50 protein-coding genes and 1 tRNA gene (1 of these 51 running past the window's edge) are annotated in these 57,671 nt (G+C 60.7%); 5 read left to right on the forward strand and 46 right to left on the reverse strand.

Features of this window, described 5'->3' with window-relative positions; all coding sequences use genetic code 11:
* Positions 1-212: 212 nt before the first annotated feature.
* The 12 genes from ACQ4WP_RS01845 to gspG form a co-directional block, all read right to left on the reverse strand.
* On the reverse strand, positions 213-710 hold the full coding sequence (locus tag ACQ4WP_RS01845) for an FxDxF family PEP-CTERM protein (RefSeq protein ID WP_436518407.1): 498 nt from the start codon (positions 708-710) through the stop codon (positions 213-215).
* 225 nt (positions 711-935) lie between these two features.
* Positions 936-1,601: a type II secretion system protein gene (locus ACQ4WP_RS01850; RefSeq protein ID WP_436518408.1), complete on the reverse strand. Its 666-nt coding sequence runs from the start codon at positions 1,599-1,601 to the stop codon at positions 936-938.
* Positions 1,602-1,606: 5 nt separating this feature from the next.
* Positions 1,607-1,999: a type II secretion system protein gene (locus ACQ4WP_RS01855; RefSeq protein ID WP_436518409.1), complete on the reverse strand. Its 393-nt coding sequence runs from the start codon at positions 1,997-1,999 to the stop codon at positions 1,607-1,609.
* Between the two features lie 3 nt (positions 2,000-2,002).
* The gene (locus tag ACQ4WP_RS01860; RefSeq protein WP_436518410.1) at positions 2,003-2,485 is read right to left on the reverse strand and encodes a type II secretion system protein; all 483 of its coding nucleotides are present in this window, start codon (positions 2,483-2,485) and stop codon (positions 2,003-2,005) included.
* Positions 2,482-4,479, reverse strand: a complete 1,998-nt coding sequence (locus ACQ4WP_RS01865) for a secretin GspD/PilQ domain-containing protein (RefSeq protein ID WP_436518658.1) — start codon at positions 4,477-4,479, stop codon at positions 2,482-2,484. Before ACQ4WP_RS01865 ends, ACQ4WP_RS01860 begins: the two co-directional genes overlap by 4 nt.
* The gene (locus ACQ4WP_RS01870; RefSeq protein WP_436518411.1) at positions 4,479-5,000 is read right to left on the reverse strand and encodes a hypothetical protein; all 522 of its coding nucleotides are present in this window, start codon (positions 4,998-5,000) and stop codon (positions 4,479-4,481) included. Before ACQ4WP_RS01870 ends, ACQ4WP_RS01865 begins: the two co-directional genes overlap by 1 nt.
* Positions 4,997-5,557, reverse strand: coding sequence for a hypothetical protein (locus ACQ4WP_RS01875; RefSeq protein WP_436518412.1), 561 nt, complete (start codon positions 5,555-5,557; stop codon positions 4,997-4,999). The genes ACQ4WP_RS01870 and ACQ4WP_RS01875 overlap by 4 nt, the downstream gene beginning before the upstream one ends.
* Positions 5,557-6,105 carry a ubiquitin family protein gene (locus ACQ4WP_RS01880; RefSeq protein ID WP_436518413.1) on the reverse strand — a complete coding sequence of 183 codons (549 nt, stop codon included), beginning with the start codon at positions 6,103-6,105 and terminating at the stop codon, positions 5,557-5,559. The genes ACQ4WP_RS01875 and ACQ4WP_RS01880 overlap by 1 nt, the downstream gene beginning before the upstream one ends.
* Entirely contained in the window at positions 6,102-6,926 is an 825-nt protein-coding gene (locus ACQ4WP_RS01885) for a hypothetical protein (RefSeq protein ID WP_436518414.1), read from the reverse strand. The genes ACQ4WP_RS01880 and ACQ4WP_RS01885 overlap by 4 nt, the downstream gene beginning before the upstream one ends.
* Entirely contained in the window at positions 6,919-8,613 is a 1,695-nt protein-coding gene (locus ACQ4WP_RS01890) for a GspE/PulE family protein (RefSeq protein ID WP_436518659.1), read from the reverse strand. Before ACQ4WP_RS01890 ends, ACQ4WP_RS01885 begins: the two co-directional genes overlap by 8 nt.
* On the reverse strand, positions 8,613-9,818 hold the full coding sequence (locus ACQ4WP_RS01895) for a type II secretion system F family protein (protein ID WP_436518415.1): 1,206 nt from the start codon (positions 9,816-9,818) through the stop codon (positions 8,613-8,615). The genes ACQ4WP_RS01890 and ACQ4WP_RS01895 overlap by 1 nt, the downstream gene beginning before the upstream one ends.
* A 38-nt stretch (positions 9,819-9,856) precedes the next feature.
* Entirely contained in the window at positions 9,857-10,300 is a 444-nt protein-coding gene (gene gspG, locus ACQ4WP_RS01900; protein WP_436518416.1) for a type II secretion system major pseudopilin GspG, read from the reverse strand.
* A gap of 465 nt (positions 10,301-10,765) precedes the next feature.
* Between gspG and ACQ4WP_RS01905 the strand changes: the two genes are divergently transcribed.
* The 3 genes from ACQ4WP_RS01905 to ACQ4WP_RS01915 all read left to right on the forward strand — a co-directional run bounded on the left by ACQ4WP_RS01905 (position 10,766) and on the right by ACQ4WP_RS01915 (position 15,261).
* A complete protein-coding gene (locus tag ACQ4WP_RS01905) occupies positions 10,766-11,524 on the forward strand; it encodes an NF038120 family PEP-CTERM protein (protein WP_436518417.1) in 759 nt (252 codons plus the stop codon).
* A gap of 43 nt (positions 11,525-11,567) precedes the next feature.
* Positions 11,568-14,720, forward strand: a complete 3,153-nt coding sequence (locus ACQ4WP_RS01910) for a S8 family peptidase (protein WP_436518418.1) — start codon at positions 11,568-11,570, stop codon at positions 14,718-14,720.
* 115 nt (positions 14,721-14,835) lie between these two features.
* Positions 14,836-15,261 (forward strand): protease inhibitor I9 family protein, encoded by a 426-nt coding sequence (locus ACQ4WP_RS01915; protein ID WP_436518419.1) that lies wholly within the window; start codon positions 14,836-14,838, stop codon positions 15,259-15,261.
* On the opposite strand, the gene ACQ4WP_RS01920 is transcribed toward ACQ4WP_RS01915, so the two are convergent.
* From ACQ4WP_RS01920 to ACQ4WP_RS01935, 4 genes are all read right to left on the reverse strand, one after another.
* Positions 15,258-15,929: a LuxR C-terminal-related transcriptional regulator gene (locus ACQ4WP_RS01920; RefSeq protein WP_436518420.1), complete on the reverse strand. Its 672-nt coding sequence runs from the start codon at positions 15,927-15,929 to the stop codon at positions 15,258-15,260. The genes ACQ4WP_RS01915 and ACQ4WP_RS01920 overlap by 4 nt on opposite strands.
* The gene (locus ACQ4WP_RS01925; RefSeq protein ID WP_436518421.1) at positions 15,926-16,624 is read right to left on the reverse strand and encodes a winged helix-turn-helix domain-containing protein; all 699 of its coding nucleotides are present in this window, start codon (positions 16,622-16,624) and stop codon (positions 15,926-15,928) included. The genes ACQ4WP_RS01920 and ACQ4WP_RS01925 overlap by 4 nt, the downstream gene beginning before the upstream one ends.
* Before the next feature lie 187 nt (positions 16,625-16,811).
* A complete protein-coding gene (locus ACQ4WP_RS01930) occupies positions 16,812-17,450 on the reverse strand; it encodes an NF038129 family PEP-CTERM protein (protein ID WP_436518422.1) in 639 nt (212 codons plus the stop codon).
* A 10-nt stretch (positions 17,451-17,460) separates the two neighbouring features.
* Entirely contained in the window at positions 17,461-20,460 is a 3,000-nt protein-coding gene (locus tag ACQ4WP_RS01935; RefSeq protein ID WP_436518423.1) for an ExeM/NucH family extracellular endonuclease, read from the reverse strand.
* Between the two features lie 457 nt (positions 20,461-20,917).
* Here ACQ4WP_RS01935 and ACQ4WP_RS01940 point away from each other — a divergent pair, with 457 nt between their 5' ends.
* Positions 20,918-21,658, forward strand: a complete 741-nt coding sequence (locus ACQ4WP_RS01940; protein WP_436518424.1) for a PEP-CTERM sorting domain-containing protein — start codon at positions 20,918-20,920, stop codon at positions 21,656-21,658.
* A 61-nt stretch (positions 21,659-21,719) separates the two neighbouring features.
* On the opposite strand, the gene ACQ4WP_RS01945 is transcribed toward ACQ4WP_RS01940, so the two are convergent.
* The 3 genes from ACQ4WP_RS01945 to ACQ4WP_RS01955 all read right to left on the reverse strand — a co-directional run bounded on the left by ACQ4WP_RS01945 (position 21,720) and on the right by ACQ4WP_RS01955 (position 24,108).
* Positions 21,720-22,742 carry a TIGR03790 family protein gene (locus ACQ4WP_RS01945; RefSeq protein WP_436518425.1) on the reverse strand — a complete coding sequence of 341 codons (1,023 nt, stop codon included), beginning with the start codon at positions 22,740-22,742 and terminating at the stop codon, positions 21,720-21,722.
* A gap of 141 nt (positions 22,743-22,883) precedes the next feature.
* On the reverse strand, positions 22,884-23,462 hold the full coding sequence (locus ACQ4WP_RS01950; RefSeq protein WP_436518426.1) for an FxDxF family PEP-CTERM protein: 579 nt from the start codon (positions 23,460-23,462) through the stop codon (positions 22,884-22,886).
* A gap of 88 nt (positions 23,463-23,550) precedes the next feature.
* Positions 23,551-24,108, reverse strand: a complete 558-nt coding sequence (locus tag ACQ4WP_RS01955; RefSeq protein ID WP_436518427.1) for an FxDxF family PEP-CTERM protein — start codon at positions 24,106-24,108, stop codon at positions 23,551-23,553.
* 233 nt (positions 24,109-24,341) lie between these two features.
* Here ACQ4WP_RS01955 and ACQ4WP_RS01960 point away from each other — a divergent pair, with 233 nt between their 5' ends.
* Positions 24,342-24,929, forward strand: a complete 588-nt coding sequence (locus tag ACQ4WP_RS01960; RefSeq protein ID WP_436518428.1) for a serine O-acetyltransferase — start codon at positions 24,342-24,344, stop codon at positions 24,927-24,929.
* Between the two features lie 28 nt (positions 24,930-24,957).
* Here the strand turns inward: ACQ4WP_RS01960 and ACQ4WP_RS01965 are convergent, their stop codons facing one another.
* The 27 genes from ACQ4WP_RS01965 to ACQ4WP_RS02095 all read right to left on the reverse strand — a co-directional run.
* Complete coding sequence (locus tag ACQ4WP_RS01965; protein ID WP_436518429.1) at positions 24,958-26,412, reverse strand: mannose-1-phosphate guanylyltransferase/mannose-6-phosphate isomerase; 1,455 nt, start codon at positions 26,410-26,412, stop codon at positions 24,958-24,960.
* Positions 26,413-26,432: 20 nt separating this feature from the next.
* Entirely contained in the window at positions 26,433-27,587 is a 1,155-nt protein-coding gene (locus ACQ4WP_RS01970; protein ID WP_436518430.1) for a nucleotidyltransferase family protein, read from the reverse strand.
* 47 nt (positions 27,588-27,634) lie between these two features.
* Positions 27,635-28,897 (reverse strand): glycosyltransferase family 4 protein, encoded by a 1,263-nt coding sequence (locus ACQ4WP_RS01975; protein ID WP_436518431.1) that lies wholly within the window; start codon positions 28,895-28,897, stop codon positions 27,635-27,637.
* Entirely contained in the window at positions 28,878-30,188 is a 1,311-nt protein-coding gene (locus tag ACQ4WP_RS01980) for a nucleotide sugar dehydrogenase (protein WP_436518432.1), read from the reverse strand. The genes ACQ4WP_RS01975 and ACQ4WP_RS01980 overlap by 20 nt, the downstream gene beginning before the upstream one ends.
* A gap of 14 nt (positions 30,189-30,202) precedes the next feature.
* Positions 30,203-32,197, reverse strand: a complete 1,995-nt coding sequence (locus tag ACQ4WP_RS01985) for a heparinase II/III family protein (RefSeq protein WP_436518433.1) — start codon at positions 32,195-32,197, stop codon at positions 30,203-30,205.
* Positions 32,194-33,264: a glycosyltransferase family 4 protein gene (locus ACQ4WP_RS01990; RefSeq protein ID WP_436518434.1), complete on the reverse strand. Its 1,071-nt coding sequence runs from the start codon at positions 33,262-33,264 to the stop codon at positions 32,194-32,196. The genes ACQ4WP_RS01985 and ACQ4WP_RS01990 overlap by 4 nt, the downstream gene beginning before the upstream one ends.
* A gap of 72 nt (positions 33,265-33,336) precedes the next feature.
* The gene (locus ACQ4WP_RS01995; protein WP_495542763.1) at positions 33,337-34,680 is read right to left on the reverse strand and encodes a phenylacetate--CoA ligase family protein; all 1,344 of its coding nucleotides are present in this window, start codon (positions 34,678-34,680) and stop codon (positions 33,337-33,339) included.
* 52 nt (positions 34,681-34,732) lie between these two features.
* Positions 34,733-35,722, reverse strand: a complete 990-nt coding sequence (locus tag ACQ4WP_RS02000; RefSeq protein ID WP_436518436.1) for a glycosyltransferase family protein — start codon at positions 35,720-35,722, stop codon at positions 34,733-34,735.
* A gap of 85 nt (positions 35,723-35,807) precedes the next feature.
* Positions 35,808-37,031 carry a glycosyltransferase gene (locus tag ACQ4WP_RS02005; RefSeq protein ID WP_436518437.1) on the reverse strand — a complete coding sequence of 408 codons (1,224 nt, stop codon included), beginning with the start codon at positions 37,029-37,031 and terminating at the stop codon, positions 35,808-35,810.
* Positions 37,032-37,157: 126 nt separating this feature from the next.
* On the reverse strand, positions 37,158-39,200 hold the full coding sequence (locus ACQ4WP_RS02010) for a heparinase II/III domain-containing protein (protein ID WP_436518438.1): 2,043 nt from the start codon (positions 39,198-39,200) through the stop codon (positions 37,158-37,160).
* 494 nt (positions 39,201-39,694) lie between these two features.
* On the reverse strand, positions 39,695-41,146 hold the full coding sequence (locus tag ACQ4WP_RS02015; RefSeq protein WP_436518439.1) for a hypothetical protein: 1,452 nt from the start codon (positions 41,144-41,146) through the stop codon (positions 39,695-39,697).
* 91 nt (positions 41,147-41,237) lie between these two features.
* Positions 41,238-42,887, reverse strand: coding sequence for a hypothetical protein (locus tag ACQ4WP_RS02020; protein WP_436518440.1), 1,650 nt, complete (start codon positions 42,885-42,887; stop codon positions 41,238-41,240).
* A gap of 23 nt (positions 42,888-42,910) precedes the next feature.
* Entirely contained in the window at positions 42,911-43,597 is a 687-nt protein-coding gene (gene epsI, locus ACQ4WP_RS02025; protein WP_436518441.1) for an exosortase-associated protein EpsI, B-type, read from the reverse strand.
* Positions 43,594-44,502 (reverse strand): exosortase B, encoded by a 909-nt coding sequence (gene xrtB / locus ACQ4WP_RS02030; RefSeq protein WP_436518442.1) that lies wholly within the window; start codon positions 44,500-44,502, stop codon positions 43,594-43,596. The genes epsI and xrtB overlap by 4 nt, the downstream gene beginning before the upstream one ends.
* Positions 44,502-45,377, reverse strand: a complete 876-nt coding sequence (gene epsG, locus ACQ4WP_RS02035) for a chain length determinant protein tyrosine kinase EpsG (RefSeq protein WP_436518660.1) — start codon at positions 45,375-45,377, stop codon at positions 44,502-44,504. The genes xrtB and epsG overlap by 1 nt, the downstream gene beginning before the upstream one ends.
* Before the next feature lie 20 nt (positions 45,378-45,397).
* Entirely contained in the window at positions 45,398-46,807 is a 1,410-nt protein-coding gene (epsF, locus tag ACQ4WP_RS02040; protein WP_436518443.1) for a chain length determinant protein EpsF, read from the reverse strand.
* Positions 46,808-46,871: 64 nt separating this feature from the next.
* Positions 46,872-47,660, reverse strand: a complete 789-nt coding sequence (gene epsE, locus ACQ4WP_RS02045) for a polysaccharide export protein EpsE (RefSeq protein ID WP_436518444.1) — start codon at positions 47,658-47,660, stop codon at positions 46,872-46,874.
* A gap of 44 nt (positions 47,661-47,704) precedes the next feature.
* Positions 47,705-48,685: an EpsD family peptidyl-prolyl cis-trans isomerase gene (locus ACQ4WP_RS02050; RefSeq protein ID WP_436518445.1), complete on the reverse strand. Its 981-nt coding sequence runs from the start codon at positions 48,683-48,685 to the stop codon at positions 47,705-47,707.
* A 576-nt stretch (positions 48,686-49,261) separates the two neighbouring features.
* Positions 49,262-50,644, reverse strand: coding sequence for an undecaprenyl-phosphate glucose phosphotransferase (locus ACQ4WP_RS02055; protein WP_436518446.1), 1,383 nt, complete (start codon positions 50,642-50,644; stop codon positions 49,262-49,264).
* 8 nt (positions 50,645-50,652) lie between these two features.
* On the reverse strand, positions 50,653-51,924 hold the full coding sequence (epsL, locus tag ACQ4WP_RS02060) for an XrtB/PEP-CTERM-associated polysaccharide biosynthesis outer membrane protein EpsL (RefSeq protein WP_436518447.1): 1,272 nt from the start codon (positions 51,922-51,924) through the stop codon (positions 50,653-50,655).
* 40 nt (positions 51,925-51,964) lie between these two features.
* On the reverse strand, positions 51,965-52,654 hold the full coding sequence (locus ACQ4WP_RS02065) for a CAAX prenyl protease-related protein (RefSeq protein ID WP_436518448.1): 690 nt from the start codon (positions 52,652-52,654) through the stop codon (positions 51,965-51,967).
* A 149-nt stretch (positions 52,655-52,803) separates the two neighbouring features.
* Positions 52,804-54,696 (reverse strand): ATP-binding cassette domain-containing protein, encoded by a 1,893-nt coding sequence (locus ACQ4WP_RS02070; RefSeq protein ID WP_436518449.1) that lies wholly within the window; start codon positions 54,694-54,696, stop codon positions 52,804-52,806.
* A 172-nt stretch (positions 54,697-54,868) separates the two neighbouring features.
* A tRNA-Arg gene (locus ACQ4WP_RS02075) sits at positions 54,869-54,943 on the reverse strand.
* Positions 54,944-55,020: 77 nt separating this feature from the next.
* Positions 55,021-55,749 carry a PEP_CTERM-anchored TLD domain-containing protein gene (locus ACQ4WP_RS02080; protein ID WP_436518450.1) on the reverse strand — a complete coding sequence of 243 codons (729 nt, stop codon included), beginning with the start codon at positions 55,747-55,749 and terminating at the stop codon, positions 55,021-55,023.
* A 122-nt stretch (positions 55,750-55,871) separates the two neighbouring features.
* Positions 55,872-56,264, reverse strand: a complete 393-nt coding sequence (locus ACQ4WP_RS02085; protein WP_436518451.1) for a RidA family protein — start codon at positions 56,262-56,264, stop codon at positions 55,872-55,874.
* Positions 56,265-56,281: 17 nt separating this feature from the next.
* Positions 56,282-57,442, reverse strand: a complete 1,161-nt coding sequence (locus ACQ4WP_RS02090; protein ID WP_436518452.1) for an acyl-CoA dehydrogenase family protein — start codon at positions 57,440-57,442, stop codon at positions 56,282-56,284.
* A 1-nt stretch (position 57,443) separates the two neighbouring features.
* Positions 57,444-57,671 carry the end of an enoyl-CoA hydratase family protein gene (locus tag ACQ4WP_RS02095; protein ID WP_436518453.1) on the reverse strand. The gene runs 627 nt beyond the window's last position, so the window shows 228 of its 855 coding nt (coding positions 628-855); the start codon falls outside the window, past its right edge; it ends in the stop codon at positions 57,444-57,446.

Here is a 57,671-nt window from a genome sequence, read left to right on the forward strand (position 1 = left end):
TGTTCAATCCACTCGACCGGCAAATGTTCCCCTAGTCGGCGCCAGTCAGGTGCCTCGAGGTAATTTGCCAGGAAATGGAGAGTGTCATCGAGCATAGCCATACAGGTTAACAGCTGGTCCGGGCGTTTACAAGCCCCAAAATAAAAATGCCGTCCAGTCTTAACTGAACGGCATTACCCGCCGAGGCGGGTTTTTTTCATTGCGGCGAAAGCTTAGTCAGCTTTCTTGGCGCGGCGGCGTGCCACGGCGCCAACCAGCGCCAGGCCACCCAGCAGCATGCCGTAGGTTTCTGGTTCTGGTACTGGCAGGGCCGAAACCGTGCCTACGTACTGCACATTTTTTACCAGGGTCAGGCCCGAGACTTGCACCGTGTAGGTGCCTGCGGCCAATTGACCTGCCCAGCTCAGATTCTGGATGCCGTTAGCCGTGCTCTTGGCCAGGCTGCCATAGCCGACCAGGGTAGCGGCGAAATCCTTGATCGCGCCGTTAGCAACGGAGAACGTTTGCAATGCACCGAACGAGGTCGACGATGGGGCCAGCAACTGGAAAGTCCACGAATCATTGATATCCGAATTGATGGCGAACTTGGTCGTGAAAGCCGACAAGGTATCCGAACCGGTTGGATCCAGGATGCCCAGGTCGTAGGTTGCTGCCGATGCGCTGAACGATGCTGCTGCCAGAATGCCTGCAGCGATAAATTTCAATTTCATAGCTTATCCCTTAAAAAGTAATTTATGGCTGCAATGCGCAGGCCACCAATAGTTTTAGTACCGGAAGTACTGATGAGGATGGTAGCATAAATGCATCAAATTACTTATAAATATTTTATCGAAATTTCATTTAATATAAGTATTTTCATAGTGAAATATTTGCCAACATCTATGACTTTCTTGGTGAAAATAGTTACTCGTGCATTGATCTGTTTTTACCCCGCTTTACGGCAAAAGCGCCGACTCGGGCGGGCTTTCTGCAGAACTTTGAGGTTCAAGCAGCTCAACAGGCTCTGGCGGCAGCTCTTCTTGCGGTGAAGCAATAGGCTTGAAAAACAACGGTGACACCGACAAGGCGGGTGCGGTGGCAGGCGCGTCGCCGGCCGGCATGGCTGACGCCGCCGCAGCGCGGGTGGCTTGCACTTGTGCATCGACCATGAAGTGCCACTCCGAAAAATGGGCCTTGCCTTCGAATCCGGCAAACCGGACGTCGAAATTGCCAATTTTTAATGGCTCTGCCTTAGACAGGCTGTGGACACCAATGATGCCGTTGCTGCCGGGCTGGTACAGCAAGCCCCACTCGGCGCGTCCCGTGATGGGGTCGACAAACAGCTTGCGCAAATGGCGGCGCACTTGCGGAAAGCGGGGATCGCGCAGCAAGGCTGCCAAGGTCGGCGGCTGTTGTGGCTGGCCCGGCGGCGTGGCGACCGCATAGCTGTACAAGGCGTCGGAAAACTGCGCGCCGATGTCGAGCAATTCCTGCTCGGCAGCCTGGCGCTGCAGCAGGGAACCCATCTTCAGTCCGGCCGCCCCCACGAGGCCCAGGATGGCCACCAGGATGATCAGCCCCAGGTAAGTAAAACCGCGCTGGCGGCGCGCAGAACGGTGCATGGCCGCTACCAGTCGGCGAACGGCGTGCCGCTGCGGTCCTTGCCGGGCGCGCCGCTTTTCACGTCATACACCTGGCCCGGCGTGTCGTCGGGCGGCGGCACGATGAGCCAGCTGCTGTCGCTGTCCGTGATGGGATCGACGGGCATGGCGCGCAGGTATTTCTTTTCCACCAATTGCTCCAAAGTATCGGGATAACGGCCCGTATCGCCGTGGAACTGGTCGATGGTCGTGCGCAAATTGCGCAAATTGTCTGCCAGCACGGTTTCCTTCGCCTTGTCGAGGCTGGGAAAGTAACGGGGCACGGCCAGGGTCAGCAGCAGCGCCACGATGCCGAGTACCACCAGCAACTCGATCAGGGTGAAGCCGCGCCTGCGGTGTCGGGCGTTTTCAGCGGGCATGGTTCACCATAGACGATAAGGCACGTTGTTCAAGCCGGCCTTGCCGGATGTGCAATACACGTCGTACACATCGTCGCCCTCGCGCGGCTCGGCCGCTTCGCTGGCGTAGCTGCGCTTGCCCCACGTCTGCGCATCGCTCAAGCCCGCGTCCCCGTTGAACGGATCGCGCGGCACGCGGCGCAGGAAAAACAGCTTGCTGCGTTTCGGGTTGCGCTGGTCCGGCACGCCCTCGACCAGCAATTCCAGGCTTTTCGGGTAGCCGCTGGCGTCTGGCGCACGCAGGATGCGGCCTTCGTCACCGGCCCGTTTGTAGGCGTCGAGTCCCTGGCGGATCTCGCGCAGCGCGCGCCGCAAGTCCTGCTCCTGGCGCCGCTGCATGGCCACCTGCGTGACGGGCACCACCAGGGTAGCCAGCACTCCCAGGATGGCCAGCGTTACCAGCAGCTCGATCAGCGTAAAACCGCCGTGCGTGCGCGCCAGTCTCATTTGGCGACCGGCACCGGCTGGCTTGATGACAGCGGCACGGGCTGGCCCGACGATATCGGCAAAGGCGACGCGGCCGGCTCGGGCAACGGAGATACTTCCGGCGCGGGCACGCTTTGCGGCAAGGTCGATGGCACCTGGCCCGGCGCCATCAGCGGCTGCGCCGGCGCCGGCTGCATGCCGACGGCGGAGGGGCCGGAACGCACGATCACCGTACCCGGCATCTGCGTGGGCGCCTTGGCCGCCATGTCGGGACGGCGGCGGAAGCTGCCTTCCGTTCCGGCCGAGAATTCGGATTCCTTCGCTTCCGGGCGCTGCACCGTGCGCACCAGATGCGGCGTGATCGACAGCACGATTTCCGTCTTCTGGCTGTCGTCCTTGCTGCTGCCGAACAGGCGTCCCAGCACGGGAATGTCGCCCAGGCCCGGCACCTTGTTGCCCGAGCTGCGCTCTTCATTGTTAATCAGGCCGGCCAGCACCTGGTTTTCGCCATCCTTCAACTGCAGCATGGTCGAGGCCTGGCGCGTGCCGATCTGGTACAGGGTCGAGCCGCTCCTGGTGATGGTGGCCGCCCCCAGGTTGCTCACTTCGAGCGAGATGCGGATACCCACTTCATTATTCAAATAGATGGTCGGCTCGGCGTTCACCGTCAAGCCCACGTCCAGGTAGCTGATCGATTCGGAAGCGAAGCCGCCCGTGCCCGGCGAAATGGTGGTGGTCACCACGGGCACCCTGTCGCCGATGACGAATTTCGCCTTTTCCCGGTTGCGCACGCGGATGCGCGGGTTGGCCAGGATGTTCGCGTCGCCGTCCGTCTTGTTGACATTCGCCGTCACGGACAGGTCGCTCACGCCGATGCTGCGCTGGTTCAGCTTATTCAGGTCACTGATGGTCAGGCCTATCCCGCCCGAGGTGGAAAGCGGCGTGAGGGTCAGGCTCGATGGCCAGGCCACGCCCAGTTCCAGCAGGCGGCTGCGCTTGACTTCGAGAATTTCCAGTTCCAGCACCACTTCCGCCTCCGGCACGTCCTGCAGCGCGATCAGGCGCTCGGCCAGGCGGATCGCCTCGGGCGTGTCGCGCACGATGACGAGGTTGAGCTTTTCATCGGCCACCACGTCGCGCGTCTTGAGGATGGTCTTGAGCGTGTTGGCCACCTGTTTGGCGTCCGCGTTCGCCAAAAAGAAGGTTTTCACCAGCACTTCCTGGTATTCCTTCAATTTCGCCGCCACATTGGGATAGATCAAAATGGTATTCGCATCCATCACCTGCTGTTCCAGCTGGTTCGTCACCAGCAGGAAGTACACGGCCGATTCCACCGTGCTGTTTTTCAGGAAGATCGAGGTTTTCGCGTCCGCCTTGACGTCCTTGTCGAAGACGAAATTGAGGCCGGAGCGGCGCGCGATCAGCTCGAACACCTGTTTTAACGGCGCGTCGCGAAACTCGATGGTGATGGGCTGCTTGTACGACTTGGCCAGGCCCGATTCGACGATGGGTGGCGCCGTCTTCTCGTCGACCTCGCGCAGCAGCGCGCGCGCGCCGGCGTGACTTGGCTGTTCCGTCAGGATGGCGTTCAGGCGCTGGCGCGCGGGGTCGTAGCGCTTGGCCTCGATATCTTTCTGCGCTTCGGCCAGTAGCTTGCCTTGGCGCTGCTCGCGTTCGAGCGCGCGCAAGCCGCTGTTGGCGCGCTCGTTTTGCGCATCGATTTCCAGCACGCTCATGAAGGAGGCGCGCGCCAGGTCGCCCTGCCCCGTCTGCGCCTGGCGCTCGGCCTGCTGCAAGCGGCTGCCGGTGGCCCGCTCGCGCGCCTGCAGATAGGCGCTGCGGTATTGCGCGTTGCCGGGGTCTTGCTGCAGCGCTTCCTGCAGCTTTTGCAGGCCGGCCGGGATGTGATCTTGCGCAAGCAACTCGCGCCCGTCGCGGTAAGCTTGCTGCCCGGCGCAGCCGGCCAACAGCACCAGTAGCACCAGCAACGGCGCCGAGGAAAAGGAACGAGACATCACTCGAGTACTCCAATGTTGAGCTGCTGAACCTGGTTCAACGGCAGATAAGTGAGCGTCATGACGGGCGGCGCGATCGTCACGACCTTGTAGGCGCCATCGATGACGGTACTGGCGCGCACGATATACGTCTTGTCGGCGCGCGACAAAAACACTTCCCAGGCGCCATCGGAGGCCGCCTTGCCCAGGTAGACGAAGGGCAGCGGCGGCGCCATCGGCGCCGGTGCCGGTGGCGCAGCCGTCAGCGCCATTTTCGGCGGCGGCGGGGTCCAGTTCTGGCTCTGGAAGACACTACCGGCGCCGCCAAAGGTGTCGCCATCCTCGCCCGCCACTTCGCTGCGCGGCAGCAGCACCAGAATGGCCGGCTGCGCGGCTGGCGCCTTGGCGGACGTATGGCGCGCGGGCGCGACGGCCCGCTCGACCGCTTCGGCCACCTCGATCACGGGCTGGCGCTCGCCGAACAGCAGCAAGGCGCCCGCGACCAGCACGCCGGCCAGCATCAGATAATGGCGCAGGGTCATGGCCCCTCTCCCGCGCTGTCCGTCAAATAAAAGGTCAGGCGCAAGCGCGCTTCAAGTTCCGTATCGGCGATCTGCTCGCGGCGAAAACTCAGTTCATCGAGCGAGGCGAAGGGGGCGGCGCGCAGCGCTTGCAGCGCGAACTGCCACACGGCCGCATAACTGCCCTTCAGCGGCAGGGTCACCTGCCAGGTAGCGACCCTGCTGGCCTTGTCGTAGCCGCTCTTGTATTCGCCTTGCGCCAGCAGCAAACCGTTTTTCGCGGCCAGGTCGAACAATTGCTTGACCTGCTGCTCCGCGTGGCGCTGCTGTCCCAGAGCGGCATAAAAGCGCGCCAGGTTCTCGCTGGCCGTCGCCGGCGGCGCAGCAGCCGCCACGGCCAGCGATGGCTGCGGCAAGGGCCGCGCGTCCAGCTGCGCCGCCACGGCCCGCTGCTGCCAGGCCCATACCCAGGCGGCCGCGCCCAGCGCGAGCAGGGCCACGGCCAGGCAGGCGGGCGCGCCCAGGCGGCGCAGCAGCAGTTGCGCGCGCAGGCGCACGATCGCGAGGTCGATGGCCATCACGGCGTGCCCCAGCGCGCTTCGAGCTGGAAGCGCAGGGGCTTGTTCGGATCGAGCGCGTTGATTTCATGGCGCAGCAGCTGCACCCTGGTGCCAAACAGCTCCTGCTGCTTCAATTGCGCGATGTAGGCCACCATGGCGTCGCTGCCGGTCGTCTCGGCCGTGATCTTCAGCACGCGCTTGCGCGCATCCGGTTCCAGCGCCAGCAGCGCGATGCCGGGCGGCGTGGCGCTGGCCAGCGCATCCTGCACATCGCGCCACGGCAGGTTCAATTGCAGGATGGCCGCATTCACGGCCGCCGCCTGCGCTGGCGCGATGGGCACTTGCGGTGCAGGCGCCGGTCCCTGCATGGCAGCCATCACGCGCTGCTGTGCGCGCTGCAGCTGCCCCTCGCGCAGCTGCTGGCGCTGCAGTGCGGCGCTGCCACTGTACGCCGCCGTGACGGTCAGCACCACGCCCAGCGCGCCAACGCACCACGCCCATGCGGGCACGCGGTGCAGGCTGCGGCGCCAGCCAGGAGGCGCAAAATCGATATCCAGGCGCGTCATGCCACGCCTCCGCTGCGGGCCAGCCGAGCGGCTGGCGACAAGGTGCCTTCCCCGTCTGGTGTGGAGAAAATCTGGCAGTTGAACGCTTCCGCCTGTGCCAGCCAGCCCGCTGGCGGCGCGCCGCACAGTTGCAGCAGCGCCGGCGCAGGCACGCCTTGCAGCAGCGCCTCGCGCGCCAGCGTCTGCACCAGCCAGCCATGACCGGCGTCTGGGGGGACGGGCAGCGCGCGCACGGCATGCAGGCGGCCATCGTGCAGCGCGCCCAAGGTCAAGACGTTCTCCTGCAACTGGCCAAACCAGGCGCCCGGTTTCAACGCGCCGTGCCAGCGGTTCCAGTGGCGCGCAAACTGCGGCGTAATAAAAATCAGGGCCAACTTGCGTGCGGCCGCCACGCGCGTCAGCTGCGCCAGCAGCGCACGCGGCACGGCGCAGAAAAACGGCGCGTGCGCATCCCAGGCACTGCTGCTGTGCCACAGGCCGGGCGCATCGCCATACAGCGACTGGAAGCGCAACGCGGCGGCCGCCTCGATGTCGGCCAGGCGCGCGGCGCCTTGCGGTATGTCCACTTGCCACAGGCGCGCCAGCCCATCGTCGAGCACCACGGACAGGGGCCAGCCCGCGTAGTCATCCACCGGCAGCAGCTGTTCCAATGCCTGTCCAAGGGCGGCAAAGTCGCCATGCAGACCCAGGCCGGCGTCCGGCACATACGCGGCTTCGCCCAACGAGGTCCAGGCGGGCGCGCGCCAGCGGCTGCTGCGCCACAAGCTTACCTTGCCCGCTGCCACGCCCAGGCGCAATGCTTGTCCAAAACCTCTATGCATGCAAGGTGACCCTCTTGATTTCCGTGATGGTGGTGGCGCCCCGCTTGACCAAATCCAGCGCCGCCAGGCGCAGGCTGCGCGTGCCGTTCGCATACGCGGCCGCCTTGATCTGGCGGATCGGTTTTTTATCGACGATCAGTTCGCGGATTTCATCGGTCAGCACGAGAATCTCGGCGATCGAGCGACGGCCCTTGTAGCCCGTGCCGCGGCAGTCGCCGCAGCCCTTGCCCTGCTTGAATTCATAGCCTGCCACGTCGGCGCGCGCCAGGCCCACGCTAGCCAGCTCACCATCGTCGGGCGTGTACGCGGTGGCGCAATGGGGGCAGTTGGTGCGGATCAGCCGCTGTGCCCAGATGCCGTTCAGGGCCGAGACAAACGCATACGGGTCGATACCCATGTGCGTGAAGCGGCCGAACACGTCGAAAACATTATTCGCATGCACGGTGGTCAGCACCAGGTGGCCCGTGAGGGCCGATTGCACGGCGATTTCCGCCGTCTCGCGGTCGCGGATCTCGCCCACCATGATCTTGTCGGGGTCGTGGCGCAGGATCGAGCGCAAGCCCTTGGCAAAGGTCAGTCCCTTCTTTTCGTTGACGGGAATTTGCAAAATGCCGGGCAGCTGGTATTCGACGGGGTCTTCGATGGTGATGATCTTTTCGCGCCCGTTATGGATTTCCGTCAGCGCCGCATACAGGGTCGTGGTCTTGCCCGACCCCGTGGGACCGGTGACGAGCAGCATGCCGTAGGCTTCCTGCGCCAATGCGCGCAGGGCTTCCAGCGACGGCGCATCAAAGCCCAGCGCTTCCAGAGTCAGCGCGCCATATGCTTCGATCATGGCGCGCTTGTCGAGGATGCGGATGACGGCATCCTCGCCATGGATGCTGGGCATGATGGAGACGCGCAAGTCGATTTCGCGCCCGCCCGATTCGACGCGGAAGCTGCCGTCCTGCGGCACGCGGCGCTCGGCGATATCGAGTTCGGCCAGCACTTTCAGGCGCGAGATGATGTGTTCGGCCACTTCGATGCCGTTGACGGACGTGGCGTGATCGAGCACGCCGTCGACCCGGTACTTGACGGCCAGGCCGCCGGCCGTGCTTTCCAGGTGGATGTCGGAAGCACCGGCCTTCAGCGCGTCATATAACGTCGAGTTGACCAGCTTGACGGCGGGGCTGGCCGCTTCCGACACACTGGCGAACGACAGCACGGCCGCCGTCTTGCCGTCGCGGCGCGCGTCATTCGCTGCGCCGGGCAGCAGGTTGTCGACAGCGCGCGCCGACTCTTCCTGCTTCGACAGGTAGGCGGAGATGTCGGACTGCAGCGCCAGGCGGATGCCCAAACCGCCCTGCCCTGCGCGCGCGCCCAGCCAGATTTGCAGGTCGAGGTCAAACGGGTCGGCGATCACGCCCACCAGTTGGCCGTCGGCGGCGCGCAGCAGCACGCAGTGGCGCGCCAGCGCCTGCGACAGGGGCAGCAGGTCGAACGCGGGAGAATATGCCAGCATGTCGGCCGTTTCCAGCACGCCCAGGTCGAACGGACGCGCCAGTTCGCGCACCACGGCGCGCGCCTCGATGCCGCTCAGTTGCTGCAATTCCTCGACCAGGCTGCGCTTCGATTCCCGGCTCAGGGCGCGCGCGCGCTGCAGCAGCGCAGCGTCGATGGCCACGGTGGGCACGGATTCGGTTTGCATCATGAAATATCGCCGGCAAGGTCAAAGATGGGCATGTACAGCAAGATCACGATGGCGCCCACGACCAGGCCGATGGCAGCCATCAGCAAGGGTTCGAAAGTGCGCGTAAAACGGTCGATCCAGCGGCTGATTTCACCGTCGTAAAAGGCGGCCGACTGCGTCAGCATCGGGCCCATGTCGCCCGTACGTTCGCCCACGCGCAGCATGCGCAGGGAAATGGGCGTCGTCAACTGATGCTGCTCGAAGGCCGACGACAGGGGCTGGCCCGCCTCGATGGCGCCGCGCGCGCCCTGCAAGGACGCCTGCATGCCCGGCGAGACCATCGCTTGCACGGTGGTAATCGCCTGCACGATGGTAATGCCGCCTTCGGCCAGCATGCCCAGGGTCAGGTACAGGCGCGACAGTTCATAGATGCGCACGCGCTCGCCGATGCCGGGCAGTTTCGCCAGCAGGCGCGCCACGCCGCCATGGCGCAGCACGCGCCGCACGGCCGTCAATACAACGCTGCCGGTGATAAGCAGCCCGAGCAACAGCAGCACACCATGCTGCGTGACGAACTGGCCCCAGCTGAGCATGACTTGCGACATCCATGGCAGGTTGCGCCCGGCGCCCTGGTAGACCTCGGCGAAACGGGGTACCACGTAACTAATCAGGAAGGCGCTGACACCGCCACCCACGCCCAGCAGGATGGTGGGATAGATGGCGGCGCTGACGATTTTTCCGCGCACCGTATCGATGCGCTGCTGGTAGTCAATATAGCGCGACAGCGCGCGCGGCAAGTCGCTGGTGCCCTCGGCCGCCTTGACGATGCCGATGTACAAAGGGGGAAACAGTTCGGCTTGCTCTGCCAGTACGGCGGAAAAGCGCTTGCCTTCGCGCAAGCCTTCCAGCAGGCGCGTGAGCACGCTGCGCGTGGCCGGCGATGCTTCCTTTTCCAGCAAGGCTTCCAGCGCCTCGACGATGCCCAGGCCCGCACAGAGCAAGGCCAGCAATTCCTGGCTGAACAGCAACAGGGGCAGCGCCCGCGCGCGCTGGCGCCCGGCCGCGCTGAACGGCGTGGCCCGCAGGGGACGGATGGCGCTGACGAACAGTCCGCGCGCTTCGGCCTGGCGGCGCGCGTCGGCTTCGTCGCGGCCATCGATCACGCAGGTGTGCAAGGTGGCGACTGCCTGCTCCGTGGAAAGCGCGCGTACTTCAAACTGCATGATGGCGTGTCCGTGGCGAAAGAGTGAGCGTGCGGGCCTTATTGCGAGCTGATGTCGGCATTCTCGCCGCTGCCGCCCGGCTGGCCATCCTTGCCCATGGAGACGATGTCATATTCGCCCTTGCTGCCCGGTGCGCGGTATTGGTAGGCATGGCCCCACGGGTCGAGCGGCACGGCCTTTTTCAGGTAGGGCCCATTCCAGCGCGTGCCGGCGGCGGGCGGCGCGACCAGCAGCGCGGCCAGGCCCTCTTCCGTGGTGGGGTAGCGCCCCACGTCGAGGCGGTAGGTGTCGAGCGATTTTTCAAACGCCTCGATCTGCGCCTTGGCCACTGTCACTTCGGATTTGCCCAGCTGGGCGAAATACTTGGGGCCGACATAGGCCGCCAGCAAGCCGATAATCACGATCACGACCAACAGTTCGAGCAATGTAAAGCCACGCGCCTGGCGCGTCGCCGCAAGGTTCTGCCTGTGTGCTGCATGCATCCGGTAACTCCTTATTGCCTACCTTCAATACATTGCGTCGCTGCGCGCAACGGATGGCCACGCACGGGCGACACGCGTTTGCCTGATGCTTATCAGCCTACCATGCCGGTTATAGTTAATACAATCTTTTCTTTGTACTGTGAACAACAAATTCCTGCGGAAACCATCCAGTGTGCGCGAAACCGCCACGGCGCCGCGCGCGCTTGACAGGATGGTCAATTATTCAACTATTTTCAATGCGAAAACCATCTACTCCTGGTTACGAAATCATAGTGAGTGGTGAATTTTATTCATTCATTATTTGTAACCTTCAAATTAAATTTGAAAGAATATCAAACAATAGAATTGCCTCTTTTGCTATAGTAAAAATCAATTTTCTACGTATTGGTCTTATCCGTCCACGCAGGAAAGAGCACCCCAGACGCAAAACATATTGCATCCTACATAATCACCAAGGGAAAATTCATGACTCGTATCGTGCATTCGAAGGCAGCTTCCGCAGCAAGTCCCTTCTCCGCCAAGCAGTTGACTGGCGTCGCCATCCTGGCCCTGTCCGCCGCCTGCGCCCCCGCCGCCATGGCGGACGTGATCAACTTTAACAATCTGGATAGCCAGTTCGTCGGCCATGGCGACGCTCTGGAAATCGGAAAATTCCTGCTGACGGGCGCATCGAATGTGGCCGGCGCCAATTACGGCGACCTGGTCGGCGCGGTGTTCGACGGCACGGATCCGGCCGCCTGCGGCATGGCGTGCCCGACCAACAATACGAGCAATTACTATGCATCGCTCAACGATGGCATCGTCTACCTTGATCCACTCAACCCGGGCGGCAGCGTCAGCCTGCAAGGCTTCGACGCCAGCTTCATCGGCTACGCCCAGGGCGTCACCTATCCGGCGGTGGCCGGTCTGCTGCGCGTGCAAGGCTTCTACGCTGACGGTTCTTCCCTGTATGAAACATACCAGCTGGGCGGGCCAGTGGGCGGCAGCTTCCAGTTCCAGCACTACAACACCAGCGCCAGCTTCGGCAACCAGCAATTCGCCTCGCTGGCCTTCTTCGGTTTCACTTGCAACACGGCCGGCAGTTGCAATGCCTTCAGCACCAACAAGGGCCAGTTTGCGCTCGACAATATCGTCGCCTCGGTACCGGAGCCATCGACCTACGCGATGCTGCTGCTGGGCCTGGCAGGCATCGGTTTCGCGGCGCGCCGCCGCCAGCAAGCCTGATTTGCTCCTTTCGATTCCCGCTACCGCCACCAGGAAACCCTACATGACATTCCGTCCCGCCTTGCGTCCCATTTCGCTCGCCGTGCTGAGCCTGTTTGCCAGCCTCAGCTTCCAGGCCCACGCCGACGACCTGCGCCGTCCCTACATCGTGCAGCTGACCGACAAACCGATCGCCTCCTACACCGGCTCGGTGGAAGGCCTGGGCGCCACCCAGCCTGCCGCCGGCGGCCGCCTCGACCTGGCCAGCACGCAAGTGCAGCTGTACGGCGACTACCTTGAACAGAAACAGGCCCGGGTACAAGCGCTCGTCGCCGCCGCGCCCGTGCAATACCAGTACAAGATCGTCCTCAACGGCTTCTCCGCCCTGCTGACCGACGCCGAAGTGCGCCAGCTGCAAGCGAGCGGCGAAGTGGCCAGCATCGCCCCCGACGAACCGCGCACCCTGCAAACGAACTACACGCCGACCTTCCTGGGCCTGGACCAGCCGGGCGGCCTGTGGAGCCAGCTGGGCGGCAAGCAGCATGCGGGCGAAGACATCATCATCGGCATCGTCGATGGCGGCGTGTGGCCGGAAAACCTGTCGTATGCGGACAAGGTCGATGCCAACGGCGCCCCGACCTTCGATCCCAACGCTACCCTGGCATACGGCGCCGCGCCGGCCACCTGGAAGGGCAGTTGCCAGACGGGCGAAGGCTTTACGCAAGACCACTGCAATAACAAGCTGCTCGGCGCGCAATACTTCAACGCCGTGCGTCTGACCGAGACGGACAAGATCCAGCACTGGAGCGAATTCACCTCGCCACGCGATTCCGTTGGCGACCCCAGCGGTGAAGGCGGCCACGGCACGCACACCTCGTCCACCGCGGGTGGCAATGCGGGCGTGCCCGTCACCGTAAGCGGCTCGCCGCTGGGCGCGATTTCCGGCGTGGCGCCACGCGCCCGCCTTTCCGTCTACAAGGTGTGCTGGTCCTACAACCTGGCTACCCAGCCGACGGGCGCGAAAAATAGCTGCTACGGCGGCGACAGCGTGGCGGCGATTGAAAAAGCCGTACAGGATGGCGTACACGTGATCAATTACTCGATCAGCGGCGGTGGCAGCGTCAACGACCCCGTCGAGCAAGCCTTCCTGCATGCCTCGAATGCCGGCGTTTTCGTTGCCGCTTCGGCCGGCAACGCGGGACCGGCGAACACGGTAGCCCACGTCAGCCCGTGGATCACCACGGTGGCCGCCTCGACACACAACCGCGCCAACCAGGCCAAGGTGACCTTGGGTAACGGCGCCAGCTACACGGGTGCCTCGCTCAACTACAACCCGCTGCCAGCCACCACCTTGATCCGCGCCCAGGATGCAGGCCTGCCTGGCGCCGATGCGCAAAAACTGGCGCTGTGCTACCGCGCCGGCGACAATGGCGGCGTGGCCTTGCTGGATCCGGCCAAGGTCGCCGGCAAGGTCGTCAGCTGCCTGCGCGGCACCACGGCGCGCACCGACAAGGGCGTCGCTGTGCTGCAAGCGGGCGGCGCCGGCATGGTGCTGGTCGACACGGGCGTGGGCCTGGTGTCCGACCCGCACGTGCTGCCGGCCGTGCACGTGAGCGCCGCCGATGGCGCGCTGATCAACGCCCAGGCACAAACGGGCGTGGCCACGGCCGCCATCTCGCGCTTCGTCACCAATGGCAACGGCCCTGCCGCGCCCGTGGTGGCCGACTTCTCGTCGCGCGGCCCGAACCTGTACGACGCCAACCTGCTCAAGCCCGACGTCACGGCGCCTGGCGTGGACATCCTGGCTGGCGGCTCGCCTGCCCTGTCGCGCGCGCAGCGCGATGCCGTGCAGGATGGCAGTCTGGTGCCTGCGCAAGCCTACATCTTCCTGCAAGGCACCTCGATGGCCAGCCCGCACGTGGCCGGCCTGGCCGCCCTGCTGCGCCAGCAGCATCCTGACTGGAGCCCGGCCGCCATCAAATCGGCCCTGATGACCACCGGCAGCACCACCCTGCCCGACATCCAGGCAGGCGACGCGCGCGGCATCCTGCCATGGGGCCAGGGCGCCGGCCACGTGACGCCGAACAAGGCCACCGATCCCGGCCTCGTATATGACGCCAGCCTGGCTGACTACAAGAAATACATGTGCGGCGTCGGCATGACGGCCGAATGCGCGGGCGGCACCCTGGCCGGCTACAACTTGAACATGCCGTCGATCACCATCGGCAACGTGCTGGGCACGCAAACGGTGACGCGCCGCGTCACCAACGTGGGCAGCAGCAGCGCCACCTACACGGCCAGCGCCTCGCTCAGCGGCTACAGCGTGGCGGTAGCGCCAGCCACCCTGGCGCTGGCGCCCGGCGAAACCAAGTCCTTCACTGTGACGCTGACGCGCACCACGGCGCCGGACAACGCCTGGCAGTATGGCGCCCTCGTGTGGAGCGACGGCGTGCACACGGTACGCAGCCCCGTCACGGCCCGCTCGGGCCGCGCGGTGCAGTCGCCGGCACTGCTGCAGGCCGACAGGGTCAGCGGCCTGCGGTCGCTGACCCTGTCCACCGGTTTTGCCGGCAAGGTCGGCGCCGCGACGGGCGGCCTGAAGGAAGTGGCGCGCAGCGAGCAAACCATCAGCCAGGCCGCACCGGGCAGCGTCGACACGCTGACGCAGATGGCTGCCGCGTGCAAGGCAGGCGGCAGCGGCGTGCGCGTGGTCAATGTCAACATTCCCGCCAGCACGGTGGTGGCACGCTTCGAAACATTTGACCGCGACACCAGCGAAGGCGCCGGCAACGACCTCGACTTGCTGCTACTCAACAGCGCCGGCGCGACAGTCGCCACCTCGGCCACGGCCGGTTCGAACGAGGCTATTACCGTGACCACCCCGGCGGCAGGCGGCTACAAGGTGTGCGTCATCGGCTACGAGCTGGCGAATGGCGTATCGACCGGCTTCGGCCTGTCGTCGGCCGTCGTCACGACAGCCGACAAGGGCGGCAACCTGAAAGCCACGCTGCCAGGCAAGGTGTACGTGGGTGGCAGCGCCACGGCCGGCGTCAGCTGGTCGGGACTGGAAACGGGCAAGCGCTACCTGGGCGGCGTGGTCTTCCTCGATGGCAACAACGCGGCGGCGTCCACCACCGTGCTGTCGGTGGAAACCAACAGCCCGTTGCCGCTGGCCGTCCCCAGCCAGCGCAACGTGAGAGCGGACACCAAGCTGTAACGATCTCGCTCCAAGCGGTGACACGGCGCGCCCTGCGGGGCGCGTTTTTTATGCGCGAGGCGCGTACAATCGGCGCATGGGCGGCTTGCATACGCCACGCGCCAAAGGAGCTTGCATGTCCGCATTTCGCCTCAGTATTGCCATCCTGGCCGGCATGGCCGGCATCCATGCACTGCCTGTCACGGCGCAGGCCGCTGCGGCGCGACTGTCCTATCTGGTGCAATTGCGCGCCCCGCCGCTGGCCTCGCAAGCGGACGGCGTGCATGGGCTCGATACGAACAGCGACGCCGCGCGGCGCTACACGGCCCAGTTGGAAGCGCAGCAGCGCGCCGTGCTGGCGCTGGTGCCCGATGCCCCCGTGCAATACCGTTACACAGTGACCTTCAATGGCTTTGCCGCCATGCTGACACGAGCCGAAGTGGCGCGTCTGCAAGCGAGCCCGGACGTGGCAAGGGTGTCGCCCGGCACCGTCGAACACACGCAAGATGGCGGCGGGAATGGCAATGAAAAGATGCAGGCCAGGCCGCAGGACCAGCGCTAATGGCTGAGCAGGCGCAGCGCGATGCTGCGCGACACAGCCTGCGTGCGGTTGCTCACGCCAAGTAATTTGTAAATGCGCTGCAAATGGCTTTTCACGGTGGCGCCGCTGATGCCGAGAATTTGCCCGACCTCGTCATTGCTCTTCCCCTCGCGTACCCAATGCAGCACTTCAAGTTCGCGCGCACTGGCCGCGCGCCTGGCGCCCGGACCGGCCAGGGGCGCACGCTGGCTGCCTTGCAGCGCCAGCCAGTGCACATGCAGATACGGCAGCAGTAATTCCAGCGCGTACGCCTGGCGCGCCGCGTCCACGTCCCCCATGGCGAACAGGGCAAAAAAGCTGCCGCCGGCATCGCCCACGCTGCCATGCACCAGCACGCCGTCGATGACGGCAGCCCCCTGGCCACCCGCACGCCAGGCCAGCGCAAGGTGCGCCAGCCGGTCCTGGCGCTGGCGCAGCTGCGCGTGATCGGGCGCGGCACTGTGCCACGCTTCGCTGCGCAGCACGGCACCATCGGCATCCAGTTGCGCACACATTAATATGTCGTGCGGCAACAGCGTTTGCAGCGGCCCCTGACTCCACAAAAAGAAATCGCCGGGCACGGCGATGCCATGCGCGCCGAGTATGGCGTGCAGCAGGTATTCCTGCTCCCGCCCCGTCAGCAGCATCATGCGCACACGGCCGCGTCAAACGCCAGATAGCGGTAGCCGCTGCCGCGCACGGTTTCGATGCGGTGGCCGCAGCCGCCCGGCTGCAGGGCCTGCCGCAAACGCCCCACATGGGCGTCGACCGTGCGCTCGTCGAGGTAGGCGGCATGGCCCCACACCTGGTCCAGCAATTGCGCGCGGCTATGCACTGTGCCCGGATGATCCATGAGGAAATGCAGCAGCTTGAATTCCACGCGGCCCAAGTTGACGGGCACGTTGCCGGCCGTCACGCGCCGGGTGCGCGGATCGAGGCGCAAGACGGTCGTGGCGGCGCGCAAGGCCGCTGGTGCGCGCCGGCGCAGCAGCGCGTGCACGCGGGCCAGCATTTCACGGGGGCCGAAGGGCTTGCACAGGTAATCATCGGCGCCGCTTTCCAGCGCCAGCACTTTGTCCTGTTCGCTGTCACGCGCGCTGACCATGATGATGGGCAAGTCGCACAGCGCGCCATCCTGACGCACCTGGCGCAGCAGCGCGATGCCGGACGCATCCGGCAGTTCCCATTCCAGCAGCAGCACGTCGGGCGGGTCGGCCGCCAGCAGCGCCAGCGCGCCGCGCGCCTCCAGGGCACAACTGACCCGGTAACCGGCTCCCACGAGGTTATGCGCCAGCAGCGCTTGCATGGCGGGCGCAGGGTCCAGCACCAGGATATGGCCAGGCATCGATGCATCTCCCGAAAAAAGTTGGCGGCAGTCCATGAAAAACTAGACTGCCCGACAAGTTTTTTACTATGCATCAAGCGTAAAACGCTGACCAATACAATTTAGTTTCCTGATTTATAGCTATTTCAAATAAATAAACAAAAAAAACACAGCGGGCCATGAACGCGCTGTGTCCAGGCTGGAAAGATTATGCGCGTGGGGCAGGTTGGCGGCGGCGCAAGGCCAGACCGATCAGCGCCAGGCCGCCCGTCAGCATCATCCATTCCGACGCTTCCGGCACGGCCGAGATCGTCGCGATGCTCGCATACGTGCTGTCCGTAATGCTGGCGGGCAAGCCGCCGTTGAGCGGGGTCAGTTCGAATTGCAGCAAGTTGCCATTCGCATTGCCCAGGTAAGCCATGCCGGTGTAGTCGAGCAAGCCCACGCCAAACGTCGTGCCCGCGTTGCCGGCCGTGTGCAGGAAGTCGCCGTCAAAGACGATGTTGAAACCGAACTTGCCGCCCAGGGTCACGTTGTGAAACCAGTCGTTGTAGGCGCCGCTATTGCCGAAGGTCAAGGTGCCGGGCAAGCTGCCGCTGACATTGCCTTCCTGCGATGCCAGCGCGCCAAACGCGCCCGAGAAATTACTGAGCACGGCGCTGGCGCCCGGCGCGGGACTGTTGCCGGCGATAAAGGCGAAGTCGAGGAAACCTGCGCCCGAGAACTGGCGCGTGTCGATTTCCACGCGGTAGCCCAGCGGGTCCGCCAGCGCCAGGCTGCTGCTGGCGGCCAGCACGGCGGCCAGCACGGCGCGGCGGAGGGTCAGATGGAGTTTGCTTGTCAACATGATGGTGTCCTTAAAAGTTGCCGGCGAAAATGCTGGCGGAATAATGGATCGTCACTTTCGACGGATTGGTGAAACTGACGGCAAACGAGGCCGTCGCTCCCGGCGCCAGGCTGGCCGCGTTGACGGTGACATACGCGGCGCCCGCATGGCTGCCCGTGGCATTCGCCAGGGTCACGCCGGCCGGCAAGCCGCCAAACGCCACCTGGAACGGGCCGGCCAGAGCGCTCGTGCCCGTGTTGGTGAACGAGAACGTACCCGTGTACTTTTGCGTCACGCGGTTGAAGGTCAGGCCCGAGCTGGTCTGCGCCACAGCGGCCGTGATGTCGCGGTAGGCGGGCTGCAAGTCCAGGCTGATGACGACAGGGTCGTGGTCCGAGGCGCGGTAGGGCAAGGCGTTGTACAAGTCTTGCGGCTTGGCCGAGTCGATGTTGTAGTCGATCACTTCCGGCTCGTCCGCATTCACATGCCATTCAGCGACGCCGGCCACTTGCGGGCTCAGCGAAGCGCTGGCCAGCGCATGGTCGAGGTAGCCGCTCTGGCCGCCGAACACATACGAGTACGGCATGCCGGACGGCCGCACGAAACGCTCAAGTTCATTGACGAAGCCGGCGCCCGTGATGACCTGGATCGGGTCTTCCGCGCCATAGGAATTGAGGTCGCCGATGACCAGCACGTCCGCGTCGCTGGCGGCGGTGGCCACCTGCGGCACGAAACTGCCCACCAGCCGCTGGGCCTGCTGCACGCGGGTGGCGTTCCAGCAGCTCTGGCTATCGTTCTGGTCCGCGTCCAGCCCGCTTGACGGGCAGCTGCCCTTCGACTTCAGGTGGTTGACGACCAGCGAGAATTTCTCGCCATTGCCGGCACGGAAGGTCTGTGCCATGGGCGGACGGTTGTTGATGGCGTTCGCGTCCGACAAGGCGCCGCCCACCAGGCCCAGCTTGCCTGGCTTGTATATCATGGCCACGCGGATGGCGTCCGTGCCTGTGGCGGCCGGCTTCGGTACCACGGCATACGTGACGCCGCCGATGGCTGCGTTCAACTGCTCGACCAGGTAAGTGACGGCCGTTTCGCCATTGTTCTGGATTTCCATCAAGCCCACCACGTCCGCATCGATGGCCTTGAGCTCGGCCACGATCTTGTCGCGCTGGCGCACGAACTCGGCCAGGTTGTCGGCGCCGCGGCAGTTCGACTTGGTGGTCGAGGCGCCCACGGTGCAGCCCTGCCCCGTCTGGCCAAAGACGTTATTGCCATTGGTAAAGGTCGTAAAGAAATTGAGCACGTTGGCGCTGGCCACCTTGACGTTGCCGGACGGCAGTTCCGGGCTGCCCGTGCGCGGGTTGTCGCGTGAAAATTGCGGCGTCTGCGTCGGCTGCAATTTGTATGCAGCGCCGCCGCCGCCGATGGCGCCAAAGTCCACCACGCCCGTCAGATCGGCCAGCGTGTCGCCGCTGCGCACGGTGCCATCCTGGCCAATGTACGGAATGGTGGGCGGCGTGACGAAAATGCCATCATCGAGCACGATCAGGTTGTTCGCATTGGCGGCGATCAAGGCTTGTGCCTCGGCGGAGCCCGCCGGATGGCGGTTGGTCGGCACTTCGCGCCGTCCCGCCGACAGGCTCAATTCGCCGCGCGCGCCCAGGTAGGCGTTTTGCGACACGGTCAACGGTTGCGTGAAGCGCACCAGCATGCCTTCCACGGCGGCCAGTTTTTCGTTCGGCAGAGTCACATTCGTCGGCACGACGCTGTGGCCCGCGCTTTGCGTGAGGATGGCCGTCACGTCCTTCAATTCCGTGTAGGAATTTTTCGCGCCCGTGGGCGTGTATTCGACCACCGTGCCCGTCACGCGCACCAGTTCGCCCGGCTGCACGGTGGTAGCCGTCGCGCCCGTGTACACAAAAATACCGTCCGAAGTCGACGGGTCGCCATCGCCGGCCGCATCCTGGATAAAGAAGCCGGTGCCCACTTTCAGGGTCACCACGCCCTGCGTCGTCTGCACGGAATTGGCGTACGGGCTAGCCGCGCCCGATCCTTGGATTTGCGGGATCGTGTGGCTGATGGCGGCCTGGCCTTGCACGGCGACATCGATTTTGCAGCTGGCACTTTGCTGCTGGTCGTTGCTGAAGTTCACGACGACAGGATAAATACCCACCGGCACGCCAGCGGCCACCAGCAGGCTCACGCTGGCGCTCTCGCCCGCAACGCCGGCGGCGCTGAAATTGGCCAGGCTGATGCCGGCCACGGCGGGCGAGCTCAAGGTAGCGGAATTCACCACGCCGTCGACATCGGCCGCGCGCAGCACGGCGCTGCCGCCATTGCCTACGGCCAAAGCCAGGTTGGCCGGGCAGCTGGTAATGATCTGATGCACCACGGGGCCGCCACACACATTCAGCGGCGAAGCCGTATTGCGCGGCGTCACGCTGCCGGCGGCGAAGTCCACGCTGTTGTCGTCCGTGTCGCTGCAGCCGCCATTCGCGCGCGCAATCGACACAGTATTCGATGGCGCGGGCGCCACGGCGCCTTCAAAGCCGTTGGCCGTGCCGAAACCGACCAGGTCGACGACGGCGGCGCCCGTGGGGCTGGCGCCCGTTTGCGCCGTCTTGCTATTGCTCAGCAATACCTTGCCAGCCGTGCCCGACATGGCCAGGCCGCCCGTGGCATCCGGCGCAGGCAAGTCCTGCGTGCCGCCCGCGCCCTTGGCTTGCTGGACCAGCAGATACTGGCCCGCTTGCAAATCGATAGCCGGCAAGGCCGTCACGGCCCAGCTCGAACCGGCAGCGGACGCGTATTGCACGCTCCAGTTGCTCAGGTTCACGGAGCTGGCGCCGCGGTTGAACAGTTCAATGAAATCGTTGCGGTACAGCGCCCCGTTGTTGCCGCCACCGCCATACACCTGGCTGATGACAACATCTGAAGCAGCCAGGGCCACGGTTGGCAGGGACAGGCTGGCCAGCAGGGTGGCCATGACGGTCAGGCGCAGCGGCGTGCGCAAGGGGGAAAACGAGGTGTGCATGAGGGTCCCGGTCGGTAGATAAATGACGCCGGTCCCACATGATCGGCCGGCGCGCCACAATTAACAAAAGTATTTCAGACTTGTTATTTGCATATTAAAGGCGCGGGATGACGACTTGATGACATTTGATTAAGCCGAATGGAGTAAATCCCTTACCGCCAGCCAATAAAATAAGTAGCTTCTAAACAACAAAAAATTCTTTTCATTTAGCCAAGGGAAGCGCTGACGAGAAAAATATGATATATTTCATGCAAATAAGTTTTAATCCTGACAAGGAATTATTGCTTTAAAATCACATGCAGCAAGGACCGTAAAAGCAGGCCCCATCCACGCCCGCACCTTGAGTTGCAGATCCGGCGATGCCCTCAAAGGCGGCATGGCGGGAGCTGCCAGAAATCCACTCCCGGATGTCATGCGCACAGGCGCGGGTTTGGGAGATACTCTTAAGAGACCAGCTATGTTAAAAACCATCATCCAATTCCCCACGAGCGCCCTGGTTCTTGCTGCGGCGCTGGCACTGTACGGCGGCTCCGTACAGGCGCAAAGTGCACAGCAACCGTCGAACGCGAATGAACAAGGCTGCCAAGCAAGTACCTCCGGCGCAAATGCCAAGGCCAACGACGCCGACCTCGACGGCACCTACAGCGCGTGCAGCTTGGTCAACGGCTTCATCGGCTTCGGTGCGCGCACTAACGATGGCACGAGCCAGGCGCAAGAATTTGGCCAGGGCGAGTCCGACCAGATACTGCGCTATCCACAATCTGGCGACATGGGACATCGTCTGGCAAGCCTGCAGGGGCAACAAGACGATACCGGGATGGGCAGTGGCGCGCGCGCAGGCCGCTCTGGCGGCGAATACCGTTTCGGTACGCGGGACTTTGTCGCCGTCGAGGAAAAACAACCGATAGACGATGCGGGCGGCTACCGTGGCGCGGGGCGCGCATACATTGGCGTGGGCAGCGAATATGTCCCCTTCATTATGTCTTCCGGCCATGAGGCGGGTACGCCGGCAGGCAATGGCGGCGTGGGCAGTGGCGGTTCGACTGGCGGCATCGATAGCGGTCGCAACACGGGCGGCGGTGCCATCGTGCCCTCCGTCACTCCCGCCGTGCCAGAACCCGAAACCTGGGCCATGCTGATGGTCGGCCTCGGCTTACTGGCCTTTGCCGGACGCAGCAAGGCAGGCAGCAAGACATAAAAAAGCTCGTCAGAGCTTCTTTTTTTCGCAAAATGACAAGTAACAAGCTCACGATCAGCGTTCAACGCCGGTAGACGGCATACGGAGCCGCCAGCGGATCGCCGATAAACAAACCCTGGGCCGGCCAGGAGACACTGCCCCAATACGCCTCCAGCGCCGTCATGCCCGACAGATAGCGGCGCAGAAGCACGGTCGGGTTGGGAAATTTCTGCCAATAATTACACGGCTCGCTGACCGTACCATAGCTAGCGGTGGCGCCTGCCTCCAGCCAGCGCTGGCTGCTCATTTGCGCCGTACTTTGCAAATCGCCGCCAAACGAAGTCAGGTGGTCGGCAAGGGCGCCTGGCAAAAAGCGCAAGGTGTCAAGCTTGGCCACCCTTGCCATGCCGGTCTGGTACACCATGATATCCTGCACGCCCTCCAGGCTGTCGGCATTGAGGTGTTTGATGGTCAGCTTGCGCTGGCGCACGGCGCCGGGTGACGGGAACAATCCAGCGCGACTATTGCGCGCGCCTTCGCTGGTCTTCAAGTAATAGGCGCTGGCCGCCGGCACAGAAAAGCCGCTGACCTTGCCCCGGTCCACCACAGCCTTCGCCTCTTCCACGAAATCGATGGGTAGCAGCATCGACAGGCGCATGCCGATTTGGCTGAACGGCTGGCTCACATTGCTGTTGAAATACGTGCTGGGCTTGCCAGCATCACAGGTTTTGGCGCATTGCGCCGCATCATAGCCCAAGGTATAGGCGGACGTGATCGAGTTGCATTCGACCGCATACGGCGCGCTCCACACCATCAGAACCGCCTGGATGCCAGGCTTGAGTTGTGCATCGATGCGTTCCTTCAATTGCGCGAACTGATCTGCGCTGAGCTTGCGTGGACGATTGGGAATATTGACGTGTACAACATTCGCAGCGGGAATGGCGTGCGCCTGGCGATAATACTCGCCCACTTCGACACTATTCGGTTCGGCATCGTTGATGACCACGGCCAATTGCGACGGTTGCAATCCAGGCGACACGGATGCGGCATCGGCATGCACAGTGCCAGCGGCCAGCGCCAGCGAGAAACAAAGATAGGTACGCAATGGTCGGTATCGTGGATGTGAGGGAGAATCGAAGCAGCCGTGCCGCAGCCGCCAACTATGCCCGATGATTATAGCGTCTTGCGTCCGAGGGACGAAAAAAACGAAGGCCGCAGCCTCCGTTTCATGCTTACAAAATGATGCTCAGGCCTGCAGTTTGCGGCGTCGCGCCGCAAAACCCACCAGGCCCAGGCCCGCCAGCAGCATGCCATAGGTTTCGGGTTCCGGCACCGGCGTGACCGCCAGGTTGCCGCTATAGCTGCCGCCGGCTGCCGACGCGACATAGCCATCGACCTGCAGGAAATAGTTGCCCGTTGCCAGAGGGGTGGAACCGGACTTCAAGGTCCATGCCTGGTCTTGCGCAGTGAAGTTGATCAGATCAGGCGAACCCTGGAACAGGATGCCGCTGGCATTGCCCAAGCTAAAACCTGTCATGACCAGGCCCGAGTTGGGGCTAGGCTTGAGCGAAGTAGCCAGTGCGCTCAGGTCATTCAAGCCCGTCACGGTAAAGGTATATTTGTCGCTGAAAAAGTTATTTGCCGCGCCGGCCAATTGGCCCGCTGCCAGCGAGAAAGAGCCTAGCAGTTCACCGCTCGAGTAGTCGAGCAAATCTTGCGTCAGGTCGACCGACGCATTGCTGAGGTCGACTGGCGCCGCGTGGGCGGCCAGGCTGCTACCGGCAAACATGGCTGCCACGAACAGAGATTTAAGGAATTTTTTCATACTTTTCACCAAGAGTGCTGCGGCCAGTTCAAGCTGGCCGCGGGATAAAATGCGAACGACACTGCGGACAGGCAGTGCTGGGGAGGATTCAGCCGTTTTTCTGGCGGCGACGCGCCATGAAACCCAACAGCCCCAAGCCAGCGAGCAACATGGCATAAGTGCCTGGCTCCGGCACGGCCGATACCAGACTGCCATTGCCGCTGAAGGCGCCACCGGTGCCGGAAACGACATCGCCACTAACTTTCAGGTAATAGGAGCCTGCAGCCAAATTGCTGTACGACAAAGTCCACTTATCGTCTATGCCACTCAGCAACTGATTACCACCCAACATCAGATTATTGGTGACGCTGCTGTACAAGCCAAAACCCGTCAGTTTCAAACCATTCGTGGCGCTGCTGCTGCGCGACGTCAACACCAGGTTCAGATCGCTGGCATGCGCCACATCGAACGTGAACAGGTCATTGAAAAAATTGCTTTTTTGATTATTCTTGAATTTGTCGCTGAACGTCAGCGAACCGCCAGCAGCCAGCTTCACGGCGCCTGGCACGGAACTGATGTCCACGGGAGCCGCAAAAGCTGCCTGCGAGAATAAAACTGAACCAGCAAACGCCAGGGCTGCAAGCGCCGAGCAAGTATTTTTCTTCATGCGATTCCACCGAACGTGATTGCGGATGACACTGCATCCACATGAATTTATCTTATCAAACCGGGAAGAATCATAGCATAAAGTAATTTTTTATGTTGCACTATCTCTAATTAATAATTTCCTTATGGCATTATTTTTAAACACTTAAAATGCTTTTCGACTACCGCCATTGTAGGGATACGGTTACAATTATTAAAGTTTTGTTAACCTGTTTTTAACGCAGTGGAGCGCGCATGTCGGCATGGATGGAATTGAAGGCGGATACTTACCGTCAATATGGCCGCAGCAGCGCGCTGTTGACGCTCCAGGCGGCGATACGCAATAGATCATTCCGGGTGGTGGCCACGGCCCGCCTGTGCCAGGCGGCGCGCAATACGAAAGGCGCAGGGAAGCTGCTGTTGCCGGTCTGCAAACTACTACATCGATGCGCCGCATCAATGGCCGGCGTGGATTTTCCATGGCAGACAAAAATTGGCGCCGGTTTCGCGCTCACGCATGGATGGGGCATGGTCATGAGTCCAGGGGCAACCATAGGCAGAAATGTTACATTATTCCATGGCGTAACGCTTGGGCGGCGCGATCGCATTAGCGCCGACGGAACGCGCGTGACAGGCTACCCGATACTGGAGGATGAAGTGTGGGTAGGACCACATGCAATCATTACGGGCGGTATCACGATTGGGCGCGGTAGCCGTATTGCTGGCGGCAGCGTCGTGAATGAAAACATCCCGCCCTACTCTATCGTTGCAGGAAACCCTGGAAAAATCATCAAGAGCGACTGCATTCCAGATGTCATGCATCCAGCGCCGGTTGACGATTAAGGACGCTGCGCCAACGACCAGGCCGGCATCAGACGCGCTGGTACACATCCTCCAGGCGCACAATATCGTCTTCGCCCAGGTAGCTGCCCGACTGCACTTCGATCAAATGCAGCGGTAGCTTGCCCGGGTTTTCCAGGCGGTGGGTCATGCCGATGGGAATGTAGGTCGATTCGTTTTCCGTCAGCAAGGTCACCTTCTCGCCGCAGGTGACGCTGGCCGTGCCGCTGACCACCACCCAGTGCTCGGCGCGGTGGTGGTGCATCTGTAGCGACAGCTTGCCGCCCGGATTGACCGTGATACGCTTGACCTGGAAACGCTCGCCGATATCGATGCCTTCATAGCTGCCCCACGGGCGGTACACCTTGCGGTGCTGCACATGTTCGCTGCGCCCTGCCTGCTTCAAGTGATCGACCACCTGTTTCACGCGCTGTACCTGGTCCTTGTGCGCCACCAGGACGGCGTCGTCCGTTTCCACCACGATCAAGTCCTGCACGCCCAGCACGGCCACCATGCGGCGCTCGGCGCGCACCAGGCAATTGCTCACGCCATCGAGATACACGTCGCCGCGCACCACATTGCCGTTGGCATCACCCTGCTGTACTTCCCACAGGGCCGACCAGGAACCGACATCGCTCCAGCCGATGGCGGCCGGCAGCACCACCGCATGCGCCGTATGTTCCATGACAGCATAGTCGATCGAATCGGATGGGCAGGCGGCGAAAGCCTTCTCTTCCAGGCGGCAGAAATCGAGGTCGCGGTAACCGTCGCGCACGGCCGTTTCGCAGGCGGCCAGCATGGCGGGCTGGAATTGCCCCAGCTCGCCCAGATAGCGTTCGGCACGGAACATGAACATGCCGCTGTTCCAGAAATAATTACCGGCGGCCAGGAACGACTGCGCCGTGGCCAGGTCCGGCTTTTCCACGAAACGCTCGACCTTGCAGCCCGCAGCGCCAGCGCTCACTGGCGCGCCGCTGCGGATATAACCATAGCCCGTTTCCGGCGCCGTCGGCACGATGCCGAAGGTGGCCAGCGCGCCGTCGGCCGCCAGCAGCGCCGCCTGGGCGATAGACTGGTGAAACGCAGCCACGTCGGTAATGACATGGTCGGCCGGCAAGACCAGCATCAGCGCCTGCGGATCGATGGCCAGCAGGTATTGCGCGGCCACGGCCACGGCCGGCGCCGTGTTGCGTCCCACGGGCTCGAGCAAAATGCCCAGCGGCGGCAAGCCGATCTCGCGCAGCTGCTCGGCCACCATGAAGCGGTGCTCATTGCCGCACACCACCAGCGGCGGCATGACCTCGAAATCGGCCAGTCCGCTATCGCCGGCACGGCGGTTGGGCAAGCTGGTCACGCGCAGCGCCGTTTCCTGCAGCATGGTCTTGTCCGTTACCAGCGGCAACAACTGCTTGGGCAGCACGGCGCGCGACAGCGGCCATAAACGGGTGCCCGAACCGCCGGACAGGATGACTGGATAAATTTTCATGGTTTCATTTCAAAAACAGTTTATTGGGCAGCATACAGGGCCGGCGGTGTTTCATCGCGGCGCAGGCTGCGCCGGTCGCGCGCATTGCCCCAGGCATCTTTCTCATAGTCGGAAACATGGCGCATCTGGCCGGCACGGTCGACACTATAATCCTTGAAGACGATCATTTCATCAAGCACCACGCCAGGCAGAACGCGCGTGTATTCGAACAGCACGCTGCGCACCACCTCGGCACCGGCGCAGACATGGCTGCCGTGGCCTATCCAGCTGGGGCCGATTATGGTCGCGCCCGCCTCGATGCGGCAGCCCGAACCGATGTAGACGGGCCCCTCGATGCGTGTGCCGCCACTCCAGTCGATGCGGGTATTCAAGCCAGCCCATACCCCATCGGCAATCTGCGTGCCCGGCACGTGCAACTGGGCCACCTCACCCATCAGCACGCTTTGCAGCACTTCCCAGTAATCCTTGACGCTGCCGATATCGATCCAGTTGTACTGGCGCTTTTGCGCATAGAAGGGCAAGCCTTGCGCCACAAGCAGGGGAAACAGTTCCGAGCCGATATCGAAGGGGCGGTCGCAGGGAATCAGGTCCAGCACTTCCGGCTCGAACAGATAGATGCCGGTGCTGACGCAATTGGACAGCGCGTCGGCCTGCGCCGGCTTTTCCTGGAAGGCGCGGATGCGCCCGTCGTCGTCGCTGACCACCACGCCATAGCTTGACACCTTGTCCCACGGCACTTCCAGGGTGATGACGGACGCCAGCGCGCCGACACGGCGGTGCTCGCGCAGGGCCGCTTCCAGGTCCAGGTCGATCAAGGCATCGCCGCACAGCACGATCGTCGTGTCGTCAAAAAAGCCGCCAAACTCCTGGATCTTCTTCATGCCGCCGGCCGAACCGAGCGGTTGAGGCACGACCTCGCCAGCGTCATTCGTATAGCCTTCGAAGGAATAGCCGATGCGCACGCCGAACTGGTGGCCCTCGCCGAAATATTCCTCGATCTTTTCATGCAGATAGCTGACGTTGACCATGATGTCGGTCACGCCATGCTGCGCCAGGTGCTCCACCAGGTAAGCCATCACGGGCTTGCCCAGGATCGGGATCATCGGCTTGGGTAAATCATAGGTCAGGGGCCGCACGCGCGTACCCTTGCCTGCCGCTAAAATCATTGCTTTCATCGTCACAGCTCCATCAGGATTGGGGATGGCTGGTCAGGCGGCGCACTTCAGCGGCCATCCTTGCTCAAGGTCACGGGAGCGGCGGGAGCGGCGGCGGGAAACAGGCGCGCGTACGCGGCCAGCAGCTTGGGCGCTTCATATTCCCACTCCAGCTCGTTGATCACGCGATGGCGGCCAAACGCGCCCATCTGCTCGCGGCGGGCGGGATCGTCGAGCAATTCGACGATCTTGCGCGCCATGTCGATGGGATCGTTCTTCAAGGCATACAAGGATGCCTGCTGCGCCGATACCTTGCCCTCGACCAGGTCGAACTGCACGATCGGCTTGCCAAGCGCCATATATTCCATGATCTTGTTCATGGTCGACTTGTCGTTCATGTCGTTGGCCACGTCCGGGTTCACGCACACATCGGACGTGTTGAGCATTTCCAGCAATTGCTGGTCCGGCACGCGCCCGGTAAATGTCACGTAGTCGGCGATGCCCATGTCCTGCGCCATCTGCTTCATCTGTTCCAGCGACGTGCCGCCGCCCACCAGGCCGAACTGCACATCCTCGCGCTTCAGGGTCTGCACGATGTATTGCGCCGCCTGCAGCAGCAGATCGATGCCTTCCTGCGCCCCCATCACGCCCACATAGCCAACCAAGTAAGTGCGGCCCTTCTTGAGTTCCGGCACGGGCGGCAGCACGCGCAAGCGGTCCAGCTTGGGACCGCTGCGCACCACGTAGACATCTTCGGGCTTCATGCCGCCACGCTCGATGGCAATCTTCTTGTACGACTCGTTGGTGGCGATCGACACGTCGGCGCTCTGGAACGACCAGCGTTCGAACAGCACCATCAGTTTGTAGAAGAAATCGCGCCGGCCGAATTTGGCTTCGTACAGTTCCGGATTGATGTCGTGGTGGTCGAACAGGAAACGCTTGCCCATCGTCAGCTTGAAGAAGCCGCCGATGAGGAACAGCAGGTCGGGCGGGTTGCAGGCGTGAATGACGTCGAAGCCGCGCGCGAAATGCACTTTCCACGCCAGGCGGAAAGTGTGGAACAGCGCCAGCGAATATTCGACCAGGTAGCCCTTCGCCCCTTCCGCTTCCAGCGGGAGGTTGTAGCGGTAGATATGGATGCCGTCGATGGCTTCGTAGCGCGACTCGTAGCCCTTGCCCGTCGGGCAGATGATCGACACTTCATAACCGTTCGCATGCAAGGTGGTCGCTTCCTGCCACACGCGCCGGTCGAACGGCGACGGCAGGTTTTCCACCAGGATCAGCACGCGACGCGGCTGGCCTGCCACGGTGTTACCAGCAGATGCCGTCATATTGTTCTCCACTTTGTTCCTTGCTGATGCGCACCAGATCGACGATATGCTGGTGCGGCTTCAGGCTGCCCGGCACGCTCTTGAATTCGGCCGCGCCATTGCCGATGACGATGGTGTCGGCAAAATCGAGCACATCCTGCATGTTGTCCACCATCAGCTTGGAAATATGCGGAATCATGTTCAGGATGTAATCCTGGTTGGCGCCCGTCAAGGCGGCCAGGTTGACATTCTTGTCGTACAGCTTCAGTTCGTAGCCCTTGCCCAGCAGATACTCGATGACATCGACCAGCGGCGACTCGCGCAGGTCGTCCGTGCCGGCCTTGAACGAGAAGCCCAGGATGCCCACCTTGCGCGCGCCCTTGTCAACGATCATCTTGATGCCTTTATCCACTTGCTTCTGGTTCGATGGCAGGATGGAATTGAGCAGCGGCAAATCGAGGTCCAGGCTGCGCGCCTTGTAGGTCAGCGCGCGCACGTCTTTCGGCAGGCACGAGCCGCCGAAGGCAAAGCCCGGCTTCATGTAGTACGGCGACAGGTTCAGTTTGGTGTCCTGGCAGAAAATTTCCATCACCGTGTGGCCATCGATGCCGACGGCCTTGCAGATGTTGCCGATTTCATTGGCGAACGCCACCTTGACGGCATGCCAGGTATTGTCCGTGTACTTGACCATCTCGGCCGTTTCCACGTCCGTGCGCACCAGCGGCGCGTCCATCTTTTCATACAGCTGCACCAGCAGCGCGCCAGCCTTTTCATCGGATTCGCCGATGACGGTCTTCGGCGGATTGTAGTAATCGTAAACTGCCGTGCCTTCGCGCAGGAATTCCGGATTGTTGCACACGCCAAAGTCGACGCCGGCCACCTTGCCCGAGGCCGCTTCCAGGGTCGGGATGACGAGCGAGCGCATGGACCCGGGCAGCATGGTCGAGCGCGCCACGACGACGTGGAAGCTGTCTTTTTCACGGATGGCGGCGCCGATTTCCTGGCACACCTTGCGCACGTGGCTCAGGTCCAGGTTGCCATTGAGCTGCGACGGCGTGCCCACGCAGATGAGCGACATGTCCGAGCCGAAGACGGCGTCGCGCACGTCAAACGTGGCGCGCAAGTGGCCGCTCTTCACGGTGGCGGCGATCATCTCGCCGATGTCTTTTTCAATGATGGGCGTGGTGCCCTGGTTGATCAGTTCCACCTTGGTCCTGTTCGGATCGACGCCGATGACTTCGTGTCCATCCGTTGCTAGGCAACCGGCCGAGACCGCACCCACGTAGCCGAGGCCAAAAATACTGATTTTCAAATTATGCTCCCTCATTAATTAGCTGGCGACGCAAACGGCATCAGCTCGATTTGCGTCACGATTTCAGTTGTGCCATGCACCTGCACGCGCCAGGCAACGCTGGCAATGGGCGATTTCTCGTCGAAGCGACGCGAGATCCAGCCACCGGGCGGGGTGTCACTACCGCGCAACACTTCCGGGATACCGTGCGTGCACATCATGCGCAAGCCATTGCGCTGCCCCTGCACCTGCACCTGCCCATCAACTAGGCTCACATCACAGCTCTCGCCGAAGTGCCAATGCACGGCAATATCATGTATATTTGTACATTGTAATGTGTCTTTTACAATAATGTGTTTCTTATTAAAGTTGAACTCGATACGACGCCGGTGCAGCACGGGATCGGCCAGGCGGCCATAGCCATCGTGTTCGCCCTCAAACACTTGCACATCAGAATTTGTTTCATGGGCAATCATGCGCGCATTGGCTTTTTTCAACCACATGAAATTGCCGCCGATTTCAGACTGGTCGAGGCCATCCACGCAGACCGTGTTGTGCGCCGCCGTGCCGCGAAAATGGTCGCGCCACTTTTTTTGCGTGTGATAGGCATAGGTGCCGGGATCGACCAGCAGTTCTTCCCCTCCCACCGAGAGGGTAAACGCCAGCGCATCGGCATGGCCGTGCGCAGCGATGGACAGATAGCCGAGCGGCGCGCAGTCGGCCACCAGGCGCACCTCATCCGACGTGCCGAAATGGCTACCCAATAGAAAGTAACCGCCCTCAGGAAAGGCCAGCACGGGCGCCTCTGGTGCACTGACATCGAGCGCCTGCCACTGTTGCAAGCCCGCGACGCCAAACAGCCAGCGGTTCTTGTCATCGAAGTGCCCAGCCTTGCGCTTGAAGTCGGCGCGGCCAAACAAGACGGCGCAGCTGGCCAGCAGCGAGCGGTAGGGATTCCAGCCTGCCTCGTGCGCAAGGCGCACCATTTGCGCATCGTCCGCGTCGCCCGTCATCGGCATGTTGCCATCCACGTCCATTAACGCGGAGATGAAGTCGGCCAGCCGCTCCAGCCGCTGCAGAAACGCGGCGGAAAAGCCCACGCCGTTGGCCTGCCCGATCAACTGGCACAGTATCATCATGTCCATGACTTCATGCTGATAGTAGACGGCTTGCTCGCGGTTCACGCCGTCCGGCGTATTTTGCTTGAGCGCCTCCTCTTCCAGCCCCCTGCGCGCCAGCGCCTGCCATTTCCCACTTTCCGGCCAGCAAGGCCAGACCAGGCTGGCGACAAACAAGCCCATATATTCGCCAAACAGATGATTGTTGGCCGAGGAATGGCGCGAAAAATACGCGGCGATAAAGTGAGCATGCTGGTAGATGGTCGCGAGCCACTGCTGCAAGAAACGCTGCCCTGCCTCGCCCTGGAACAGCGGCGACGCCAGGCCACCGAGCAATTCCCAGGCGCATGCCCAGTTCAACAGGCGCAGAGCCAGCTCAAGCGAGCTGGTCCAATGCACGCCCATGGGGTAGGGACATTGCTCGAACCACGACAGCAGCAAGCTGCGGGCACCCTGCACATAGCGCGCCTCGCCCGTCACTTTCCAGGCCTGCGCCAGCGCGACCAGTTCCAGATGACGGTTCGGTTCCCACAGGTACTTGATGTCGCCCACCACGCTTTCGCTACGATAGTCGATCTGCTTGCCCAAGGTCAGCGGCGCCAGCGTGCCCGTCTTGGGATCGCGGTTCCATTGAGGCGGAAAACCCAGCGCCGCGCCGCGCATGGCAAACACGTTCCAGCGGCCTGCCAGAATAGCATCGGCCGCGGCGCGCAGGGCGGCGATATCGGCATCCTGCCCGTCGCCGGCCAGGAAGGGCAGTCCCATGTGCGTCACATCCGGTGACGGCACGCTGCTTACCAAGCCGATGCCAAACTTGCTAGCTTTTTTCTGCAACAACTGTTGCACGCGCCAAACGATTTCAGGCGCGCCCATCAGTTTCAAACGATTAATTTTCCACGCTAAAGTTGTCATACGGCACTCAAACCCAAGTCTGCATAAATTTGTTCCAGACGCGGCATGACCGCCGCAGTGGAAAACTGACGCTCTACCTTGCTACGCCCCGCGGCACCCATTCTTTGCGCCAGCGCATCGTCGGACAAGAGCCGTTCGATCCGCTCCGCAAGTCCCTCGACATCGCCGGGAGCGAGCAAATAACCTTCCACGCCATCTTGTATTGCTTCGGGAATGCCTCCGACGGCCGTGGCAATCACCGGCACGCCACAAGCCATCGCCTCCAGTATACTCATCGGCAAGCCTTCAAAATACGAGGGCAAGACGTAGATGCGGCAACTATTGAGCAGGCGCATCTTTTGCTCGCCCTGCACCCAGCCTAGCAATTCGACGTGCCGTCTCACCCCCAGCGCATCGACCTGTCGCTGCACGGCGCTACGGTCGCCATCACCACCCAGCGCCAGGTGCAGCGATGGGCAACGCTGCGTCAGCTTGGCACATGCCTGCAACAGGTCATCTACCCCCTTGGCCTTGCCTAACTTACCGAGGAACAACACACTTCCAGCCTCCCGCGAAGGCCATGGTGCGACAGCGGGCGGCAGCGACACCGGATTGAACATGGTCTCGACATGGGGATTGCGGCTGATGCCGCCTACCCAGGCCCGCCAGCCGCTCGACAGCACCAGGACGCGCGATGCATGATTGAAGATGTAGCGGATATAGGCGCGTCGCAACGGACCGCACTGCTGCTCATAAAAGACGGCAAAGCCGCCGCCATGCAAGTGCAGGATACTGGGAACGCGACACAAGAAAGCGAGCAGGAAAAATCCCGACTTGCGCCAGAAGCTGGCGTGCGAGGAGACGTGCACATGGATCAGGCCCACCTGCCCTGTCAGCAGCATGGCCAGGAAGCGCGCATAGGCACAGAACATGATGCGCAACTTGGCCAAGGGCCCGCCATCACAATGCGTGGCCAGGTAATGCACGCGATAGCGTTCGAACAGGCCCGTGCCCTCATACACGCGCGCCACGGAAGCAATGCCGCCCATGGTGCCCAAGCTAGTGCCGACCATCAGAATTTTTTTCATGTCGAATCAGGTAGTTTGTCCATCTGCCGCCAACAGGCGGGGCGCTACCGCACGCGGCCATGCCGCCATGCGTTAGCCGTTCGTTTGGGCACTCGTCTCATTGACCACCCAACGGAATTTCCCCGCCGCCGTATTTGGCAAGGCATCTTTCAGCACCACTTCCACGCTGACGCCGGAGTCGACCATGGTATGTATATTATCGAGTAGCTTGAACTTGTCGATATCGGAAAAGGCGGGTCCCGGCAACAGGCGCACTTCCCAGCGCGTTGCACCCACTTGCGCCACCTGCGACTTGAGGATGTTGTCGACACCCTTGAAAGCGAACGTCAGGACCGATGGGCTGATGACGGCGCCGCCGCTGCCGGTGATGTTGTCCTCGAATTTACCGGTAACGGGCTCGATCATGGGAAATGGCCTGCCGCAATCGCAACGGCCAGGCTTCCAGCGGCTGCGGTCGCTGAGCCGGTAACGCAGCAGCGGCATCGCCAGGTTATGGTAAGTGGTTCCCACCACGAAGCCCTCGCCAGCCGTCGCGGCGCCGTGTTCGTCGACGATTTCAACATGGGAATAATCGCTGTTCACATGCATATTGCCATGTTCGCATTCGGTGGCGAAGGCCACGCGCTCGGCCATGCCATACATATCCATGATGGTCGCACCCAGCCGCTCGACTATCAGCGCCCGCTGGTGCGGATACAAGGGTTCGGATGCCGTAAACACATAGGGAATGGATAGCCGCAGGCCGCGCCGCTGCAACAAGCCGGCAAGGGTATAGGCCGTCGATGGATAGGCTTGCAACATGGCCGGCGCAGCCTGTTCCAGGCGGTCGATGATGGCGTCGGCATGCGCTTCGGTCAGATGGCGCGACGACAACAGCAACTGGCGGTTGTAGCGGTTCCAGAACCAGAACGGCGGCGTGCTCTGGTTAATCCCGGCAATCATGTCGCCGCGCAAGGTGGCGCGCGTCATCTTTGGCGTGTAACCGGACCAGCTCCAGTGGCGCTGGATGAAGGCGTTTTCCATCAACACCGACTGCATGCTGCGAAAAATCGTCAACGGCGTCCCGGTAGTGCCACTGGTCTGCCCCGCCGCCTGCCACGGCCGCTTGCGCCCTTGATGCGGGTACAACGCGGCGCGGTGCCCAAGCAGGGTCGCTTTATCGATCACGGGGAAATCCTCGCGCAACACTTGTGCCGCCTGTGCGGGCGTAAAACCTGTCGGCATCGTCGCGTAATGGGGCAGCGTGCGTATCGCGTGCTGCATGCTGGCATGCAGGCGCAACTGGGAATAGTACGCCAACTCATCCACGCTCATGCGTTCATGTGCCGCCAGGCGGTCCATGGCACGCTGCAACAGAAAATTATCGCGCAACATCGCCCGCATACCAAAACGCAATTCGTTCTTGATCGAAGACATAGTCACAGTGGCCTCCGCAACGGGACTTCCTGTAGGAAAGGGTACCTGGCCATCAGAGCAGCAGGAAACGGTGAATTTCTTCACCTGGGCTGCCACTATGGGCCAGGCGGCGTTCTGCCTGCATGATGGCGTCGCTGAGTACCTGGCGGAAGGCGCCATCGGCAATGGCGCGTGCGAGCGTGGCGCGCATGGCCTCGACATCATCGTGCGGCACGAAGCCCGGGTAGTCGCTGCCCAGATATGCTTCGATCGCCTCATGGCGCGTCGCCACCAGCGGTTTGCGATTGCGCAACACGCGCAACAGCACGCTTTGTCCGCACGCTTCGCCCTGACCTTTCAAGGGCATGGCTACCACGCGGCTAGCGGCCAGCAGACTCTCGAACTGGGCCTCCGGCAAATCCAAGTGCAGCGTCACGCGACTCTGCGCTGGCACGACGACATGATTGCGTTCCGTAGCCACGACTACCAGCGGCGCATCGACGCCCGCCATGGCCTGCAGCAGCAAGTCGTAGTCGCGGTTGGAATAGCCGCCGGCAAAAACGTAATCACCTTCAACCACCGCGCCGGCGCCGCCAAAACCGTAGAGTTCCTGCCGCCACTGGTGGAGATGCACATCTTGCGGCGCCATGCCGACCGCCTGGATCAGATTATCGCCCTCGCCTTTCGAGAAGGCGATGAAACCCATGCCGGGAAAACGCAAGGCACGCCAGACCAAGTTGATACAGCGGCGCGCCCGCATGGAATGGACGAAACACGCCATCACCAGTAGCTTGCGCGGACGCCGTACCAGGCCGCAGCGTATCATCGCCAGGATCGGCAGCGCTTGCCAGCCTAGCAGCAGCACAACATCGTCCTTGCCCCACAGTTTGCGCACGCCCCACAGCTTGGGCGAGACCATGGCTGCCAGGATGGACAGTTTTCCGCGAAACGATGAGCCGCGGACCCGCTCCGGCCCCACATTACAGACCTGGGCGCCCTGTTGCTGCAGATAAGCAATAACGTCCTGATAACCGCCAGCTTGGGAAAGGATAATTTGAATCATGAGAGAAACACTTTCAAAAAAACATTATCACATAGCATAACGACATCGTCCACCGTTTTGCTGCGGTGCACAGAATTACTACATATTATGAATTTTTGGCAATTGTTTCCTTGTAGGTAAACGACAAGTGCTGCGCCAGCACGCGGTAACTGCGCTGCGCGTCGATGTAGGCCGGGCCACTGGCTGCGCGCAAGCGCGCTGCTGGCAAGTCAGCAAGAATGGCGCCCATTTGCGCGGCCATCGCATCGGCGCTGCTGACGCTCAGCCATCCCGCAGCGCTGGCGCACAGCACATTTTCCTGATCCGGGCTATCGTTGCCGACGCTCGGCATGCCCAGCGCCAGGTATTCGAGCAGCTTGGTCGGCGAACTGTAGTCGAACAGCGCACCGCGTGGCACATAAGACAGCGCCACATCGGCGCCGCGCAACAGTGACAGCGCCTGCAACGATGGCAGCCAGCCTGTCACGTGCACGGCATCGGCAAGGCCCAGCCGGCAGGCATGGGCCAGCAGCGCTGGCACATCGGCGGCGGTCGGCGAAGCACCGATTAGCAACAGGCGCGCGGAGGGATGATTGCGGCGCAACACCTGCAGGGCCTCGAGCAGCATGCCCAGCTCACGCGAACGATCAAGCGTGCCCAGGTAGGCCAGCACGGGAACATCTTCCCAGCCAGCCAGGCGCAGGGGCGCGATCGCATCGGCGTGCAGGATTTCCATGTCGACCCCCATCGGCACGGCCGTCAGCTTTTCCGCCGGAATGCCACGTTCCACCATCAGGGCCTTCATGGCTTCGCTTTGCACGAAGACGTGGTTCGCGCCCTTGAGCACGACCTTGTACAGCAGGAAACGCTCGATCAATCCCTTGAGCAAGACAACATGGTAGCGGCGCCCGCCGCCTGCGGCAATTTCCGCGCGCGCGCGCGCGATACGCCCCTCGCTCATCAGAAATGATACCCAGTACGCAAACGGAATACCCTTGCAGCGCGCAAGCAACATGGAGAGCAAGCCGATCGACACCATGTCGCGCACCTGTATCAGGTCGCACTGACCCCTGCGGGCGCTGCCAACGCGCCACAGGCAGAGCTTGAAGAATGCCCATTCCTGGCGCACACGGCTGGACTGCACGGCCGGCCGCGCCTGGCTCGCATACGCGCCATCGGGCAATGCCCCCTCGCCGGCCTTACCGACGATATCGCAGACCACGCCGTGGCGCGGCAGGTACTTCCCAAACAGGGTGGCAACATCGGCACGGAAAGTCGGCAAGGGCTCTGGCACCAATTGCAACAAACGAAAGACGCTGTGTGGTTTCAAAGTAAGACACCATGACAGGCCCGCAAAAAACGGGCGCACAAAAGAAAGAGCGATGGCTAAGAATCAGCCATCGCTCGCGAGGAGCACGCCCATGATAACCGCGGCTCCGTTTTATGTTAATAAGAATTAGTTATTTGGAATCACAATTGACTGTCCGTCAATCGTCAGCGTGCGTCCGGTAGCGCTCGGCGCACTGAGCTTGTAGGGCAAATTTTTGCAGCCCACATCGAGCAGCACGAGGAACTCGCCGCTCGTTGCGGCAGGCTTAACGAAGGCGCCATGCGCTTCGAACTTGCCCGCCTTCGGCGGCGGCCCGCTGCGCACCTGATAGGTGACCGGCTCGCTGGAGATGGAGCGCGCGCACAATTTACGATCCACGTTGAGGATGGAAACGGAGCCATCGGCTTGTGCCACGATAGGCGCGGCCGCGTGCAAATTCCATTCGAACTTGTGCGGCGCCGGCGCGGCCAGCAGGTCTTGCACCAACACCACGTTCTTCGACCGGAAATACCACACCTTGCGCAAAGCTTTGCTCAGCACGCTGCCATAGGCATTGAGCGCATCGCCGGCCGTATAGTCGAGAGCCGGCGTGGTGGCGAAACTGAGAATCTTGCCATTGCGCCCCAGATTGACCGTATTGCCGTCAATCAGCTGTCCGATGCCGCCATCGAAAGTAATGGCGTTGTGCGCGCGGGTCTGGCGGTACCAGGAATGGAACAGCGGGGAGCCGTACCAGTCCATATAGCCGGTGTCGATCAGCAGAGGGCGTCCGCCGCTGGACAGGAGCAGGCTGTTCTGGTCGCCGTGACTGTGGTTGTAGGAACCAAACGGACTGGACTTGAAATACACGGAGGTACGGGCGCGATCGCCCAGATCGCTATGCATGGCAACCCAGCCTATGCTCGGATACAGCGCGGCATTCGGCGGCGCGACCGATGTTGCTGCCCGCGTGTAAGGCAGCGGATAGGGAGCTTGCAGCAAGGTGAGGAAATCCTCGTCGCCGGAGATATTACGCGCATACCAGGCAGCAGCGGGGGTCGAGAGGCGCGAGGCATAAGCCTTCATGTAGCGGAAATCCGGCGTCAGCTCGTTTTCATCGCCAAAGGCGTGGGTCACCGCACCGGGCGGTACGAAATGGGCGAAGAATTGCAGGAAGCCGTTGGACCAGGGTTTGGCAAAGATGTTCACGCCCGTCGCCTCTAACAAGGGCTGCCATATCTGCAAGGCGAGATCAGCCGTATATTGTCCATACGCAGTGCCATTCGCAAAACCGCCTTCCGGGCCGCTCCACGCATACACGGCGTTGACGTAGGAACGAAATGCAAAATCAAACCATTCGTCCGCCTGCGGCACCTCGCCCAGGGCCAGCGTCGATATCAGCGCCAGGAAACCCAAGTTAGTTCCGCCGTGCGAATCATACGGATACTGGTCGAGCCGATTATTGTTCCCACTCAAGTTTTTATAGATATCCGTGGTGCGCAGGGTGATTGCATTGCGCCAGGCCGCGCGCCGCGGCGCATCGATTTCGGCAGACAGGAAATCGATCGCCTTGATCAGCGACAGGGCAATTACGCGCGTGCCCTGGTCCTGATTGACATAACTGGTCGGGCCAGTCGGGCTGAGCTTGGCAAACTGGTCGCCTCGCACGAACGCTTCGTTGATGTAGCGCGCCTCTCCCGTCAATCGATACAACAACGCCGCCGACTCAAGCTGGCGTCCGGTGGTATTGATACGCGTGCGGATGTCGGCGTTCTGGGCACTCAGGGCGGCCGTCGCCACACTCGTATTCACCAACGGCCAGTCGCTATCTTTTACCGCTGGCATGTAAGTCATCTTGTACGTCACCTCACTGACCATTTTGGCCAGGGGCGCGCCCCGCTCCGCGCGCATGGCCGTCGTCCATTGGGAGGCCTTGAGGAAGCCCGGCGCCAACATGCGTGGACGCGCGCGCTGCTTGACATTTGCGCTCACGACACTGGTGTCCGGCACGACAAACACGGTAGAAGCGCTATCGATCGTGAAGTAGCGCGGTGTCGACCACTCTGTCGTGGTGGCCGGGCGCACGCGCCAGGAATAGTTACCGATGGCATATGCCACGCTGGGCAAGACCCAATTGCGCGCCGTCGTGTACGTATAGACGACGGCGCCGTTCAAACTCACTTCCAGCACATACGCTGCTGGCTGAGATTTATGCTGGGACCACGAGAAGGCAGGAGGATTCTGTGGCTGCCGCTGATTATCGCTAGGCAAAGGCTTGACTGCCTCGATCTCAGAGGCAATCACCCAATCTGCGCGACTGCCGCCGCTCACACACAGGCTGGCCAGGATGAGCAAGCGAACAAGTGTCGTTGTAGGAAACTTCATGAAGGTAACTCCAAATAAGGGAAACCAAAAGCGCACGAGGTGGCGCGCCGCACCATACCTGAACTATTACCGTGCAAAATCAGTCAAAAATGGAAACCAGGAAAAGAGACTTCTGAACGATTGATGTGACCGATCCAAACCAAATATTCCTGAGTTCAAGCAACTATACAGGAAAGAGAATAATCATCAAAAACAAAAATCAAAAACTGACGTCATTTAGTGCATAAGCGCAGTAATTGCATTTTTTAAGGAAGTTGACAATATTATCGAAGAAGTTACATGAACTTAGGATAAGGTTATTATGATGAAATTGGTTCCAGCAGACGTGAAAATCGCGGCGAGATACGTGCCAGGGCTGGCAGCTCCGCACGCTTGAACAAGCCCACGAAACGCAGGGCCAGCACGTAGGCCGCCACGCACAGCAGCAGCGCAAGGACGATGATGAAATGACCGCCAGACAGCAGCAACACCAGGCGCGCCGCCAGTGCGGCGCCTGCGATGGCTGCGGCAAGGCGCAGCAAGACTGGCAAGCCGATACCAAAGCCTTTTTGCAGGCTCGGCTCCCGGTTCACCCAACGCAGCCAGCCATAGATGATGAAATACGGCATCGTGCTGACCACCACCAGCATGAGCGGGCTGCGCAAGTAGGCACACAAGCCGAGCAGACCCAGGAAGGGCAAGGAAAACCATATCCACAGCCGGTTATGGTGGGAGATGCGGCCGATCGGATTCAAGCTGAGGAACAGCGATTCACCCAGGCTCATCCCTGCCAGCTGGATGAGGATCAATATAGCCAACAACATTTCGCCACCATAACGCCCGTGGGTCACCCAGTTAATCAGGGGCTCGCCGCAGCCGAGCAGGCTGGCAATGCCGAGGCCGATGATCACATAATTGAAACGCAACAGCAGTGACACGGCTGAGCGTATGCGCTCAATATCGTGGTGCTTGCTGTAATCGCTGGCCAGGGCCGGCTCAACAATGCCCTTGGCCAGGAAAATGGGCATGAACTGATAGGCACGATCCGACAGGGTTTGGAAGAAGCCGAACGATGCCGTCACCAGTGGCGTGGCCACCGCACCGACGACGAGCTTTAGCAGCGCGCCACGAAACGGCAGCCCTAGCATGTAGGCGGCCTGCGTTCCCAGGCTGTCGCGCCACAGGATGCGGAACGAAAAACCAAAACTGAGCGGCAAAGGGGGGGGCGCATGGCGCCGCAATTGCACGAATTCACGCACCAGCACCAACAGCAAGGCCAGCGACAGCACGCATTCGGCACCGGCAAACACGTTGGCCACGTCAACCACCGTCAAATTATGGATGAAAACCAGGCTTGCCAGGCCGATAAGGCGTACACAGCCGGCCAGCATGAACAGCACGGCCTGGCGTTTCTGCAAGCCCAGGCTGTTACAAAAAATAAGCAAGCTGTCATTACAGGCCGAGCTGAGCCCATAGGCAATATACTGCAAGGGAATCGAGGAGGACTGTTCAATGATTTGCTGGGGCAATACCAGCGATGAGAAGAAATACAGGCCCAGCAACAATAGCAGCATGAGCGACAGGCGCGCCGAGATCAAGCCCAGCATCAGCAGCAGCACTTCACGCCATTTGACGGCTTCGCGCAAGGGCGGCATTAAGCGATAGACCACACGGTCCATGCCGAACATCGTCACGTAGACCAGCACGGCGGTGCCGGCGACAAAGATCGTATAGGCCGCGTAGTCTTCCACGCCTAGGTTACGCACCAGCACGAACTGAGTCAGCAGCGAGGCAATAGCCCCCCAAACCTTTGCTAACGCGAACCATTTTGCTTGCGAAACCATACGGGAAGCAACGTATGGATTATTCCCCATGCGTGCTCCACTGCATCGCGGCCGCCGGGTTGGTCACTCGGCGGCGCCCACGCACGGGCGTGTCCGCGCCAGCTGGCGTAGCCGGCGCCACGGGCGCCGCGTGTCCATACCGGCAAATCTGGATCACACTGCCCAGGCAAAACAGGTACAGCAGTTGCACGGTGGGTTCATCCAGCATGGTGCGGTTATACACCAGCAAGGAGACATAAATCACCAGCACCGCCACGCTGGCCTCGACGATCGCCATCTGCGCCGCACTCCCCTGCCCGCGCCGGATGTAGCGCCAGCCGAGGATGACTCCACCCAGCGCCGTCAGGCTATACGCGATCGCCCCCAGTATGCCCACATCCCATAGCAGTACTGCCAAGGTGGTAGCATCCACGTTCAGCGGCGCAAAGCGACGGGCAATGACACCGCTGCCACCAATGGAACTGCTGGACTTGCTTGCGCCCGGGCCATAGCCCAGCAGGCGCTTGGGCAGGCTCGACGCGGCATCCTTGCCCCATAGGGCGAGCGAGGCGCCGCGGCTGATTTCTCCCGTGAGGTAGTTGACGTTATGGGTATCGAAAAAATAGCCGCCCCCCGCATCGAACTTGTCTTCCAGACTCTTGCTATGACTCAGAGTCTGTCCCCAATACAGGGTGTTATACACAAAATAAATGCTTCCCATTAGGGTCGCCGCCAGGATTCCATAGGCGATAACCGAGAACAGATTCTTCATGATCCGCTGACGCAAGACAATAAACACGCCCAGCGGCAACCAAATGAAGGCAGCCTTGACTTCACCCAGCAGAATCACCGCGAGGCCGATGGAAAACACCAGCAGTGCCAGCGGACGCGACATCAAACCGCGATTCCAGCGCGCTAGCGCGTAGACGCTGACGGCAATGACAAACAATACCAGCATGGAGCTCAGTCCGCCGCCCAGCGGCGTGCCGCCAAACGTTCCCACGACCGAATCGAAACCGTTGTTGCGCTTCGTGGAAACAAAAAAATGCTGGTACAACACCACCGGCAATTGCAACAATCCGATCCAGATCAGCGACCGCCACAGCCGTTCAAGCGAGACGGGACGCCATGCAAACCAATAAAATGCGAGGAGCACGCCAAACATGGGCAAGTTCGACTTTAGTGCCGACATCAGTTGTCCCGCGGATGGCCGGCTCAAGACGATCGACACCATGTAGCACAACAGATAGGCATAGAACGGCAGCATGACCAGCAACACCGGTTGGCGCTCCTCCGTCACGCGTTTTTGCTGCTGACGGCTTTTGACGACCAAGTCCATGAAGGTACGCATGCCGAACAGGCCGGCCATCCCGACGGCGATCCAGGTCGCCGAACGCAAACCGAAGAAATACAGTGCAGAGCCCTGAATGACAAACGTCACCAGAAACAACAGGTGCAACAGGATATTTGCATTTACCAGAAAAAACGCCAGCATGGCAAAGACCGCGCCACTGACAATCACCAGCAGCACCGGCGAGTCGAGACCGGCGACAGCGCCGACCAGCATGGCCAGGAACAGCAGGGGAAACAGCAATAGCCAGGACAACCTTTTATTGGCAGCTTTACGCTTTGAAAAAGGCGCAGGAGCGGCGCTTGCCGTGGCACGGCCAGCGAAAAATGGCATCTTCATGATTATTCTCTTTTACGCAGCAACTAGCCGCTGAACACGCCAACCAGTTTGGTGCGAGATGCCGGTGATAAACTACGCAACATTTCATTGACGAATATATCCTGCATTTTGTAGGCGGCGGCCAGGTCGGTATCGATGCTGGACACGCGCACCAGCATGCCATCGGGCACTGTACCGCTCAAGCCGTAGCGCAACTGCTGCAAGCGCTGTTCCATGCCCGGCTTGGTGGCCTTGTCGCCGATCATGATCCAATAAGTAATCGGCTCGTTCCGGCTGCCGTTGACGGCCATCAAGCGCTTGATCGGCAGGCTGCCATACGCGGTCTGCAGCCGCCCGTTGCTTTCATTTTTGATTTCAAAGCCCTGCGCACCATAGCAGATCTCGGGCTTGTGCACACCCATGTTATCGCCCTGGTCACCACCATACGCCATCGACAGCATCACACGCTGCCCCTGGCTGTCAATATACGTGCGCGACAGCGTCTGGTTATAAATCTTGTCCAGTTTCGCCTGCACCTCAGGATCGACCTGCAGCGGCGCGATTGAGCGGTCGATCTGCCAATCGCCAAAACGCTCCGGTATCATCGTCTCGAGATTAAACTTCGCCTGCAGGTCGGCGATCTTGACCGTCGGCGTGACAGCCTTGGTCAAGACCGCCGAACCGGCCATCAAGACACCCAATATCAAACTCGTCAGCAGTGGCTTTTTCATGCTTTCCCCTCACTCAATGCGATCGTCCGCCGCTCGCGCCAGCGCACAATCCATTGCAACAGGCTATCTGTGGCCAATATCAGGGACAAGGCTGTCAGGAACAGGACCATGCCGGCGAAACCGTGCAGGAATCCCTGGCCGGCAGCGTCGCCAAAGTGGTAAGTGATGAGCGTGAGCACAATCACGCGTATCACGTTGGCCGTGAACGAAATTGGAATGATCAGCAACGCCAGCACGACATTGCGCAGAACGGCAGTATGACGCACGACATTCAGGTAAAACAGGCCGAGCGCTTCCAGCGTCAGCAAGGTCTGCAGCCCGGCACAAGCATCGGCCACCAGCAACTGGTATTGGCCCACCTGCAGAATCACGCCGGTGCGCGCGATAGGATAATCGGCCCAGAACAAGATGTGTTCAGTTACATACGACACGGCCATCTTCATCGGCATGGTCAGCAGGCTGACCACCTGTCCTGGCAAGGGCACCATGAACAGCATGAAGAAAAAAGGGAACCACACATTTGCAAAGCCACGCCAGCCAAAATTGAGCAGGACGATGGCCGTCAACAGGATGATGAAGGAAGAAATCTCGAATGCCAGCACTTGCTGGGAACGCCCCAGGATGTAGAGCAGCAGACCAACACCGACGAACACCCAGGCGGAAGCGCTCTTGACGCGGACGGTGTCTTGCGTCATGCGCGGCCACTGCCGATACAGTAGCCACAACGACAATGCCAGGATGATAGGCCCGTGCGCCTGCTCTTCTGTCGCCCAGATACCATGCATCAGGTCATAGAACGTGGGCACGAACAGGATCGCCATGCCCAGCGCGATCGGCCACCACTCCGCCACCTTATGAAAGACGGGAAGTTTTTGGAGAGCGGCCGCATTCATGGTGCTGCCCATCAAAAATCGACAAGCACGGAACCGACGACCTCGGCACCAGCATGGCTGACCTGGTCGCACATGGTCATGATATCGTCCAGATGGGTCTTGTTCTTGCGCACCACCAGCAAGACGCCACCCACCCGGCCAGCGATGGCCAGCGCATCGGCCGCCGTGGCGAACGCCGCGGTATCGTACAGCACCACGTCATAGCGCGATTCGAGCTGGGCATTCAGATTACTAAAGGAGCTGCGACTGAGCAATTCTTGTGGATTGGGCGGCAAGGTACCGGACGACAGGACGGACAGGTCGACGAACGACTCGATTTTGGTAACCACGGACAGATCGGCACGCCCTGCCAGCACATCGGAAAGCCCCTGACGGCCTTTCAAGTCGAAAATTTCTTGCTGTTGCGGCTGGCGCAAATTGGCGTCAACGAGCAAAGTCTGTTCACCGAGCTGCGAAAATACCACACCCAAATTGGCGGTGAACAAGCTGGCGCCGTCCCCCGAATCGACTGCCACAATTGCCAGCGCCTTGCGGCCGCGGGCGAACCAGCGCAACATCAACTGGCTGCGCACCGCGCGCAGCGTTTCCACCTGCGGGCTGAATGGTTCGAACGCGGCCACCAGCCGAGTAGAAAAAGTCGACTCTCCCGGGAGCAGATAAGGATAATCGAACTGCTGTGCCAGGACATGCTGGATATCCGCCTCGGTAATCAGCCCCAGCCGCAGGGCCGCCTCACCAAAGCGGATACCCAATTCCTTTTGCATGCGCAGCACGCGCTCGGCATTTTCTGCCGTAATCTTGCCAGACTCAAGCAGCAAGCCGCCGATGCTCGAATCGCCACGTTTCGGCAAAGCGGCGGGCGGGATGGGGAGTGCGGGATGATTCATCGTCATATCCATAATAAAAATTAATTCAACCGCAGGCGGCGGGGAAGAATGGCACGCAACAGACGCGAGCGTTGGCGCTTGGTGCTATTCCAGGCGATCGAGCCCAGTACCGGAACTTGCACAGCATCGGCCAAGTCGCTTTCGGAGCGCACACGGCGATCCAACATTTCCGCCAGCATAGCCAAACCGAGACCCAGCAGAATGCCAAGGAACACGGACAGGACAGTATTGAGCAAGACTTTCGGACCTGCGGGTTCGATCGGTGGCACGGCCGGGTTCAGCACCGCAATATCAGATTGATCCGATTGCCCTTCGATCTTCGTCTGAGAAAAGCGCTGTGAAGCGACATCAAATGCGCGCTGCGCGCTTTCCACATCCTTGTTCAGCACGTTCATCTCATCGCGGGTACGATTCAATTCCAGCACCTTGGCTTTTTGTGTTGCCAAGGCTGCCTTGACGGATGCTTCGCGCTGGGCAAAAATCTGTGCATTGCCAACCACGCTGCGCGAGGCGATTTGCAATTGGTCGCGCAGGTCCGCGCGCAGCTTATCCACTTCCGCCTTCGCACTCTGGTATTGCGGGTGATTGCTGCTCAAGCGTTGCGATACTTCCGCAAATTTCGACTCTGCCGCACCAAGGCCGATTTTCAGGTTTTGAATCAGCGGATTGGAGGCCACGTCCGGCGACTCCGCGCCATTGACACTTTGTGCCATGCGCTGACGCGATGACGCTTCCATCAATTGTCCCTGCGCCGCCACCAACTGTGCCGACAGGTCGTTGAGTCGGTTCGACTCCACGTCAAGGCGGTTGTCCAGGCTCACGATGCCATTGTCCTGCTGATACTTTGACAAGCGGCTTTGCGCGGTCTCCACATTATCGCGCAGCAATTTGGTCTGCTCGCTGAAGTAGGCAGCCGCCTTCTTCATTGGTTCGACCTTTAACTGAACATTGATTTTTTGATACTCATCGGCAAACGCATTGGCCACGGCCGCCACGAATTGCGGGTCCGCTCCCTTGAAACTGATGTCGACCACGCTGCTTTCGCGCGATGGTACGATTTCCAGCTTCTTCAACAACAAATCGGCCAGCCAGTCGCGAATCGTACCGCGACCGTCCGCAGCTTCGCGAAACTGCGCCACCACGGCTGGGCTATCCGCGAGGTGCAGTTGATCGACTACGCGCAGGGCAACATTCTTGCTGCTAATGATATCGATCTGCGTGGCCATATAGCCGGGCAACAACTGCCCAGGCATGGTCAAGCCGGTCAGCGGATCGACACCCTTGTAGTTCAGCACCAGCGAACTGGTGGCTTTATATGTCTTTGGCAAAACCAGGCTGACAATCAACGTGGTGGCCACCGTCAGCAAGAGCGTAATAAAGACAATCCGCTGGCGCGCTCTCAGGACAAGCAGAAATTGTGAAAAATTCATCTTTAAACTCTCATTCTATTAAGTAGCCATACACATCACGTCAGCGCCGCACACCATGCGCTGCTTAAAACAAACTTTCCTGGACATATACAACGTCATCCACTTGCAACAAATCATCATGCTTGGCGGTAACCACCTGGATCTTGCCATCGGCGTCACGGCGCTTGACGCGCATTGCGCGCTCCGTACCACGCGCCGTCAAGCCGCCACCCACCGACAACGCCTGCAAGACGGTCATGGAGCGCTCGAGACGAAATGCGCCGGGACGCTGCACTTCGCCATAGATGTAGAAACGCGGCGCACGTTCCACATAGATGACATCGTTGCCGGCCAAATCGAAATCGCGGTTCAAATTCGCATTACGTACCATATCAACGATGTCGATGTCTTCCTTGCTCGACTGGCCATTGCGCTTGCGAATCAGGCTGACTGTCTCGCTGCCGTCGGCGGCGACGCCGCCGGCCATGGCCAGGATATCCATCACGCTACGCTTGCCTTCCAGCGGATAGCGTCCCGGGCGATTCACCTGCCCAAGCACGGAAACCTGCTGACTCTGCAGCGAGGTAACGATGATGTTCACCTGTGCCTTGCGCAGGAAGCCCCCCTTCTCCAGCAAGCCACCGAGTTTTCTTTCCGCCGCAGACACAGACAAGCCACCCAATGCCACATTGCCGACCAACGGGAAAGTAATTTCCCCCGCCTCACTAACACGCGTCTCCAGCGCCAGGTCAGGACTGCCATAGACCGAGATCTTCAACACGTCGCCGGCGCCCAACAGGACATCGGCGGCGCCAGCCACACCGGCACTCACGGCGAGCAGCGCCGCCATCAACCACATTGCAAGTCGTTTCATGATTTGCCACTTTCCATATTGAGTTGCAAAATAAATAATTTCAATTATTTCAATCCGGCAACACCACGATCATTCGCCGTCGTCGCAGCCGCTGGCGGCGCAACGGACACGCTTGCCGCAGGCGCGCTGGCGGCAGCCACTGCCGAGGCTGAAGGCTTGACTTCACCGCCCTTGTTCAGATACTCGATCTTGGCCGTCGCCCGCAACTGCTTTAACTCAGCATCGGCGCCTTCCTTGGTTTTCTTATTAAACAAGAACTGTTCGATTTGCGGGGCAGCCGCCGCAAGACCGACGGAATTGTCGCGAATATCGGCCAGAGAAATCAGCAAAGTACGGTCGCCCTCACGGATGATAAACAGCTGACCTTTAGGCATGGACAGCAATTTCGCGCTCAGCTCCGGCGCCAGATCGGCACTGGTACGCGACAGTTGCGTACGGCCGTATTTAACCTTGTTGGTATCCAGCCAGCCAGCCACCTCCTCCAGCGACTTGGCGGCATCCATAGCGGCCTTCAACTGATCGTTCATGTCGGTAGTGGCAAGGATCAGTTCCTTCATGTCAAACTGCTTGCGCTGCGAAAAGAACTGGGGGTTCTTGTTGAAGTAATCTTCCACCTCAGCCTTGGTTGGCCGACTGATGTTACCCAGGCGTTTTTGCATATACGCTTGCGCGATGATAAGCGACTTGGCGCGCTCGATCGATTGCACGACCTTGGGATCGCGGTCGATCTTGTCCTTGGCTGCGGCATTTTGCAGCAACTGACGGTCAATCAGCGATTCCAGCAACTGCTTGCTGGCAACTTCCTGCTGCGCCGCCTGCACGTTTGTTCGCTGCATTTCCTCGTTCAACTGCAAGACGGTGATTTCTTCCCCATTTACACTGGCCAGTGCCTGGCCAGGCTTCTTTTCCTTGTTTCCACAGGCGGTGAGGCCCGCAGCAGCCACCAGGACCATCCCGATGCACAATAAACGGCTGGCACGGGCTGGTGTGCGCGTAAGAGGGTGCGCAGTGTGAAAATGATTCAAGATTGCTCCTTCGGTGTAATGTAAGGAAATTCGACTGATAAAGCCAAGCAAAAGAGCCAATGTCTCCGCCTACAGAAATTTTCCAGCTAAGAATATTGCGCTATGGCTACAGTCAAGCTCACAGAATTATCAATATAGTAAATATGATACACAAGATACAAGAACATCCGGAAACTATTTGCTTAAAAGTCTATTAAGAAGATTTTAAAACAACTTTCTCCTTAAAAACTTGTTCACTTGGAGAGGCCGGCATTTTTCAGGGCGCAGGGGCCGATTTGCATCAAGCATGGGACGCAGGGACGAGGTCGGTATGTACAAGCGGCATCACGGGCCATATGTCGGCCAGAAATGCCTCAGACCTCATCGCTTGAAATCTAGCAACACCTGTGTCGCACGAGACCGCCATCGCTGGCACCGATGCAACGCATATGCTGCAAAGAAAGAAACTTTCATATCGCTCTCAAAGCCAGCTTACAGCGTCTTCAACAGCAACACTCCCGTGCACTATACGCATATTTTAGCGCGTATTGACATAGCGTAAAGTATATTCCCACGCTTGCGTTGGCGCACTGCGCGTCAATGTGCGTTCTCCCGTTTCAAGACCACCTTGACTGTACGCAAGATGATCCACAAATCGAGCCACAGCGACCAGTTACGCAAGTAATCAAGGTCGAAATGGATGCGCGCTTCCATCTTGTCTAGGGTTTCGGTTTCGCCGCGCAAACCGTTGACCTGCGCCCATCCCGTGATGCCAGGCTTGACCTTGTGACGCAGCATGTAGCCTTTGATCAACTTACGATACTGCTCATTGTGCGCCACCGCATGGGGACGCGGCCCGACTATGCTCATGCGGCCCTGCAACACATTGATAAATTGTGGCAGTTCATCGAGTGAACTGCGGCGCAGGAAACCGCCGATGCGCGTGATGCGCTGGTCGTTCTTCGTGGCTTGCACTACTTTGTCGCCATCCTCGCTGACCGTCATCGAGCGGAATTTATACACAATAATTTCTTCGCCATACAAACCGTAGCGGCGCTGGCGGAAAATCACAGGACCTTTCGACGTCATCTTGACGGCGATGGCGATAATCAGCATCACTGGCAACAACATGATCTGGATCAACAAACCCAGCACGATATCGCTGCCACGCTTGACCATGCTGTTAAAGCCCGTGAAGGGCGACTCACGGATGGCGATTACCGGCATGCCACCCACGTTGTCGAAACGCGCCTGCATCAAATCGAAGATATAAATATCTGGCAAGAAATATACGGACGCCGTCGTATCCTGCAATTCATCGAGCATCTTGCGGATGCGGGGCTGGGCCGAAATAGGCTGGCTGATGAATATCATCTTGATATTGTGTTCGCGCACATAGGCGGCGATATTGGCCATTTTCCCCAGCATGGGTTCGCGCATTTTCTCGGGCCAGCGGTCATCGGTACGGTCGTCAAAAAAGCCGCGCACGCTCATGAACAGGTTGGGATTACGCTCCACGGTGGTGGCAAACTTCAGGCTGGCGTCATTGGCGCCAATGATGACGACCGAGCGCACTTCGCTGTCGCGGCCGGGATCGGCCACCATGCGCCGTGCGGCAAGATGACTGAGCAGCAATATGAATGGCGTCAGCAAAAACCATGCCAGAACCAGCTCGCGGTCGAAATGAAACGCCAGTCCCGTCGCCGAGCCGAGAAAGATCAGGATCAGGGTGGTAATGGTCCAACTGACAAAGACATCACGGGCATACGCCAGCATGCGGCCGCTGCGCCACGTACGGTACGGGTCGACATACTGAAACACCGACGATGAAATAAAAAACGCCAGAATCATCAGCACCAACGAATAACCAGTGAAAGGCGAACCCGACAGGACTGACAGCAGGTACAGCGTACCCATGATGATCAATGGATCAAGGATGCGCTGGAAAAACGAAATCAGGGGTATATCATTGACCGTCATAATACTCATCAGAACTGGATGCTGGCGTTAATGGAAGCGCCTTTGGCACGGTAACTACCTGTATTGATAATAGGAGCGCCTCTGCGCGTATCCTGGAATGCGCTGACGCCCAATTGAATATTTGGCCGTGGAGCATACGTCAGACCGATGCTGGCAGTCTTCGTGGTGTCATCGACATCGACGGGCAGCGCCAGGCCGCTCACTGCGGAAAAATCGCGTTTCTCGCGCCGCAGTTGCGCATCCATGCGCACTTTGGCCGAGATATCCCAGGCAGCGGCCAGGCTGGCGCCATTGTTCAAGCTACTGGTAATCAAGGAATTTTCCACGGCAGCAAATTCATGCCACAGGCTACCCGTAAAACGCACTTTGCCAAGCGGGGCCCAGTTCACGGTGATGCGCCCATTGGCTCCGCTGGAGTCGCGTCCGGAAAATAGCTCGTTCTTGCGTTTCACCCAACCGCCAAGCAGCTGCACTTGCGTCACGCCACTGAAACGCCAATAAATATTCGCCTTCACTTCGTCCTGCTCATACCCTTGTTCAATACCGAACGCAGCCAGGTTTGCCCGGCCCGGATAGGTCCCTTTCAAATGGCGCAGCTGTATACCGATTCGGCTTCCGCTGGCAGGCAAATAATCGAAACCCAACTCAATGGCATTCTCTTGCCTGTCGGAAAATCTTTGCGCAATCGAATCATAACTATATCTATCACGTGAGAATCCCCCCCGCACGCGCCAGCTAGGATGAAAGCGCCAGCCGCCATTCGCATACTCGCGGCGTATCGTGCGCAGGTTACGTTCCGAGCTTCGCAAATCGCTGAACGGCGTCAGGGTCTGCGCATAGCTGGCACCCACGTGGCCTTCGAGGTGATTCGCAATATGCCACTCGAGATCAGCCAGATAATCCTTGCCCGTGTAGTTGAGCTGGTCAAAATGATCAAAATAGACGCGTGACCACTTTACCTGCCCCGTCAGCAATTGCCGGCCGATGGGACGATTGATCAGGAATCCCGCTTGCACCTGGCGCGAGGTGTCGGAACGCTGCCCATCAAAACCGGGCACATTGTCATCGACGCGGAACAGATTATCGTCATACGAGTACGAGGTCGCAATAAAAGGCGAAATCGTATCGCTGATGGCGGCGCCAGCCGGCAAACTGCATGCCGCGCCACCGGCCGCCAACAGCGTAGCGGGCAATATGCGGGCCAGAACCGAAGCCAAACGGTTGCGCTGCAATCCTGATTGCCCGATACGGGCCTGGCAATGATACGGTGAAGTCAGCATGGGCATTGTCTTTGAAAGAGCAAACAGTTGGTTAGCAATATTACCAGTAAGTCCAGTGGCCGCCGGAAATAATCCAGAGTCCCAGCACGCCGTTGGTGACACCGTGCGCCAGGATGGGCGACCACAGGTTCTGGCTGCGCATGTAAAGCAGGCTGTATGCGACACCGGCAACGATGCCGGCCAGCCACAAATTGTGTTCGAAGCCAAACAGTACCACGCTGACAACAAAAGCCTTGGCACTGGCCAGGCGTGGCTGGAATTTCAGGAAATCAGGGGCATCGACCCAGCGTAGCAGGAAGGAGCGCCAGAACAGCTCTTCCATCACGGGCACCACGAGGGCGGCGCCGGCGATGCGCAGCACCACCAGGCTCCACTCGATCTGGCCGTGATTGCGCGGATCGAAGCCATCGGCGCTGCCGATCGTCATCCAGCCTGCGTCCAGGTTAATCCACAACAGAAAAACAACAAGCCCGGTGGCCAGCGCCACCGCCAGGGCACGTGCGCCCAACGGCGTCCACCGCAGTTCAGTGTAACTGCGGCGCCAATACAACAACATGCCCAGCACGACGCCGATCTTGACGGCATACAGCCAGCGCAGGTCCTGCGCGGAAAAGCCCGCCCGGCCCAGCATGTCGGCAATAAAGATAAAGGAGAGGTAGGCCAGGAATGGCGCTACCCGTGGCAAGGCGGCACCGTCAAACATGCTGATGCGCACCGGAGGTGAAGCCACGCGCCGGACGCCGTGGTCCGGATCGCGTGTTTTTCATGACAAACATGCATCCTCCGATGTAATAAATATAATTATATAATTATATCAAGCTGAACCGTTGCCGTGGCAAGTAATCCTAACTTAATTACAACAGAAGAGGCAGAAAACAATCAACCGTTGGCGCGCGCCTCGATCTGTTCCCACTTTTCCAGCGCCGTCAGCAATTCGCCCTCAATCTCCGTCACGCGCGCTTGCAGGCGCTTGCCTTCGGCCGGCGTCTTCTTGTAGAAGTCCGGATGCGACAGCTCGGCGGCCAGCACCGATTGCTCGTCTTCCAGCTTGGCGATCAGTTTCGGCAGTTCTTCCAGTTCGCGCTGTTCCTTGTAACTGAGCTTTTTCTGCTTGGCGGCCGGTGCGGCAGCATCGACCTTCACGGCCGGCTTGCTGGCTGGCGCCGTGGCGATTGGCAAGGTGCGCACGCGCTCCCAGTCCGTGTAACCGCCGACGAATTCGCGCCACTTGCCCTCGCCTTCGGCAACGATCACTTGCGTGACCACGTTGTCGAGGAAGGTGCGGTCATGGCTGACGAGGAAGACGGTGCCGGTGTATTCTTCCAGCAACTCTTCCAGCAATTCCAGGGTATCGATATCCAGGTCATTGGTCGGCTCATCGAGCACCAGCACGTTGGCCGGCTTGGCGAACAGGCGCGCCAGCAGCAAACGGTTGCGCTCGCCACCGGACAGCGACTTGACGGGCGAACGGGCACGCTCCGGCGCGAACAGGAAGTCGTTCAGGTAGGTCATCACGTGACGGCGCTGGCCATTGATCTCGACCCAGTCGCTGCCTGGCGCGATGGTTTCCATCAGATTCGCTTCTTCATTGAGCTGCGTGCGCATCTGGTCGAAATACGCCACTTGCAGTTTGGTGCCCAGGCGGATGGTGCCCGTGTCCGACTCTTCCTGGCCCAGAATCATCTTCAGCAAGGTGGTCTTGCCGGCGCCGTTGGCACCGATCAGGCCCACCTTGTCGCCACGCAGGATGGTGGCGCTGAAATCCTTGACGATGACCTTGTCGCCATAGATCTTCGAGACGTTTTCCAGGTCCGCCACGATCTTGCCCGAGCGTTCGCCGGCCGATACGTCCAGTTTGACCTGTCCCTGCTGTTCGCGGCGCGCATTGCGCGTCAGGCGCAGCGCTTCCAGGCGGCGCACGCGGCCTTCGTCACGCACGCGGCGGGCCTTGACGCCCTTGCGTATCCACACCTCTTCCTGCGCCAGGAACTTGTCGAACTTGGCGTTTTCCACTTCCTCGATTTCCAGCTGCTCCGCCTTGCGGGTCTGGTAAGCCGTGAAGTTGCCCGGGTACGACAGCAAACGGCCGCGGTCGAGCTCGATGATGCGCGTGGCGACATTGTCGAGGAAGGAACGGTCATGGGTAATGAACAGCACGCTACCCTTGAAGTCGCGCAACAAGCCTTCCAGCCACAGGATGGAGCTGAAGTCCAGATGGTTGGTCGGCTCATCGAGCAGCAGCACGTCCGGTGCCGAGACCAGCGCGCGCGCCAGCGCCACGCGCTTTTGCATCCCGCCGGACAAGGTTCTCATCAGCATGTCGCCCGTCAGGTTCAGACGGTCGAGCACGGTTTCCACCTTGTTCGGCAAGCTCCACGCATCGGCCGCATCGAGTTTGATCTGGATGTCGTGCATGCGTTCCATCAGTTCGTCGTCATTGCCCTGGCCAAACTGGCCCGTCAGCGCATCGTATTCCTTCAGCCACGCCTGCGATTCGCCCATGCCGGAAGCGACGGCGTCGAACACGGACATGTCCGGGTCGAATTGCGGTTCCTGCTCCACATAAGCGATCTTGATTCCTTGTTGCATCACCAACAAGCCGTCATCGAGCTTGAACTTGCCCGAAATAACCTTCAACAGCGACGATTTACCCGTGCCGTTACGGCCGATCAAGCCGACCCGCTCCGTGGTTTCCAGTGAAAATTCCGCGTGATCGAGCAGCGCGACGTGACCGAACGCAAGTTGCGCCGATGAAAGAGAAATGACAGCCATAATGAGTAAGAGTGCTCGGGCGCCGTCTCGCGCACACCGCGTGGTGTGCAAAACAGCCGCCGATTAGATGAATGAAGCACGCATTGTACCGATAACTTGGACTTCAATCGCCATCGACCAGTAACTACCGCCTGGATGATCACAGGCTGCCGACGCGCGTTGCGTGGAAACATGGTGTCGCCAGCAGGAATCGAACCTGCATTTAAGTCTTAGGAGGACCTTGTACTATCCATTGTACGATGGCGACACGCGCAGCGGCATTATACAGGCAAGCGCCCGCCATTGACAGCGAGGCAAGCGAACGCCGTCCTTGACGACCACGCGTCAGGCCAGCGCGCGCTTGCGGCGGCGGGCCACGCCAAGCACGCCCAATCCCGCCAACAGCAGCGCATAGGTGGCCGGCTCGGGAATGGCGCTGATGCTGAATACCTGGATGGCGCCATAAGTGATGTCGGCCCTCTTCCAGACGGAGCCATCCAGAAGGCTGTAGCCCATCGTCGGCTGGCCGTAGTAGTTATAGGTATACAAATAGGACGAGCCGCCATTGGTCAGATCCTCGGGAACGTAGAGGTCATGGCCAACGCCGAAGGTAGGCCCGGCCTTGGCGCTGTTGAAGGTCTGATCCTTGCCCACGCCATCCCCGCTGAAATACTGCTTCAGTTGCGGCAGCATGAAGCCGCTGGTCAGATTGAACAGGAAGGCCGTGCGGTCGCTGTCTGCCATGGTCACGTGCATGCCGTCGGTGGAACTCCAGCTTTGCGGATTGTACCCGCCAATCAGCCAGGTCTGTCCGGCGCTGTTACTGGCTTCCATGACGGAAAAAGTACGTCCCTTGCCGTCGGATGCCTTGTGAAAGTCCAGCGAGGTATCGCCAGCCGCCTTGGTGTAAATATTCGTCAGCGCCAAGCGGCCTTCACCGAGCCAGGTTTCCATTTGCGCCTGATAGCCGGGAGAGAGTAGTGACGTACCAGATCCGGCCTGCGCAACCAGGCAAACACCCATGCCGGCCACCGCCAGCACCACGCTTCTTGCTGCTCTGAAATTATTGTGCATCCACCACCTCGACTGTCAGTATTTAAAACCGGTGTGTTTTCCGGTTGCCAAATATAACACGATAGATAATGTTTTTATATTTATTATTTAGATGCCAGTACGCAATATTTCATAGCGGAAATTCAGTCCGGCACCACGGCCGTCACTTCAATCTCGACCCGCGCCCTGTCCTCGATCAGCCCCGCCACCTGCACCGCCGTCATGGCTGGAAAATGCTTGCCGATGAGCTCGCGGTAGGCGATGCCTATCTGTGGATATGCCGCCACATATTCCTTCTTGTCCAGCACATACCAGTTCATGCGCACGATATGCTCCGGCAAGGCGCCCGCCTCGGCCAGCACGGCGACGACGTTCTGCAGCGCCTGGCGCACCTGGCCGGCGAAGTCATCCGTATGGAACAGGCCCTGCGCATCCCAGCCGATCATGCCGCTGACGTACACCGTGCGCCCGCTGGCCGCCACGCCATTCGCATAGCCGCGCGGTCTTGCCCATCCGGGCGGTTGTAACACTTGCATCTTGTTTTCCTCGTTATTCATTCGTGTTTCGCCTCGCACAGCAGTTCGCGCGCGATGATCAATTGCTGTACTTCGCTGGCGCCCTCGTAGATGCGCAAGGCGCGAATTTCGCGGTACAGGCGCTCGACCGGATGGTCGCTGACCACGCCCATGCCGCCAAACAGTTGCACGGCCGCGTCGATCACCTGCTGCGCTGTTTCCGTGGCCGTCAGCTTGGCCATGGCCGCTTCCTTCGTTACCTTGCGGCCCTGGTCGCGCTGCCAGGCGGCGCGGTAGGTGAGCAAGGCAGCCGCGTCGATGCCGGTGGCCATCTGCGCCAGCTTGGCCTGCGTCAGCTGGAAGTCCGCCAGGGTCTGGCCGAACATCTGGCGCTTTGTCGCGTGGCGCAGCGCTTCATCGAAGGCGCGCCGCGCAAAGCCCAGCGCGGCGGCGGCCACCGAGGTGCGGAACACGTCGAGCGTGGCCATCGCCACCTTGAAACCCTGCCCCGCCTCGCCCAGGCGCTGCGACACGGGCACGCGGCAATTGACAAAGCGCAGGCGTGCCAGCGGATGCGGCGCGATCACGGCGATGCGCTCGGCGATTTCCAGGCCGGGATTGTCGGCGTCGACGATGAAGGCGCTGATGCCGCGCGCGCCGGGCGCCTCGCCCGTGCGGGCGAACACCACGTAAAAGTCGGCGATGCCGCCATTCGAGATCCACGTCTTTTCGCCGTCGAGCACATACTCTTCGCCGTCGCGGCGCGCCGCGCACGCCATGGCCGCCACGTCCGACCCGGCCTGAGGCTCGGACAGGGCAAAGGCGGCGATGCGCTTGCCGCTGGCCACGTCCGGCAGATAGCGCGCTTTGTTCTGCGCGCTGCCGAACAGGCCGATGGCGCCGGAACCGAGTCCCTGCATGGCAAAGGCAAAATCGGCCAGGCCGTCGTGACGCGCCAGGGTTTCGCGCATCAGGCAAATGGCGCGCGTGTCGATCTTGCCATCGGTGCCGGTGGCGTGCGCCAGCCAGCCGTCCTGCCCCAGTTGCGCCACCAGTGCGCGGCAAGCCGCATCGACGTCGGCGCCATGCGCGCCGTCCAGGTGCTGCGTCGCCCAGGCATCGAGCGCGCGTTCAAGTTCTGCATGGCGCGCTTCGAAAAACGGCCAGTCCAGGTAAGTCGTGTCGCGTGTATTTTGCATCTTAATCGCCCTCGAACTGGGGTTTTTCTTTCGCCACGAAGGCGTGATAGGCGCGGTGGAAGTCGTTGGTGGCCATGCAAATGGCTTGCGCCTGCGCTTCCGCCTCGATGGCTTCGTCGACACCCATGTTCCACTCCTGCTGCAGCATTTTTTTCGTCATGCCGTGCGCGAAGGTGGGGCCGCTGGCCAAGCCGGCGGCGAACAGCTGCGCCGCTTCGCCCAATTCCTC

Source organism: Janthinobacterium lyxosi (assembly GCF_051380665.1).
Classification (GTDB): Bacteria; Pseudomonadota; Gammaproteobacteria; order Burkholderiales; family Burkholderiaceae_D; genus Janthinobacterium.

Excerpts from the sequence above, each read along its gene's own strand:
- ACQ4WP_RS01880 (WP_436518413.1), bottom strand. The coding sequence starts at position 6,105 with ATGACGCGCCTGGATATCGATTTTGCGCCTCCTGGCTGGCGCCGCAGC.
- ACQ4WP_RS02055 (WP_436518446.1), bottom strand. The coding sequence starts at position 50,644 with ATGACGGTCAATGATATACCCCTGATTTCGTTTTTCCAGCGCATCCTT.
- ACQ4WP_RS02020 (WP_436518440.1), bottom strand. The coding sequence starts at position 42,887 with ATGAAGATGCCATTTTTCGCTGGCCGTGCCACGGCAAGCGCCGCTCCT.
- ACQ4WP_RS01855 (WP_436518409.1), bottom strand. The coding sequence starts at position 1,999 with ATGCCCGCTGAAAACGCCCGACACCGCAGGCGCGGCTTCACCCTGATC.
- gspG (WP_436518416.1), bottom strand. The coding sequence starts at position 10,300 with ATGCATGCAGCACACAGGCAGAACCTTGCGGCGACGCGCCAGGCGCGT.
- ACQ4WP_RS02085 (WP_436518451.1), bottom strand. The coding sequence starts at position 56,264 with ATGCAAGTGTTACAACCGCCCGGATGGGCAAGACCGCGCGGCTATGCG.
- epsE (WP_436518444.1), bottom strand. The coding sequence starts at position 47,660 with ATGAAACGACTTGCAATGTGGTTGATGGCGGCGCTGCTCGCCGTGAGT.
- ACQ4WP_RS01895 (WP_436518415.1), bottom strand. The coding sequence starts at position 9,818 with ATGCAGTTTGAAGTACGCGCGCTTTCCACGGAGCAGGCAGTCGCCACC.
- epsG (WP_436518660.1), bottom strand. The coding sequence starts at position 45,377 with ATGAATCATCCCGCACTCCCCATCCCGCCCGCCGCTTTGCCGAAACGT.
- ACQ4WP_RS02000 (WP_436518436.1), bottom strand. The coding sequence starts at position 35,722 with ATGATTCAAATTATCCTTTCCCAAGCTGGCGGTTATCAGGACGTTATT.
- ACQ4WP_RS01985 (WP_436518433.1), bottom strand. The coding sequence starts at position 32,197 with ATGACAACTTTAGCGTGGAAAATTAATCGTTTGAAACTGATGGGCGCG.
- ACQ4WP_RS01910 (WP_436518418.1), top strand. The coding sequence starts at position 11,568 with ATGACATTCCGTCCCGCCTTGCGTCCCATTTCGCTCGCCGTGCTGAGC.
- epsF (WP_436518443.1), bottom strand. The coding sequence starts at position 46,807 with ATGAATTTTTCACAATTTCTGCTTGTCCTGAGAGCGCGCCAGCGGATT.
- ACQ4WP_RS01890 (WP_436518659.1), bottom strand. The coding sequence starts at position 8,613 with ATGCAAACCGAATCCGTGCCCACCGTGGCCATCGACGCTGCGCTGCTG.
- ACQ4WP_RS01940 (WP_436518424.1), top strand. The coding sequence starts at position 20,918 with ATGTTAAAAACCATCATCCAATTCCCCACGAGCGCCCTGGTTCTTGCT.
- ACQ4WP_RS01950 (WP_436518426.1), bottom strand. The coding sequence starts at position 23,462 with ATGAAAAAATTCCTTAAATCTCTGTTCGTGGCAGCCATGTTTGCCGGT.
- ACQ4WP_RS01925 (WP_436518421.1), bottom strand. The coding sequence starts at position 16,624 with ATGCCTGGCCATATCCTGGTGCTGGACCCTGCGCCCGCCATGCAAGCG.
- epsI (WP_436518441.1), bottom strand. The coding sequence starts at position 43,597 with ATGAAAAAGCCACTGCTGACGAGTTTGATATTGGGTGTCTTGATGGCC.
- ACQ4WP_RS01955 (WP_436518427.1), bottom strand. The coding sequence starts at position 24,108 with ATGAAGAAAAATACTTGCTCGGCGCTTGCAGCCCTGGCGTTTGCTGGT.
- ACQ4WP_RS01905 (WP_436518417.1), top strand. The coding sequence starts at position 10,766 with ATGACTCGTATCGTGCATTCGAAGGCAGCTTCCGCAGCAAGTCCCTTC.
- ACQ4WP_RS01970 (WP_436518430.1), bottom strand. The coding sequence starts at position 27,587 with ATGAAAGCAATGATTTTAGCGGCAGGCAAGGGTACGCGCGTGCGGCCC.
- ACQ4WP_RS01875 (WP_436518412.1), bottom strand. The coding sequence starts at position 5,557 with ATGGCCATCGACCTCGCGATCGTGCGCCTGCGCGCGCAACTGCTGCTG.
- xrtB (WP_436518442.1), bottom strand. The coding sequence starts at position 44,502 with ATGGGCAGCACCATGAATGCGGCCGCTCTCCAAAAACTTCCCGTCTTT.
- ACQ4WP_RS02090 (WP_436518452.1), bottom strand. The coding sequence starts at position 57,442 with ATGCAAAATACACGCGACACGACTTACCTGGACTGGCCGTTTTTCGAA.
- ACQ4WP_RS02070 (WP_436518449.1), bottom strand. The coding sequence starts at position 54,696 with ATGGCTGTCATTTCTCTTTCATCGGCGCAACTTGCGTTCGGTCACGTC.
- ACQ4WP_RS01975 (WP_436518431.1), bottom strand. The coding sequence starts at position 28,897 with ATGACGGCATCTGCTGGTAACACCGTGGCAGGCCAGCCGCGTCGCGTG.
- ACQ4WP_RS01885 (WP_436518414.1), bottom strand. The coding sequence starts at position 6,926 with ATGCATAGAGGTTTTGGACAAGCATTGCGCCTGGGCGTGGCAGCGGGC.
- ACQ4WP_RS01920 (WP_436518420.1), bottom strand. The coding sequence starts at position 15,929 with ATGATGCTGCTGACGGGGCGGGAGCAGGAATACCTGCTGCACGCCATA.
- ACQ4WP_RS01935 (WP_436518423.1), bottom strand. The coding sequence starts at position 20,460 with ATGCACACCTCGTTTTCCCCCTTGCGCACGCCGCTGCGCCTGACCGTC.
- ACQ4WP_RS01860 (WP_436518410.1), bottom strand. The coding sequence starts at position 2,485 with ATGAGACTGGCGCGCACGCACGGCGGTTTTACGCTGATCGAGCTGCTG.
- ACQ4WP_RS01845 (WP_436518407.1), bottom strand. The coding sequence starts at position 710 with ATGAAATTGAAATTTATCGCTGCAGGCATTCTGGCAGCAGCATCGTTC.
- ACQ4WP_RS01965 (WP_436518429.1), bottom strand. The coding sequence starts at position 26,412 with ATGAAAATTTATCCAGTCATCCTGTCCGGCGGTTCGGGCACCCGTTTA.
- ACQ4WP_RS01960 (WP_436518428.1), top strand. The coding sequence starts at position 24,342 with ATGTCGGCATGGATGGAATTGAAGGCGGATACTTACCGTCAATATGGC.
- ACQ4WP_RS01990 (WP_436518434.1), bottom strand. The coding sequence starts at position 33,264 with ATGAAAAAAATTCTGATGGTCGGCACTAGCTTGGGCACCATGGGCGGC.
- epsL (WP_436518447.1), bottom strand. The coding sequence starts at position 51,924 with ATGCTGACTTCACCGTATCATTGCCAGGCCCGTATCGGGCAATCAGGA.
- ACQ4WP_RS01915 (WP_436518419.1), top strand. The coding sequence starts at position 14,836 with ATGTCCGCATTTCGCCTCAGTATTGCCATCCTGGCCGGCATGGCCGGC.
- ACQ4WP_RS02080 (WP_436518450.1), bottom strand. The coding sequence starts at position 55,749 with ATGCACAATAATTTCAGAGCAGCAAGAAGCGTGGTGCTGGCGGTGGCC.
- ACQ4WP_RS01850 (WP_436518408.1), bottom strand. The coding sequence starts at position 1,601 with ATGCACCGTTCTGCGCGCCGCCAGCGCGGTTTTACTTACCTGGGGCTG.
- ACQ4WP_RS01995 (WP_495542763.1), bottom strand. The coding sequence starts at position 34,680 with ATGTCTTCGATCAAGAACGAATTGCGTTTTGGTATGCGGGCGATGTTG.
- ACQ4WP_RS01865 (WP_436518658.1), bottom strand. The coding sequence starts at position 4,479 with ATGTCTCGTTCCTTTTCCTCGGCGCCGTTGCTGGTGCTACTGGTGCTG.
- ACQ4WP_RS01870 (WP_436518411.1), bottom strand. The coding sequence starts at position 5,000 with ATGACCCTGCGCCATTATCTGATGCTGGCCGGCGTGCTGGTCGCGGGC.
- ACQ4WP_RS01930 (WP_436518422.1), bottom strand. The coding sequence starts at position 17,450 with ATGTTGACAAGCAAACTCCATCTGACCCTCCGCCGCGCCGTGCTGGCC.